The sequence below is a fragment of the Pseudomonadota bacterium genome (assembly GCA_018823285.1).
GTDB lineage: Bacteria > Desulfobacterota > Desulfobulbia > Desulfobulbales > JAGXFP01 > JAHJIQ01.
Genome location: JAHJIQ010000026.1, coordinates 1 through 57,671 on the forward strand (window position 1 = coordinate 1; position 57,671 = coordinate 57,671).

A 57,671-nucleotide genomic window follows, 5' to 3' on the forward strand; every position below is an offset into this window, starting at 1 on the left:
GAAAAGGGGTCGCGTCTTTGCTTGACTCATCTTCGGTTTGTCATTAGTCAACATATCTCTTGAAATTTTTCACTATCTTCGAAGGGTGAACCTGTAAAGAGTCAGTGGCAGAAGTACGGTGGATGATCACTCCACCCGAAGGTAATTCCGGATCAATATTCCAGATCGAACTCGTAGGGCAGGCCGGATTTTTTGAAATGGCTGAGGGCGTTTTTCAGCCCCTGCAGAGTGTCCAGCTTGAACTTCACCTCCCAGGCTGACTTGGGGGCATTGGGGTGAGTGAGGCGGATAATCTCCGAGATCTGCATCTCTTCGGGGGCGACCCCGAGCATCATCAGGAAACGATTCCTGCTCGGGACCTGCAGGAAAAGAAGGGTCTGCGGTTTTTTGACCAGGGTTTCCTTCAATCGCCAACGGACCTCAACCACATCTTCCCGCTGGACCTTCAGCTCGCTTATTTTTTCGCATTCCTGGCGATGCAGCGACAACCCCCTTTCACTCAGCAGGCCGAGCAGCCCCTTTTCAACCGGGACCGGATGACAACACCGGGAGAACTTGATCGCCGCCGGATCAAGGTCCTGGAGAAAGATCCGGTTCAAGGCTCCGGTCGGCGGCTGCAGGGTCACCCCGTCCGGGTAAAGATTGTCCTTGATCGACCCCACCACCTCTTTCAGCCTCAGATGCCCCTGACCCAAATGGAGAAAGAGGTCTTCAACGTTTTCGATCTGAAGCTCTTCACAGACAAAGTCCATTTCGTGCTTTTCCAGCAGGTCGAGGGGAATCGCGTATCGTTTCAGCTCCTGGACAATGATCGATCTGCCGATGGTTACCGCCAGTGCCTGCCTCCTTTTCCGGAACATCTTGCCGAGTTCGGAGCGGGCTCGCGCCGTCTGGCATAACAGCTGGATGCTCGGATCAAAATCGACCGGCTTTTCACTGGTGATGATTTTGACCCGGTCACCATCACCGAGAACTCCGTCCGGTTCCAACCGGTGGCTGCCGACCATCGCATAGCTGCAGCGGCGTCCGACCTCGGTGTGGACCCTGAAGGCGAAATCAAGCACCGTGCTTCTGGCCGGAAGGGTCATCGCGTCACCCTTCGGGGTATAGGTGTAGATCTCCTTCTTGCCGCTGGCGGCGATGATTTCCCGGTAGGAGAGATCATCGTCGGTGCCGAGAATCTCGAAAAACTCCCTGATCCCCTGTTCAAAAGCGCTCGGCGCCCGGCCCCTGGCCGACCATTCATTCAAGATTCCGGCCCGGCCGTTTTTGATCATGTCGTCGGTCCTGATTTTGAACAGGTACTGCTGCCCACGGATATTGGCCCGGGCATGGAGGCACTGGTAGCCGGTGGGTTTGGGATTGGCGATAAAGTCCCGGATGGTCCGCGGGATTGGCGGATAGGTCTGGTTGATGATCCCGAGAATCCGGTAGCAGGCCTGGATATCATTGACCTTGATCAGGATCTCCAGGGGGGTTTCGATCTCTTTCTGCAGCTGCTTGTTGACCTGGTCGTAATAAGCCCACAAACCCTTGACCCGTAAGTCCACTTCAGCGGTCAGCCAGAATTTCTCAAACTCGTCCTTCAGGGATTTGATGATCCCGGCCACTTCCTCACTGCTCTCAAAATGGTGGAGGTAGTTTTCGAGCTTATGGGCCTGGCGGGGAAACTTGTATTTCAACGCCAGATTGTAGAGTTCGCGCTTCAGTTTATAGAGCCCCATCAACCCGGCCATCGGCGCGTAGACATCGAGGGTCTCCTCGGCGATCTTCTGCTGCTTGTGCTTGGGCATCGCATCCATGGTGCGCAGATTGTGCAGCCGGTCGGCCATCTTGATCAGCATCACTTCCACCCGGGAAGCGGCCCCGGAAAAGATCTTGCGATGCACCACCTTGATAAAGGCCTGTTTGTCACCATCGAAATCGGCGATCTTGGTCACCCCGTCGACAATGTCTTCAACGCCCTGGCCGAACATTTCGCCGATGACCTCCAGGGTCACACTGTCCACATCCTCGACCGTGTCGTGGAGAATCGAGGCGGCGAGGGTCTCCGGGTCCCTGACGCCCATCTCCTCGACCAGGATCCTGGTGACTTCGCAGGGGTGGCTTACGTAAGCTTCGCCGGACTTTCGTTTCTGGTCCTGGTGGGCATCCACCGAGAAAGAAAACGCCTCCCAGAAAAGACGGGCCTCGCCATCCTGGTTGCCGAGAAACTGCTCCATGTGTTTGCAGAATGCGGCTATGTCGAAACTGTTTTCTGCCATATCCCCTGGTGGCCTCGCCCGGGCCGTTCACGTATCAACTATCGGCGGCTGAAATTATCATCAAGGAGGCTGCACGGAAAGTAACCGCGAGATCGGCCAACAGCAGATCAAAACGTCATCTACAGCATCCGCAGAACGAAAAACCAGGCAGAATCCGGACAGAACCTGCCTGTAAAAACGACAATTCATTGAAATCATTATTACATTTAGTAAAAATGTAACATCTTTAATTGGCCTTAGACAATAAATAGTTTATTGATCCTTGAACAGGGCTGCTCCCGGCTCTGCCCGAAAAATCTTTTTCAAAATGGAAACAACTCGACATGGCACGTAGAACCCGATCACGAAGAACACCTGCCGGACAGAGGCGCAAACCCGCCCGGAGGCCTGATTCCCGGCCGCAGGGAGGATCAAGGCCTCGCCACAGCAGATCAGCCGCCGGCGACCAGCACCTCCACCTGGAAGATTCAATCATCGGATTTCTCTACAGCGCAGGCGGCAGCAGTGATCTGAAAGGGATCGCGGCGGGACTTGCCATCGACTCCCGAACAAAGATCAGGGAACTCGACCAGAACCTGCAAGCCCTCTGCCGGGAAAAAACCCTCTCCTACAAGGGCAAGGACTTCCACCTCCCCCGCAACAATGAACTCCTGGAAGCAACCCTTACCGTCAACCCCAGAGGTTTCGGCTTTGCCACCCCGGTTGATGACGAGGCCGCCGCGAGCAAAAAAAGACCGGAAGCCCGAAACGACATCTTCATTCCGGCCCGGGATCTGGCTTCGGCCGGCCACGGCGACCGGGTTCTGGTCCGCCTGAGCCGGGTCGTCAAAGAAAACCGGGAAGGACGGGTGATCAGAATCCTCGGCCGCTCCGCGAAACATATCGTCGGCATCTTCCACGCCGGGAAAACCGTCTCCCATGTGGTCCCGGAAGACGCTCGCTACACCTTCAAGGTCATGATCAAAGCAGGGGAGGCCGGCCAGGCGAAAGAAGGTCAGGCGGTGGTAGCGGCCATCACCTCCTACCCCGCCGGCGACCGCAATCCGGAAGGACGGGTGCTTGAGGTTCTTGGTGATCCAGGCGCCGCTGGGGTCCAGGCGAAAATCGTAATCCTCGCCCATGATCTGCCCCACATCTTCCCGGCCGAAGCACTCGCCCAGGCGGACGCCCTTGAGGCGGCGGTCACTGTCGACCACGGCAGGAGTGATCTGCGGGATATTCTCCACGTCACTATCGACGGCGAAACCGCCCGGGACTTTGATGACGCGGTTGCGATCAGGAAGAACGGGAAGAACTTTCTCCTCTATGTTTCCATTGCCGACGTCAGCCATTATGTCACCCCCGGCTCCCCCCTTGATCTGGAAGCGTACAAGCGCGGCACCAGCGTCTACTTCCCCGACCAGGTGGTGCCGATGCTGCCCGAACGGCTATCGAACGACCTCTGCAGCCTGGTCCCGGAACAGGACCGGTTTGCCTTTACCGCGATCATGGAATTCGACCGGAACGGCAAAAGGCTCTCGGAGAAATTTGCGAAATCGGTGATCCGCAGCCATAAAAGATTCACCTACACCATCGTCAACAAAATCGTGGTCGACAAAGATCCGGCGAGCGTCGCCGAACACCAGCGCTTTGTCCCCGACCTGACCGTCATGGCCGAGTTGGCTGCGATCCTTGAGCAAAAGAGAGTGAAACGGGGCAGCATCGGTTTCGAGATCCCGGAGCCGGTGGTGGTGATTGCAGACAACAAGGTCAAGGCGATCGTCCGTTCAAAGCGGCTCCTCGCCCATAAACTGATCGAGGAATTCATGCTCGCCGCCAACGAAGCCGTGGCCGAAACCTTCACCAGGGCCAAGCGGACCAACGACCCGGAAATTCTCTACCGGATCCACGAGAAACCCGACCCGCTGAAAGTCGAGGATTTTTTCACCTTCGCCGCCCAGCTCGGGATCAGCCTGCCGAAAGGTGACCCGACTCCGGCGACCTTTGCCGCAATCGTTTCCTCCGTCCGCGACACCCCCCGGGAATACCTGATCAACAACCTGCTCCTGCGCACCATGCAGCAGGCGCGCTACAACCCGGAAAACGTCGGCCACTTCGGGCTTGCCGCCACCGACTACACCCACTTCACCTCACCGATCCGCCGCTATCCCGACCTGATGGTCCACCGCGCTCTGGCCCGAATCAGCGGGATCAAATCCGGCGCTCCGGGAAGCAGACCACCCTATGCCTCCGCCGATGACGCCGGCATGTTTCTCTCGGGCAGGGAGCGGGTGGCCGTCGACGCCGAGCGCGAGGCAGTGGAAAGACTCCAGGCCAGATATATGCTGGAAAGAATCGGAGAAGAATTTGACGGGATCATTTCCGGCGTCGCCTCTTTCGGATTATTCGTGGAACTCCTCGAAACCTTTATCAGCGGGGCGATCGATATTACCGACATGACCGAGGATCATTATGATCTCGATGAGAAAAACCATCGTTTCATCGGCCGGATCTACGGCCGGATCATCCAGATCGGCGAACAGGTCAGGGTCAAGGTCAAAAGCGTCGACGTGAATCGCAGGCGGATTAATTTTACCCTGGTCAGTTGAGAAAAGGCCGTGAAGAATAAGGATAATAGGAATCATGGGAAGAATAGGAATGATGGGACAGAGCTTTTGGAACCTCGCCATAATTCCTATCATTCCCATAACTCCCATCACGAAAAATCCGTTCTTTTGCCCCCAAGGGGCGATTACCAGACCCTGCTCTCCTACCGGAAGACCGAGATTGTTTACCAGTTGACCTACCGCTTTTGTAAACGCTTTCTGCGCCAGGGCGACCGAACCATCGACCAGATGGTGCAGGCGGCGCGTTCCGGCAAGCAGAATATTATTGAGGGCAGCAAGGCCGCCGCCACTTCTAAGGAGATGGAAATCAAACTGACCAACGTGGCCCGCGCAAGCCTCGAAGAACTGCTGGAGGATTATCGCGACTTCCTGAAGGCGCGCGACCTGCCGATCTGGGACAAGGATTCCGAAGAGGCGCGATACGTCAGAAAGATCGGCCGCGACTCCGAGGCCTCGTACGAGTCGTATCAGGAGTTTGTCGACACCCGCCCCGCCGAGGTGGTGGCCAATATCGCGATCTGCCTGGTCCATCAGGCCAACTACCTGCTCGACCAACAGATGAAGCGCCTTGAAAAGGATTTCCTCAAGGACGGCGGCCTGCGCGAACGCATGACCCGCTTCCGCCTGCAGGAGCGTGACCGCCAGCGTCGAAACCGGTAAGAAACAGAAAACCATAAGAATTACAAAGACGCATAGGAACTATAGGAATGATGGGAGTTATAATTCCCATTATTCCCATAGCTCCCGGCAAATTTCGATAAACCATAGGGAATACATACTTCAGACGAAAGAAAATCGGAACGCCCATGCCACTGAAAACCGACCCGGAAATAGCTGCCGCTTTGGAAAGGATCTCCATTGTTCTGGTGGAGCCGAAATATGCCGAGAATATCGGGTCGGCGGCGCGGACCATGATGAACATGGGCCTCTCCAGCCTGATCGTGGTGCGCCGCGAAGCGCCGGACCGGGAAACCATGCTCAAGCTCGCAACCCACAAGGCCGCCTCGCTGATCGAGAAGATGGAAATTTATCCGGACCTGGCAACCGCCCTCGCCCCGTTCAACCTGGTGGTCGGCACCACCACCCGGCTCGGCCGACAACGCAGACCGCCCAATACCCCGCGGGAAACGATCAAAAACATCATTCCGATGCTTACCGAAAACCGGCTGGCCATCATCTTCGGCCCCGAGCACCGGGGACTGACCAACGACGACCTGAAATTCTGCCGGTTCACCTCAACCATCCCCACCTCGGATTTTGCCTCGCTGAATCTCGCCCAGGCGGTGGCCATCTTCTGCTATGAGATCTATCACGGCCTGTTGTACGGGGATGAACCGCCGCCCGCCTTTGTGCCCAAACAGGCGACCAGTGTCGAGCTCGAAGGGATGTACGCGCACCTTGAAGAACTGCTGACCAGAATCGATTTCCTGAAAAAAAACCATGACCAGGATGAATACTGGATGAACTCGATCCGCAAATTCCTGAGCCGCCTCGGCATGCAGTCGAAGGAAGTGAAGATGATCCGGGGATTCTGCCGCCAGTTCCTCTGGTATGAAGAAAACCGGGAGAAGTGATCCGCTGCTTCGGCGCGGAAAAGCGGATGGCCCAGCGAGTTGATCCGACCCACATCGTTTCCTGTCGCAGCCTCTGCCGTTATCCGCTCCTGCCCGAACCACTCACCTTTGCATAAAAATGAGGCCGCCCACTTTTTTTTCCTCAATCACCGCTAGCTCCCTTGAACCGCCTGCTGCTGTGGTTACCTGGGAAAACAGCACACCCCGACCGAGCTATTCCTGAAAATATTTTCCTTAAAAAAGGTTGCATCTCCTCCGCCGAAATTATATAAGACATTTTCAGTCCTATTTAGCGAGAGAGTGATCCCATGCGATTGACCAGAGCCGGAGAATATGCTGTCCGCTGTGTATTATGCCTGGCCAGGCATGGCAGAAACCGACTGGTCAGCAAAAAGGAGATCGCAGCGCAGTACGAGATCCCCGACCAGTTCCTGGCAAAGATCGCCCAGAAACTCGCGAAGGCCGGAATCATTGAAATCAGGCAGGGGGCCCAGGGTGGCTATCTGCTGCGCCGGACTCCCGAAGAGATCTCGCTTCTCGAGGTGGTCGAAACCATCATCGGCGAGATCTCGCTTAACGAGTGCGTAACCAACAGCGCTGCCTGCCGGGCCAGCGACAATTGCGCGGTCAACCGGGTCTGGATCAAGGCCTGCAAACAATTGCGCGAGACCCTGTCCGAGGTGAGCTTCCAGACCCTGCTTGAAGAAGATTCCTGTTTCGGATTGCCGCAAATCCTTGACATGAAGGATAGCAAAAACCGATAATCTGACAATGAGCAAGAGCAAACAGAACATACTCCTCCTCGGCTCCAATGTCCTGATCAACAACCTGCCGATCAAAGAGGTGAGCCTCCTCCATGAAGGAAGCCTCCCCGCCTACGGTTACAATCCCGGAGATTCGCTGGAACTCCTGGCCGGCGGGGTAACCGTTGAACAGGGGCGGCAGGAGCAATGCCTCACCTGGCTGAATTCGCTTCGCGACCCTGAAGGTCCGGAAATCGAGATCCGGAGCAGAAGCTACGGCGACCCGAAAGAGGTCTACCAGTTTTTCCGGCAGCGAAAAACCGGGACGAAAGCCCCCGACACGGGCTGGTTCATGTTCCACCAGATTCTGCCCCCGGAAGGGCGCAGTGACAAGGAACTTCCTCTTGACCTCGCCGGCGGCGACCGAGAAATTTTCACCGGCAACAACGGCATCATGGTCATCGATGACGGCGGCAAACCCCCATCGGTTGCAGACGAACTGCAAAAACAGAACCCCTCTGCCTGGGTGATCGGCATGGGGATCAGCGTTGCCCACTGGCATGAATGGGCCAAGGCTTTCGGCAGCAGCTTCTGCCTCTTCTGCCGCCTGTCGGACCTGGAAACCACCCGGATGGAGATGGACAGCGGTCTGATCTGGGAGACCCTGACCGCCACCACCCTGCGGGCCCTCCGATCCGATGAAGTCGATCTCTGGGACCCCGGAACGAAAAATTTCCGCTGCCATATTATTATCGAAATGTTCCCGCACGGCATTCTCTACGCCGGCCCGGATGGCATCCTGCTCCGGCACCGGAAGGCCAGCCTGCCCGAAAAAAGTTCCCCCCGCCACCGCGGTTCGGTGCCCTGTTACGACACCCTGGTCACCTCAATGCTCGCCCAGGACTGCATCAGAACCGGCCGGCTGATGGCCTGCCGCAATTATTTCGCCGGTTTTTCCGAGCTGGTCCTGAACAACTGGCAGTTTTTAAACGATCACGGCTATGCCTTCAACGGCCGACTGAAACTCCCCGAGCTCGATTTTTCCCCGGTTTGTAACATCGACCCCGCACCGACCCTCAGGGAACCCTGCCTGATCAGGATCGATCCCGACACTGCCGGGTTTGACCTGACCCTGGAGGCCGTTTCCGGCCAGAGCTGGACGGAAGGAAAGAAAGAGGCGATCAGGGGGTTCTTCCCGTATCAACCCGCCCCTGGATTCAGTAAGGGACTTCAGGACGGGCTTTCCGCCAACTATCTGGATGTGATCACCGAAATCCTCCATTACCTGAAAGATGAGGTGAGCTGGAAAAAAGGCTTCAACGATCTGCGCCTCTTCAACGTGGGAAATCTGCGGACCATCGATCCTGTGGAGATCGACGCGGTCACTACCCTGCAGAACGTGATGGACAGCTATGTCTGCCGGGACCATTTTCTGCGCCCGTTGTGCGTCGGGGTCTTCGGCCCACCCGGCTCCGGCAAATCCTTTGCGGTCAAGGAGGTGGCGCGGGTCATCTCCCGCAAGTTCGACACCAATCCCTTTGAGTTCTTCGAATTCAACCTGACCCAGTTCGACGGCCCGGATGAAATCAATTCGGCCATTGAGCCGATCCGCGCTTCGGTTGCCAAAGGAATGGTGCCGATCGTCTTCTGGGACGAATTCGACTGCCGCTATGACGGCCACGAATTCGGCTATCTCCGCTACTTTCTGCCGTCGATGCAGGATGGCGTGACCTATGTGCACGGCATCCCGTACAACATCGGGCGGGCCATTTTCGTCTTTGCCGGCGGGGTCAAAAACAGCTGGGAAAAGATGGAACAGCTCCTCGATCCCGACAATCTCGACCGGGCCAAGGCCCACAAGATCCCCGACTTTTTAAGCCGGCTGCGGGTGGTGCTGGACATCGACGGCATCAACATCCCGGAAGAGTATCTCGCCGACAAGATCAGCGACCGGCAGCTCGCCGACCTGCGCCGGGTCCTGGTCAAGAGGGCCTTTATCATCGCCCACCAGATGGACACCCACTGGAAACAGGCGGCCCGCAAGACCTCCGGCCTTTTGCTGCGCCTCCTCTTGGCCAGATATAAATTCGGGGCCCGTTCCATCGAGGCGGTGATTGAATCGAGCGGTGCGGCCGACCGGCTGGTCTACGGCCTGCCGGAACTCATCGCCCCTTCCGCTTCCCGGATCCATGCCGAATGGCGGATCGATATTGAAAGACAGGTCGACCAGCTGAGAAAACAGAAAGGTCTCCGTTCGGTCTGGTAAATGTAAATACCCGGCCCACCGACGGATGGATCCCGGTTTGTTTATATAAATATTAATGGCTGTTTCAAAAGAGAGGCAGATGGTGGAGGGATGACGAAAAATTTGAAATCATCTCTCTCCACGCAAATCAACAAAGGGAGGAAAATGTGAATTCAACGGATTATAATTACGACATCGTGAGAGGCTTCGTATTCTGGAGCATTCTCTGGGGAGTGGTCGCGGTGCTGGTAGGAGTCCTGATCTCCTTTCAGCTGGTCTACCCGGACCTCAATTTCGCACCGTATCTGACATACGGAAGATTACGCCCACTGCATACCAACGCCGGGATCTTCGGCTGGGGCATCGGCAGTTTTTTTGCCATGTTCTATTATGTGGTGATCCGCCTCTGCCGCCGTCCCATCTGGAACGAGGGACTGGCCAGGTTCCAGCTCTGGTTCTTTAACGCGACCATTATCGCCGCAGCGGTGACTCTGCTTCTGGGCTTCAACACCTCCAAGGAATACCATGAACTGGAGTGGCCCATCGACATCATGGTGGTGGTCCTCTGGGTGATCTTCTCCATAAACATCATCATGACTATTGTGAAACGTAAAGAAGAGCAGATGTATATCTCTCTCTGGTATATTCTGGCCACCCTGGTCGGAGTCGCCGTTCTGTATCTGGTGAATGCGGCGGAAATACCTGTCTCGCTGTTCAAATCATATTCAGCCTATGCCGGAACCAATGATGCCAATGTGCAATGGTGGTTCGGCCACAACGCCGTGGCCATGGTGTTAACCGCCCCGCCGCTTGCCGCTTTCTATTATTTCCTGCCCAAAACAACCGGGGTGCCGATCTACAGCCACCGGATGAGCATCATCGCCTTCTGGAGTCTGATTTTCATGTATCTCTGGACCGGCGCCCATCATCTCTTGTGGACTCCGGTTCCCGATTGGGTTCAGACGCTGGCCATGGCCTTTTCCCTGATGCTGATCGCCCCTTCATGGGGTTCGGTGTTCAACGGCTACCTCTCCATGAACGGGCAGTGGCATCAGATGCGGGATAATTATCTGGTCAAGTTCCTGATCCTCGGCATCACCTTCTACGGTCTTCAGACCCTGCAGGGGCCCTCCCAGGCAGTGCGAACTTTCTCAGCCTTCATCCATTATACTGAATGGATTCCCGGACATGTCCACATGGGAACCATGGGCTGGGTCTCCATGATCCTTTTTGCCGGGATCTACTACATGATGCCCCATATCTACGGTCGTAAACTCTACTCGATACCGCTGGCAAACCTCCATTTCTGGCTGGTGCTGATCGGCCAGCTGATCTATTCGGTTTCCATGTGGATCGCCGGAATCATGCAGGCCTCCATGTGGCACAGCATGAACCAGGACGGCAGCCTCTCCTACTCATTTATGGAGACGCTGATCGAGCTCTACCCGTACTGGATGATCCGGGCCTTGAGCGGCCTTATCTACCTGGTGGGAATCGGTGTCTTCGTCTACAACATCTACATGACGGTCCGCAAGCAGCCTGTTCTGGATGCAGCCGTTCAGAACGCATAGGAGGGAATGATCATGTGGGATAAAAAACCTGTACTGTTACTTGTTCTGGCAACAATTGCCATTCTGGTCGGAACCATCATCACCATGGTTCTGCCCTTTGCCACCATCAATACCTCCGGTGACCGGATCGAATCGGTGAAACCCTACACCGCCGTCCAGTTGGCGGGCCGCGACGTATATATCAGAGAAGGATGCAACAACTGCCACACCCAGACGGTAAGACCGCTGGTCTCTGATGTGGTCCGTTACGGCGAATACTCAAAATCAGGTGAATTTGTATACGACCAACCACATCTCTGGGGTTCGCGCCGCACCGGCCCCGACCTGGCAAGGATCGGGGGAAAATATCCGGACGGCTGGCATCTCCAGCATATGCGCAATCCGACCTCACTGGTCCCTCGGTCAAACATGCCGGTCTACGCCTTTCTCGACCAGAATACCGTTGATCCCGAATACACCCGGAAGAAGATGGATATCCTAGGTTTTCCCTATACTGAAGCGGATATTACCGGGCTTCAGGGGGTTACGGAAATGACTGCCATGGTGGCCTACCTGCAGAAACTGGGCAGTGACATCCCCTGGCGGAAAAACGTCAAAACCGAGATTATCGGCCCCCTGACCAATCCCTACCTTGATGATGCAACCGTTTTGGAAGAAGGCAGAAGCCTCTACGCTGCCGACTGTGCCGCCTGTCACGGCTCAAACCTCAAGGGAGGAATCGCGGCCGACATCTCCGACCTGGATATGCCCGATGCGGACCTTTTTAAACTGATCTATAACGGGATTGAAGACAGCAACATGCCGTCCTTTGCCAAAATCGGCCAGAACAAAATCTGGAAGATCGTGAGCTTCATCAAAGCACAAAAGAGGCATTAATGAATATGGCCGGTTATTTTTACCTGGGAACAACCTTCGGGCTTTTTCTCATCCTGGCGATCATCATCTTTCGAACCTATCGCAAAGGACGAAAGAAAGAACTGGAAAACCCAAAATACCGAATGCTTGACGACGATTAGCCCTAAGAGAATCTGGATAATCGAAATAATTTCAAGGAGATAGACATGTCAGAAAACAACGAGCCGTATGATGGCATAAAAGAAGCACACCAGAAGCCGCCCTTTTATTTCAACCTGCTGTTTTATGGTCTGATCATCTGGGGTGTTCTCTTCAGCGCCTACTATCTGCTCTCGGGCTGGAGTTCCCATGAGGAATTTCAACAGAAGATGACCGCCCATGAGCAGAAATACACCTCACAGACAAAAAGCAAATAACAGAACAGACTCTTTCTGAATAGTCGGCCGGGAACTGATCGCAGTTCCCGGCCTCTGTTCATTTTACGATTTGGTTGCCATTACCGGACAGAAACGAACCGGAATTTATTGAACCATGACCAAACCTTCTCTGATAAATCCCAGGCGCACCATTTTTCAATGGACGCTTGCCGCCTTATGGTTCATGGTCCCTTTCATCAGGGTATCGGGTCACGGCCTGATTGAAACCGATCTGCCCCGATTGACCTTCTACCTGGCCGGCCGCTCATTTATCATTGAAGAGATGTACCTCTTGTGGCTGCTGGTCATGCTTTTCATTTTTCTGTTCATTTTCATGACCATGACACTGGGCCGAGTCTGGTGCGGCTGGGCATGCCCGCAGACAGCCTTTGTCGAGCTGTCTGACCGTTTTGCCCGGACGATCGGGATGAAGGTCGAAAATTTCAGGATCACCGGCTCTTTCCCCCGACAGCTCATTCTGCACCTCTATTATCTGCTGTTCTCCCTGCTCGTCGGCTGCAGTTTTGTCTGGTATTTTGTCTCGCCCTACAATTTTTTCCCGCTTCTTTTCTCGGGAAAGCTGGGCGTCTGGCCCCTGGGTACGGCCATCGTTCTGGGTGGTGTTGTTTTTACCGACCTGACTCTGATGAGGAGAGTGTTCTGCAGGGATTTTTGCCCCTACGGCCGTTTTCAGACTGTTATTGTCCAGCCCGGCACCCTCACGTTAAAGAGCCTGCCCGGTGAAGAAAAACGCTGCATAGACTGCAAGGCCTGTGTTCGGATCTGCCCCATGGGGATTGACATCAGAAAGGGGTATCAGATCGAGTGCATCAATTGCGCCCGCTGCATTGATGCCTGCCGGAAGGTCATGGCACTGGGAGCACAGCCGGGTATAATCGGCTATACTTTCGGAAACAGGGAACAATGGTTCAAAGCGCTGTTCACCAAAAAAATACTGGCCATCATGACCATCCTTCTGCTTCTTTCCGGCTTGCTGTTTTTTGCCGGAACCAACCGTAAAGGTCTGAGCATGAAGATTCAAAGATCAACATCAATACATCCAATCGCCTCAGAAACCGATACCGGAAAAAATCTGACTACTTTCTTTACCATCTATCTGCGAAACCGGACCGACCGGGAAATTGATCTTACCCTGTCGGCCCATCTCGCTGACGGGAAACCCCTGACTCTCAAAGGACCGGACACCATACAGCTGTCATCAAAAAACAATCAGTCGTTCCTCTTTGGAGTAACAACTCCGATACCGGACTTCGGCACAAGAACAGAAGTGCTCTTCACCGCCCAGGGAATAAACGGGCAGGAATATTCTCGCAGCAAGGCCTATATTTCAAACTCTCTCGGGGAACACGAATAACATGAATAAAGATCGCGGCAAAACCACCAACGTCTGGCCCTTTCTGGTCATCTTCATCGGGATCTCTTTTCTCGGGGTCACAGGTTGGTCCATATACAGAGCGACTCTTGGTGTGAGTCCGGTGACCGACCCGGAATATTACAGTCATGGTCTCAAATACAACCAGAGCAACATCGAAATCAAAGCGGCGGAAGCTTCGGGCTGGGCACTTTCCACTGTTCTCAAAGGGCAGGAGCTTGTCGTAAATCTTGTGACCCATTCCGGGCAGGCTGTCACGGGTTGCAAAGGGGATATCATCATCTATTCCAACAGCAATGCACGGCGGCTCGAACTGGAGCTTGTGGAGCAGAGTCCGGGACGATACTCCATGCTCTTCCCCGAAAACCTCACAGGCAGCATCACCGGAGACCTGAGCCTCCACCGTGAAGGCGCCAGGATCACTCGCCGCCTGATTGTTAACCTGTAGGAATTTTCACTATTTATAGACCGAAGGTATCATCCCGCATGCTAACGCTCATGATTTCTTCCGGCTCCCGCCTCCCGGTTTTCTGACCGGATGCGGCAGAGACACTTCCTGATGGAGAACGAACCAGCCCCCGGACACCGGGCGCCGGCTTTGAAAGAGAGTACAATGCCTGATCTTCCCGACATCTGTCACCACTGCGGCCTCGGAATCCCTTCGGGACAGCTTGTTGAAGACCTGATTGACGGCGCGGAACACCGCTTCTGCTGCCACGGTTGCGCCACCGCCTATCGGATCATCACCGGTGCCGGACTCGGGGATTTCTACACCCGTCGTGACTGGCAGAACGGCGGCGTTCCTGAAGGCGTGTTCGAGTCTGTTTATGAAGACGCCTTTCTTGACAGGTTTGTCCGGGACAATAATGGCGAAAAGGAGATGTCCCTGATTCTTGAAGGGATCCACTGCGCCACCTGCATCTGGCTCATTGAGCGTCTGCTGACAAAAAAGGAAGGAATCCTGGATATCAGGATCAACTACGGAACCCACCGGGCCAGAATCTCTTTTGATGACAAGAAGATCACACCCGCCGAAATCTGCACCGCCCTCGGCAGGATCGGTTATCTCGCCCGGCCGTACTCGGTTGATGGTGCAGCTGCCGCCCGGGAAAAGGAACAGCGTGATCTCCTGATCAGATTCGGCACCGCCGCATTCCTGTCGATGCAGCTCATGGGATACTCATTCGCGCTCTATGGCGGCTATTTTCAGGGCATGGATGAATCCACCCGATGGCTGTTGCAGATTTTTTCCGCCGTGGTCACCACTCCGGTGGTCTTCTATTGCGGCTTCCCCTTTATGAACGGCGCCTGGCGCAGCCTGAAGAACCGAATGGCCGGGATGGACCTGCTGGTGGCACTTGGCGTTCTTGCCGCCTATTTTTACAGCGTTTCCGCGCTCGTCCGGGGCGAGGAGGTTTATTTTGACACCTCGGCGATGATCGTCACCCTGGTCCTCCTCGGCCGATTACTCGAAGGGCGCGCCCGGCATCAGGCAGGCGACAGCATCAGCCGCCTGCTCAATATGAGCCCGGATCACGCGATCAGGATAAACGGGGAAGAGCGGGAACAGGTGGCAAGCAATATTCTGGTGGCGGGCGATACTGTCCTCGTCCGGCCGGGAGACCGGTTCCCGGTTGACGGCATCATGGTCAGCGAAAGGGCGGAAGTTGATGAATCCGTTCTCACCGGTGAATCGAAAACCGTGGTCAAGGAGGAGGGGCACGAGGTCATCGCCGGCTCGCTGAACCTGGTCAGCGCGGTGAAGGTCCGGGTGATCCGGACCGTCGCCGACTCCTTTGTGGCAAAAATCGCCGCCATGGTCGAAGAGGCACAGAATCGTCGCGCCCCGGTGCAGGCTTTTGCCGACCGGATTGCCGCCATTTTCGCGCCGCTGGTGATCCTGCTCGCAGCGGGAACCTACTTTTACTGGCTGCTGCAGGGGGCAGGAGGCGGCCCGGCCCTGTTGAGCGGGGTTGCGGTGCTGGTCGTCGCCTGCCCGTGCGCTCTCGGGCTCGCCACTCCGACCGCAGTCCTGGTGGCAACCGGGGCAGCTGCCCGGCGCGGCATTCTCTTTCGCGGCGGAGACATTCTTGAAAAAGCCGGGGCGATCAACCTGGTCGCCTTCGACAAAACCGGAACCCTCACCAAAGGCCGGCCGCAGGTTATCGCCGTTGAACCCACAACCGGCAGCGAAGAAAATCTGCTTGAAACAGCGGCAAGAATCGAGGGTGGTTCAAATCATCCTCTGGCAAAGGGAATTGTCACCGAGGCCGTGAAAAGAGGGATCAGAGCGAAGTCCGGTGAAAATGCAACCATCATTCCCGGTCAGGGAGTGCTTCTTGAGGACGGGAACTCTACAATCCTAGCCGGAAGTCTCGCCTTTCTGGCGGAAAAGGGCATTGCCCTTGAAGAGCCGCCACCCTCAGGCCACACGGCGATTTATCTGGCCGAGGGGAAGGTGTATCTTGGCCGCATCCTCCTCGAAGACCAGTTGCGTGAAGAGGCAGTTGCAACTCTGGACGAACTTAAAAAGTCAGGGTTGAAAACCGTGATGCTCACCGGCGACCATCGGCAGACCGCGGAGATGATCGCCCGGGAACTGGGCATCGACTTTATCGCCGACATGAAACCGGATGACAAGTCCGCCTGGATCAAAAGAATGACGGAACTGGGTGACCGGGTGCTGATGGTCGGGGACGGCATCAACGACGGGCCGGCCCTGGCCGCCGCATCAATCGGTTGCGCGATGGCGGGATCAAGCGACTTCGCCGTTGACGCGAGTGATCTGGTGCTGACCACGCCCCGGCTTGATCTGGTCGCCGAATCAATCCGGATCGGCAGAAAGACCATGCGGGTGATCCGCCAGAATCTGTTCTGGGCCTTTTTTTACAATATCCTGGCCCTGCCCCTGGCGGCTTCGGGCCGCCTGGCCCCGATTTATGCGGCCGCCGCGATGGCTGCGAGCTCGGTCTGCGTGGTCTGCAATTCGTTAAGATTAAGAATCCGTTCAAGCGGTCCAAACGATTCAAACAGTTCAAACAGTTCAAACGGTTAAGACAATGCTCAGTTCAATCATCATCCTGATTATCCTCTCTTTTTTCCTGGGAACCGCGGCCTGGCTCTTCTTCATCTGGGCCGTGAAAAAAGGCGAGTTCGACGATATGGAAGGGCCCAAATACCGGATGCTGGACGACGAACCGGACGATCCGAAACCGGGAGAGAAAGATGAGTGACGCGCCCCTTTACCTGATGGCCCTGCTCACCGGCTTTCTCGGTTCCGGCCACTGCATCGGGATGTGCGGTGGGATCGTCTGCGCTCTCGCCCTGTCGGGCAAGGGGCAACAGGGCGGCATGCTCTTCCATCTTCTCTACAACGGCGGCCGGCTCGTCACTTATGGATTTATCGGCCTGCTGGTGGGCTGGCTGGGGTCCCTGCTTGCTTACTCGACCGCCTTCGACGGGGCGGCGCGCCTGGTTCTGGTGGCCTCCGACCTGTTCCTGATCGTTGTCGGCCTGGGCACTGCCGGGGCGTTTGCCCGGCTCAATTTCATGCGCCTTGATTTCCCCGGACCGGTGAAAACGCTCACCGGGGCGGTCAAAAAACTTCACGCCCTGCCCACTTACGCCTCCGCCCTGCCGCTGGGGCTCCTCTTCGGCTTTCTCCCCTGCGGCTTTCTCTATGCAATGGCGATCACCGCCGCCCAGACCGCCTCGCCCTTAAGCGGTTCGCTGGTGATGGTTTCCTTCGGTCTCGGGACGTTGCCGGCCCTTTTTGCCTTCGGCAGCGTCGCCCATCTGCTGGGGACAAGGGCCCGCGGCTCTATGCTGCGCTGCGCCGGAGCGGTGGTCGTGCTGATGGGGCTGATTAATCTCGCCCGCCATCTGCAGCTTCTGGGATTTCTCCCCGGCGGAGTCGCCGGCTGCTTCTGCTGAACCGGCCCCCACTATTTCGGTCAACATTATGACACCAAGGTTCTCTCAACAAATTGAAGCTCCCCGCAGCAGATAAGCGCTAGACTTCGAGCTGCAGGGAATGCGCGCTGTGCATGTTCAACTGATAACAATACCCATGAGTCGATCCTGATCAATATCACACATTCAAAATTATACAGAATCCAGCGACAATCGGTCTTCCCAAAAATCTGCGTGCATTACAAGAACTTTGCTTTTGGATCATTTTTCAGATACTAATTCTTAGGATAATTTACTCCCCCGCCGGTGTTTGAAAAATAACGAGCCCAAATTAAATCGAATGAATATTCAGAAACTTGAAGATGAGATTAAAGCCCTTGTTCAGGATACTGACAGGGAGTCTTTTATTTATGGTCTTTTAGAAGCTTACAACCTGCCCAGGGCGGCCATATCTCGCCTGAAAAAAGGCGCTTATAATCAGTCAAAAAATGAAGGGGAACTTCTCTGGAAGAAAAAGCTCTATTTCAAGGCTGCGGCAACAGATGACCTGCATACAACTATTGATGAAATGAAAACGGACAATGGGGCGAAAAAGCATCAGCCCCGTTTTCTGATTGTGACGGATTTTCATCTTCTGCTTGCCATAGACACCAGGACAGACGGCACCCTTGATATTGCTTTTAATAATTTAGCCAATCATTTTGATTTCTTCCTGCCGTGGGCCGGATTGGAGAAGACGCAAGTAAAGGGAGAAAGCCTTGCCGATATCCGGGCCGCGGAACGCATGGGGCGGCTCTATGACATAATCTGCGAGAACAACCCGACAGATACCCCGGAAGAACGACATACCCTGAACATTTTTCTCTCCCGGGTGCTTTTCTGTTTTTTTGCCGAAGATACCGGCATTTTTGCGGACGATCAGTTTACCTCCGGGGTGGCCTCCCATACAGCTGCCGACGGCACTGATCTGCAACCCTATCTGCAGAAACTGTTTCAGGTTCTCTCGGTGCCCCGGCGTGAAGGACTGCCAAACTATCTCAAACAGTTTCCTTATGTCAACGGCGGTCTCTTTGCCGAGGAATATACTGTTCCAAAAACCAATCGCAAGGCGCGGCAGATCATTATTGAATGCGGGACCTTGAACTGGAAGGAGATCAATCCGGATATTTTCGGCTCCATGATCCAGGCCGTGGTTCATAGTGACCAGCGCGGTTCCCTGGGCATGCACTACACCTCGGTGACCAATATCATGAAGGTCATTGAACCGCTCTTTTTAAATGATCTGCATGAGGAACTAAACAAGGCGGGAGATAACAGAAAGAAGCTGGAAAAACTGCTTACCCGCTTACGCAACATTCGTATCTTTGACCCGGCCTGTGGTTCCGGCAATTTCCTGATCATTGCCTACAAAGAGTTGTGCAGGCTTGAAATTGAAATTATCAGAAAACTGCAGGGGCTGCAGAAATCCCTCAACTTCATGTCCAATATCAAACTCAGCCAGTTTTATGGCATTGAACTGGACGACTTTGCCCATGAGACCGCCAAGCTCTCCCTGTGGCTGGCCGAGCACCAGATGAATCTCCTGTTTCAGGAGGTGTTCGGCGAATCAAAGCCCACCCTGCCCCTCACCGACGGCGGCAATATCGTCTGCGGCAATGCCACCCGGATTGACTGGGAAACGGTGTGCCCCAAGGATGCGGGGCATGAGATTTATGTTTTGGGGAACCCGCCGTATTTGGGCTTCTCTTTGCAAGAGAAAAACCAAAAAGAGGACATGAAAAAAGTATTTCATCCCAGAGAAGATTATAAGCGCCTTGACTATATCAGTTGTTGGTTTTGGCTTGCGGCCCAATACATTCAGAATTCACACGCACAATTTTCCTTTGTTTCAACAAATTCTATCTGCCAAGGGGAACAAATTTCTCTAATTTGGCCATCCATTTTCCAGTTGGGCTTAGAAATTGGATGTGCCCACCACTCATTCAAATGGACAAACAACGCGAAAGGCAACGCTGGTGTAACTTGTGTCATAATTGTCGTTAGAAGATCATCAGACAAAGCAAAATATCTATTCACCGATGGCGTTAAACGTAAAGTTTTTAGTATAAATCCTTATTTGGCTTCTGGAAGTAATGTTGTTGTTACAAAAAGAACAGGTTCGGTTTTGTCAAAATTCCCGCAAATGGTTCGTGGTGACATGCCTATAGATGATGGAAACCTCATTTTATCTGAGGCAGAAAAATTAACACTGGTAGAACAATATCCCGAATCACAGCAGTATATACGTAAGTTTATCGGCGCAAGCGAATTTATGAAAAGTACATATCGATGGTGCTTGTGGCTAAAAAATGATTCAGAACAAGCACTAAAGATTTCCCAGATTCGTGACAGGGTTGAGGCTGTCAAAGCTGTTCGTCAAGCCAGCAAAAATGAAGGAACTAGACGTGCAGCAGAAACTCCACATCTTTTTGGACAATTAAGACACATTGACACACCTTCAATCATTGTTCCAAGGACAACGTCTGAGAGGAGAACCTATATCCCTTTGGATTTTATTGATGAGAAAACCATTGTTTCTGATCTGGCTAGCACAATTCCAGCAAACACCCCTTACATCTTCGCCGTCATCTCCTCCCGGATGCACATGACCTGGGTGCGGGCCGTGGCTGGCCGTCTGGAAACCCGAATCCGTTACTCCTCGGCCCTCTGTTACAACACCTTCCCCTTCCCGGATATTTCAGAAAAGCAGAAAACCGTTTTGGAAGACCATGTTTTTCAGGTGCTGGACGAACGGGAACAGCACCCGGAAAAGACCATGGCCCAGCTCTACGACCCTGACAAGATGCCGGACGGCCTGCGCCAGGCCCATCATGACATGGACCTGGCCGTAGAACGCTGCTACCGGGCCAAACCATTTTCCAGTGACGAAGAGCGGCTGGAATATCTCTTCAAACTCTACGAAAAAATGACCTGGGCGGAGGAAAGGAATGACTGAGATCAAATCAACCCTCGAACGCCTGCTTTCATATGGCCACGAAACTGAGGTCCTGGAGTTTAAAGAGGCTAAGAATAGTTATAACTTTCAGAAAATTGGCAAATACTTTAGTGCCTTGGCCAATGAGGCAAATCTGTTGGGCAAGAAGGAGGCATGGCTGGTTTTCGGAGTTCGTGATAAGGACAAGACCATTGTCGATAGTCGCTACAGAACAAGTCCGAAGGATCTTCATAATCTGAAAAAGGAAATAGCCGACAAAACAAACAACCGTATTACTTTTAAAGAAATTTATGAGGTAGAAACTGATCAGGGTCGGGTTGTCCTTTTTCAGATTCCTGCGGCCCCTCCCGGGATGCCCGTAAGCTGGGAAGAAACCTGGTATGGTAGAGATGGCGAATCGCTTGTAAAACTCAATATTGAAGAGATTGAACGGATCCGGCAGCAAGGCAGAGATGAAGACTGGTCCAAAAAGATTTGTGAAGAAGCCACCATTGCCGACCTCGCTCCTGAAGCTATTCAACGGGCAAGAGTTCTTTTTGCTGAAAAAAACCCCAAGCTCTCTTCGGAGGTCGCAGCGTGGGATGATCTCACCTTCTTGAACAAAGCCAAGCTCTGTATCAGAGATAAAATCACCCGGACGGCCATTATTTTACTCGGCAAGCCTGAGTCGGAACATTTTTTAGGTACGGCTATTGCCAGAATCAGCTGGATTCTTAAAGACAGGGACAACATCGAAAAGGATTATGCCCATTTCAGCTGCCCCTTCCTGCTCAATGTGGATGAAGTGTATGCCAAGATCAGAAATCTGAAATATCGCTATATTGCCGATGGGACTCTCTTCCCTCAGGAGGTAGACAGCTACCACCCCTACATTATTCGAGAGGCGCTGAACAACTGTATTGCTCACCAGGATTATACCCTTGGCGGTAAAATCAATGTGGTGGAGCGAGAAGATAGTCAGCTCATTTTTAACAATATGGGTTCCTTTATTCCGCAAACCATTGAAAATGTCATTGAGGCGGATGCCCCGGAGCCGCTCTACCGCAACCCATTTTTGGCTGAGGCCATGGTAACGCTTAACATGATTGACACCATGGGCAGCGGTATCAAAAAAATGTTCACTATTCAGCGGCGGAAATTTTTCCCTTTGCCGGATTACAGCTTTAACAACAATCAGGTTAAAGTAGTCGTGACCGGTAAGGTGCTCGACATTAAGTACGCCATGAAGTTGGCCCAGATGCCGAACCTGAGCCTGCATGAAATTATGCTGCTTGACAAGGTCCAGAAAGGGAAGGCCTTGAGTGATGTTGAAATCAGACAACTTAAAAATCAAAAACTCATCGAAGGCCGGAGACCCAACTTCCATATCTCTTCCCAGGTGGCCAGCAAGACAGGTCAACAGGCTGACTATCTAAAATGGAAAGGGATCGATGACGAGTATTGCCAGAAGGTTATTCTTGATTATCTTGGAAAATTCGGCACAGGAAAAAAGGCTGATTTTGAGAAGGGGTTACTGGACAAGTTGCCGGATGTTTTAACTGTGCAGCAAAAACAGGATAAGATCAGAAACAACCTGCAAAAATTACGGAGAGAGCAGCTGATTGAAAGCAAAGGCTGGACATGGCACTTGGTTGCGCACGATTAGTTTAGCTATATTTTAGCTGTTTTTTAGCTGTTTTTATTGTTTCTCGCCAGAAGTGAATATGCAGAAAATAACGCAATGTCAGACATATATCAATCAAACAAGAACGGCTAAAACAGAAATAGAAACATGTTAAAAGCTAAAACAATCAAGACGGAACCTGAGTATGACCAGGCTCTCGTCCGTATTGAAAAACTGATGGATGCCCTGCCCGCCACCTCTGAAGGTGATGAGCTTGAATTACTGGTAACTCAAGTAGAGTTATACGAAGCGCGGCACTATGCCATTGAGCCGCCTGATAAGGAAAGTGCTGTCAAATTTCGGATGGAGCAGCAGGGAGAACTGTAAAAATATGCCCGACTTAGTCAACGTAACCTATGCCCGAACGGGCCGCTCCATCGCCACCGACGGGATGGGCATGCGGGAGATGCAGGCCCGGGCCTTTGCGGCCGGGAAGGCCCAATATCTGCTGCTGAAAGCGCCGCCCGCCTCCGGGAAATCTCGCGCCTTGATGTTTCTGGGGTTGGATAAACTCTTTAACCAGGGCCTGAAAAAAGTGATCGTGGCGGTGCCGGAGCGTTCCATCGGCAGCTCCTTTGCCCGGACTGACCTGACCAGGCATGGTTTCTTTGCCGATTGGGACTTTAATCCGGCCTGTAATCTCTGCACTCCCGGCGGCGAGACGAGCAAGGTTACCGCCTTTGTAAACTTTTTAAACGATCCGGCCGCGACCATTCTGATCTGCACCCATGCCACCCTGCGCTTCGCCTTTGAGGCGGTGGCGGAAGAAAAGTTCAACGACACCCTGCTGGCCATCGATGAGTTCCACCATGTCTCGGCCGACAGCGACAACCGGCTGGGCGAGGTGATCCGTTCCATCATGGCCAACACCTCGGCCCATATTGTCGCGATGACCGGTTCCTATTTCCGGGGCGACTCGGTGCCGGTGCTGGAGCCTGCGGATGAAGCCAGGTTTGTCAAGGTCACCTATAACTACTATGAACAGCTGAACGGTTATGAGCATTTAAAGACCTTGGGCATCGGCTACCATTTTTATCAGGGCCGTTATCTGAGCGCCATTGACGAGGTGCTGGATACCGATAAAAAGACGATCCTCCATATTCCCAATGTCAATGCCGGCGAATCAACCAAAGATAAACATAATGAGGTCAACGCTATCCTTGATCTCATCGGCGCCGTGACCCATCAGGACCCGGATAGCGGCGTGATTTTTGTGAAGCGGCACAACGACGGCAAGATCATCAAGGTTGCCGATCTGGTGGAAGACACCCCCAGGGAGCGAGACAAAATTGTCGGCTACCTGCGCGAAATGGATGATGTTGACGACATGGATCTGATCATCGCTCTCGGCATGGCCAAGGAGGGCTTTGACTGGCCCTATTGCGAGCATGCCCTGACTGTAGGATACAGGGGATCGCTCACCGAGATTATCCAGATCATCGGTCGGGCCACCCGTGACAGCAATAACAAGACCCACGCTCAGTTCACCAACCTTATTGCCCAGCCGGACGCGGTGGATGAAGAGGTGCGGCTGTCGGTCAATAACATGCTGAAAGCCATTACCGCCTCGCTCTTGATGGAACAGGTACTGGCCCCGAATTTCAAGTTCAAGACCAGACGGTTTGATGATGATCCGCCGGAGGCAGGGACTTTGAAGATACGGGGATTCAAGGAACCCAGCTCGCAGCGGGTGAAGGATATTGTCGAGTCCGACCTCAATGACCTGAAAGCCGCTATCCTGCAGGACAATACCTTACTCAAGACCCTGCCCGGTGAGTTTATTGAGCCGGAGGTGATCAACAAAGTGCTGATCCCCAAGGTAATCCAGACCAGGTATCCGGAGTTGACCCCGGAAGAGGTTGAAGAAGTGCGCCAGCACGTGGTGGCTGACTCGGCGATCAAGAACGGCGAGATCAAAACGGTCGGCGATAAAAGTTTTGTGCGGATGGCCGGCAAGTTTGTCAATATCGATGACCTGCACATTGACCTGATCGATCAGATCAACCCGTTTCAGAAGGCTTTCGAGGTATTGTCAAAATCGGTGACCGCCAAACTGCTCAAGGTGATCCAGGAGACCATCGACGCCGGGCGTATTCAGATGACGGACGAGGAAGCGGTCATTTTGTACCGGGACAAGATCGGCCCCTTTATGAAGACTCATGGCGGACGGGAGCCAAATATCAACGCAAGCGACCCCCTGGAAAAAAGAATGGCCGAGGCGCTGGTTTATTTACGCAATAAGAGGCGGCAACAGACAATTAGCGCATCATGATTGATTTTGAGAAAGAATTACATACGATCCTGCAGGATGATCCTTTAGGATTGCTGGCCGTCAAGGCAAAGGCATCTTCCGCCATCAGCGGTGATGAGAGACTGGTTGCCTCTTTTGAGGAGATCAACTCATTTATCCGTGAACATGGTCATGAACCGGCGGAAAGCCGTGATATAAATGAAAGAAGGCTGTACAGCAGGTTGAAAGGCATACGCAATAACCCGCAAACCGCTGAACCATTAACTGACTACGATATCTTCGGCCTGCTTGGTGAACCGGAAAAGGTGGAGCCGGTGGAGTTAAACACGGTTGAGGACGTGCTGGAACATGACACCCTTGGTTTGCTTGATGGCGGCGCTTCCGGCGGTGAGGCTGATCCGGGCGATATTTTTACACTGACCCACGTCTCCAAGCCTGCCGACAGGCCGGACTATGTCGCCAAACGTAAAAAATGCAAAGAGTTTGCCCGGTTCGAGCCTCTCTTTAGGGCCATACATACCGGCCTGAAAACAAAAGTAAAAGTTACCAGAAAATTTACCAGTGAAAGGCAGATCAAGCCTGGAGAATTTTTTATTCTCGATGGCATGCTGGTTCTGGTTGCCAATCAGGGAGAATGGGAAAAAAAGAATTTCGGCAATGTCAATGCCCGGCTCTATTGCGTATTTGAGAACGGTACAGAGTCAAACATGTACCTGCGCTCTCTGGCCGCGGCCCTCTGGAAAGACGAGCACAGCCGCCAGGTTATCGATGCAAAACAGAAAGAATTGTTCAAAGAGGATGAGCAAGTTGCCGGGGAAGATGAAGCCACGGGCTATATTTATGTCTTGCGTTCTTTGAGTGAAGCGCCTGAGATCAGAGAAATCGAAAACCTGTATAAAATCGGTTTTTCCCGCAAACCTATCGCTGACAGAATCCAAAATGCCGCCCAGGAACCAACCTATCTTATGGCTGATGTGGTTCCGGTGGTAGACTGGCAGACATATAACCTTAATCCACAAAAGCTTGAACAGCTTCTCCATACTTTTTTTGCCGAAGCATGTATCGAGCTGGATGTTTTTGACGGTGATGGCAAACGGCATACTCCCAGAGAGTGGTTCGATGTGCCCTTGCATATTATTGAAACAGTCGTAGAACTGTTGATTAATGGTGAGATTGTCAACTATCGCTATCATCACGCCAGGCAGGAAATCATGGCAAAATGAGATGTTCTGCCCTTGCAGCATATTGCTTTGATGTGGGGCACCTATTAAAAAACCTTTTTCAAGGAATAGTCTGCTTATTTAAGAAAAGGGCAAAGATGTTCTAATCAGTTTCCGGTGACCGGCGGAAAAGGCATACCGGTTGAGATCTTCTATAGATACCCATTTATACTCCGCACCATCATTCTTCCTAGTGCTGGATTCTCCAGACACCTCACAATGGTACCCATATAGAGTCACCCTATAAACGGTATAACTATGCTTAATAATTCCGGTTTTTCCGACAACCCCGACAGTTAATCCGGTTTTTTCATAAAAAGTACGTTTCAGACCACTTATTTTGGCTTCCCCTTTCTCCAGCCTGCCCCCGGGGAATTCCCACAACCCGCCCCACACCTTGCCCTCGGGTCGCTTGCGGATCAGGACTTTCCCGTCGGAGAAAAGAATTCCGGCCACCATGGTGAGCGGAGTGCTTTTCCTGCCGCCACCCTGAACAGGCCTTTCCCCGACGATATTCTTTTCATGCGCAAGGCACAATTCACTGACCGGGCACCGGTCGCATAACGGCTGCTTCGGGGTGCAGATCAAAGCCCCCAGTTCCATCAGGGACTGGTTGAATTCCCGAGCCATTCCAGGAGGAATCAACGCCTCCGCCTGCTGCCAGATAAACCGATGGCTCTCCTTTTCCTTCACCGGCTTTGCCAGGTTGAAAATTCGGGCAAAAACCCGTTCCACGTTGCCGTCGACAATGGGGAACTCCCGATTGAAGGCAAGACTCATGATGGCTCCTGCGGTATAAGGGCCGATGCCCGGCAGCGCCAGCAGCGCCTGGTGCTCCTGCGGCATTCGTCCTTCATGCTCCTGTACGATGATCACTGCCGCTCGGACAAGATTCTTCGCCCTGCTGTAATAGCCGAGCCCTTCCCACAGTTTAAGAATCTCATCCTCAGAGGCCCTGACAATACTCTCAATATCGGGAAATCTCGCGATCCAGCGCTGAAAATACTCCACCACCCGATCCATCCGGGTCTGCTGCAGCATGATCTCCGAGATCCAGATATGGTATGGGAGATAGGTTTTTCGCCAGGGCAGGTCCCGAGCATTTTGCGCAAACCAGTCGAGGAGCTTTTGCTGAAACAGATTTTTATTCATGGAGACCCGATAACAATTTAGGTGAAATCAGAAAATACTATTTCCGGTACTGCGCGTCCCTGCGGCTTACTAGTACCCCAGACAGATTACAACTTTTTACCTGCAGATTTTCACGGTTCTATTATAATAGCCAATGTCTGTTGATACCGGCGATCGGTTTGCGATGCCTTTCCGCCCTTAAATATTCTCTACTGGGACCCGCATGGAAAATGGAAGAATGGGTAATTGTTCATAACAACCGGATCATCAAGCGTTTCAAGATCAATAACGGCCAGAGTCTGGTGATCGGCAGGGGCCCTGAAGCCAACATCGTGATCAACCATAGCGCCATTTCCAGAAAACATTGTTCCCTTGAATTAATGGGCGCGGAATATTTCATTACAGACCATTACAGCCTCAACGGAACCAAGATCAACGGCAATTCGATCACTTCAGCTGTGCAGATCAACAGGAGCGACCTGATCGAACTCGGCAGTTTTATTCTGAAACCCGCCGCATTATTAACCGGCAAAGAAAAAACAAATCCCGTTGCTGCAAGTCCGGACAGTTCCAAAAAAACGCTTCTCGCCAAAGACTTCAGAAAGAAATCCTGACAGACAAGGACCGACTATGGAAGAATGGGTACTCGTTCATAATGACCGGATCGTCAAGCGCTTCAGTATCGAGAACGGCCAGTGTCTGACCATCGGCAGGGACGCGGACGCCGACATCGTGATCAATAACACCGCCATTTCCCGAAAGCACACCTCCCTTGAACTGATGGGAGGTTCCTACTATCTCACGGACCTCTACAGTTTGAACGGGACCAAGGTCAACGGCAAGCAGATCGTCTCATCGGTGCCGATCAGCAAAAACGATCTGATCGAAGTCGGCAAGTTTATTCTGAAACCCGCAGAGTATCTTACCGGCGAAGCTGAAGCAGGTTCGGTTGCCGCAAACCCCGACAGCTTCAACCAGACGATCTACGTGAGCGGTCTCTACAAAAGGAGCCTGCTGAACAAGGAGAAAAAACCGAAGAAATATAACGAGCTTACCGTGCTGGAAGGGAAGGCCTCCCCGGAAACGCTTTCCCTGAAAGGGCGGGGCAGCATCAGGGCCGGCAAAGACATCACCAGCGACCTGATCCTCGCCGGCTGGTTTATCGGCAACCCCCAATTCTTTATTACCCATCGCGGTGACGGCTACTACATCGTTCACAACAAAAGTCTTCTGCACAGAATGACCTCCATCAACGGCAAACCTCTCAAGGGAGAGCGGAAACTGCGCAAGAAAGATATCATTTCAGTGGGAAGCATCCGGATTCAGTTCAACTGACAACCACTCGTTGGAACCGCTGGGAAGAGAACTCTTTTTAAACACAAAATTTTGCCGCTGGGAAATCCTGGTTTTTGCAGCTCACGAAAACTTGCAGAGAGCAGGGTGTAACATCTCTTTTACCGGCAACGCATTTCACTCTGCCGCTTCCGCTTCCGCAAAAACCTCCCTGATCGCAGCGGTAAAGTCGGAGATGATGATCGGCTTGGTAATATATCTCCTGATCCCGATGGCCCGGGCCTTTTCTTCGTTAATGATCTCACTGAAACCGGTGCAGAGGATAATCGGCATTGCCGGGAACAGCTCGATGACCCGCTGGGCCAACTGGGCGCCGGTCATTTCCGGCATGGTCATATCGGTGATCAGCATGTCGAATTTGCCCTGACTCTGTTCCAGTACAGTCAGGGCGGCGAGGCTGCCGGAACATGTCTCCACCCTGTACCCCAGCGATTCAAGAACCTTCTTTTCAAGTTCCAGCACCTGGGTTTCATCATCAACCAGAAGGATCCGCTCATTGCCCCGGAGCAGTTCGGGGGCCACGGGTGGCGCTTCATCTTCCTGCACGGTTGTCTTCGGGAAATAGAGTCTGAATACCGTTCCCTCTCCGGGTTCACTGTAGACCGTGATATGCCCGTTCATGGCTTTCATGATGCCATGGACAACGCTTAAGCCAAGACCGGTCCCCTCTTTTCTGCCTTTGGTGGTAAAATATGGCTCGAAAATCTTCTTCCTAATCTCCGCCGGAATCCCGCACCCGGTATCACTCACTTCAAGGCACACATATCTTCCCGGATCCAGCGTGAGTTCAGCCGGATACTCATTTTTTGCAATTTCCACCTGGGTCAGTTTGATCCCAAGCACTCCCCCTTTCTCACGCATTGCATGATAAGCATTGGTGCAGAGGTTCATGAGAACCTGATGAACCTGCGTCGGATCGCCAAGGATGAACCCGCAATCGTTATTGATCTGCTGCCTGATCTCAATCGTCTTCGGGATTGTTGATCTGAGGAGCTTGATCACTTCCTTGGCAATCGTATTGATGGCCAGGGGCATCAGCTCATGGCCCGCCTGGCGGCTGAAGGTCAGAATCTGCTGCACCAGGTCCCGGGCCCTTTTTGAGGCGTTGATAATCTCGTGAGCAAATTCATGGTTCCGGTCCCCGGGTTGCAGATTCAATTCAATCAGTTCGGCATACCCAAGGATCGGAGTCAGCACATTATTGAAGTCGTGGGCTATCCCTCCGGCGAGGGTGCCGATCGCCTCCATCTTCTGGGCCTGTCTGAGCTGTTCCTCCAGACTCCGTTTTTCTTCTTCAATTTTTCTGCTTTCGGATATGTCGCGCATCACGATGACCGCACCGATGGTCTGAAAGTCATTGTTCATAATCGGTGCTTCCGAGTAGATGATGCTCCTTTTCTCACCAGCTGCGTCCAGCATGATTGCCGGTTCGTTATGCTCTACAATTCTGCCGGAAATCAGGGCCGGCTCCAGCCCGATCCCCCGGGGATCCTCACCGGGCCGGCCTTCAAGTTTTAAAATACTCGAAATTTTCCGGCCCCGGGCCTGCTCCGCAGACCAGCCGGTCAGCCTGACCGCCGCCCGGTTCAGAAGGATGATCCTCTCTTCGGTGTCGGTGGCCACCACCCCTTCACTGATACTGTGCATGGTGGTGTCAAGGCGTTCTCTCTCCGCAACCAGCTCTCTTTCGGTTTTCTCGATCTTCTCGGCGGCATAGTTCAAGGAATCGGCAAGATCCTGCAGTTCTTCCGTGATATAGCGTTCGGTAATCCTCGCTCCTTTTGTGTCACCGAGGACCCTTGCAAACTGCGAAAGGTCAAGAAACGCCTTGATCGGCAGTCTCAGGATATACAGGAAAAGCAGGATCGTCAGCACCAGCCAGAAGAGACCGACCACCAGGGTGTCGTACCAGAAATGGCGGCGCGTGGCCTTGATCTCTTCCAGCGAGAAAACAATCTGCAGATTGGCCAGGTGATTGAAAGCCTTGACCGGTTGGACCACGACCATATTCATGTCGTTGATGAGCAATTCCGGAGCGGTCAATTCCCGGAATTTCACCCCGGATCCTTCGTAAACCAGTTCCGGCGCTTTACCTTTCTCGTGCCTGATATTGCTGATGACCGTCCCCGAAAATTCAACAACGGTTATTGCTTCAATATCAGGTAGTCTCGCCGACTGGAGAAGATAATGATCGATCCCGGCAAAGTCTGCGACAACAAGCCGATTGGCGATGAAGATTGCCAGATTTTCGGCAATCAGCAGCGCGCTCTTTTTCTTCTGCTCCACCATATTTTCCGCATGGTGGTTGCCGATATAGACGCTGTAGGAAATATTGGAGGCCACCAGGATCAGCGAGACAACAAAAATAACCTTCTGATAGAGCTTTCTGGGGAGAAGAGTCAGTTTCATTGCCTTCCCACGGATGTTCAATCGACCATGTACTTTTCAAGCCAGCGGTAATCCCTCTGATAATCCGCAAGGACCAGTGGAGAAGGCATGCGGATTGACTCCAGGAGTTTTTTCCCCTCTTCCTCTCCGGCCATCCTCAACATCGCACCGACAATCGCCTCCCGTGCCGCTTCAGGGGTCCTGGGGTGGGCGGCAATCGGGTGCGGGGCCATGGGCGGGGTTTCATAGATGGTCTTTAATCGGGAGACAACTTCGGACGACTCACGATTCAGTGAAACGTCGAGGGTGCCGCCCGCCTCGGCCTTGCCGAGCAGGACATTCTTATAGACATTCCCCGAACTGCCCGCATAGACGATATGAAAGTCGCCAATTTCCTCCTCGGTGGAGAGGGCCTGGCGGAGAACCACCGAGCAGAGGCTTCTTTCACTGACAAAGGCGATGTTCTGACCTTTCAGTTCCTGAACCGAACTGATCTTTGAGTCAGTGGGCACAAAGATGGCTCCCTTGAAAAACTTTTCACTCCTGACAAGCGGAATATAACCCTGCTGGTTGAATGCCGCCGCCTCCTGGGTTGAATTCAGATAGGCGAAATCGACCAGACCTTCCTTGAGGCTGTTCTCGAACTGGGAAACATGATCATAGACTTTGACCGAAAGCAGCAACCCGGTCTCCTTCGACAGACGGTCGATAAACGGCGCCCACCGTTCATACATTTTCAGGGCGGGCCCCTGGGGGATGAGACCAATGGTATACCCCTTCTCCCCGGCCAGTGGTTGCCCTGGCGTGAAGAGAAAAATTATGGCTCCCATCACGATCAGGGTGACGACAAACTTCCTGCCGAATCGGCTTGCACTTCGCTTCATGCGCTCCTCCTCAAAAATTGCTTTTCTCATTATCCATTGCAATGCTCTCACAAAACCTTCTGCCGTGTCAAGAATCTCATGGGGCATGACACCACCGCCGCCGACTTCGTATCTACTTAATATATTTGACTTATTTTTATTTTTCGGGGATTATCCCATTTTCATGATTGACACCTGGAGAGCAATTTGCAGAAGATATTTACCTTCAATACGGAGCCTGGAACGGGAGTTGCGCCTGATTCCGATGTCCGCTACGCCAACCTGTTCAAACATGAATTGATCGAGCAGGCCTATCGGCATCTTCCGGCGGGGTTATTTGCAAATCTCGGGTTGTCCCTGCTCGTGGTCGCAGGTTTGAGCAGCAAGGTCGCCAGCCAGAAACTGCTCTTGTGGCTGGCGGCAATCTGGGGTCTTTCAATCGTCAGGGCCTTTCTTATCCGCTCATACAACACCTCCTCACCAAGTGAAAAAAGGCAACCGCACTGGGGTGTGATCTTCACGGTCGGGGTGCTCTTCTCGGGATTTTTCTGGGGTGTGTCTCCCTACTATATATTCGCTGCCGACTCTGTCCCGCACCAGACATTCCTGGTCTTTGTTATCGGTGGAATGATTGCCGGGGGCACAACCACCATGGCCTCAATGCAGAAAACCTACCGATCTTTTGTTCTTCTGCTGGGAACTCCGGTCACTGTCAAATTTATTCTGCTCGGCGGTGAGACCCATATCCCGATGGCAATGATGGTTTTGATTTACCTGATCATCTGCATCATCATGTCATCCCATATTCACACCATGTTCATTTCTTCACTGCGGCTCAGACTGGAAAACAGAGAGGTGCAGAAAAAGCTTCTCAAGCAGGAAAGACTTGCTGCCATCGGCAAGCTTGCAGGCAGTGTTGCGCATGATATCAGAAATCCGCTGGGCTCCATCAGAAATTCCATCTATTTTTTGAGTCACACGATTGAAGCGGAAACCGACAGTAAAATTTACAGGCATTTGGGGTTGATGGACCGGGAAATCGACCGGGCAAACACCATCATTTCCGGGTTACTGGATGTCTCGGTCAAGAACGAACCGCTCCTGGAAGAGGATGACCTCAATCTCCTGATCAGAACGCTGGCCGATGATTTTGACATCCCCGAAAACATCACCCTGAAAACCGAACTTGATCCCTCTCTCCCTGTGTTCATGTTTGATCACGGTCAGATCCAGCGGGTGATCCAGAACCTGATCACCAACGCCATCCAGGCCATGCCGGATGGCGGCACACTGCATATTGAATCTTCCCTGCAGAAAGATATTGTCGAGATAACTGTCCGGGACAGCGGCTCCGGCATTGCTCCCGAAAACCTGAATGATATTTTCGAACCCCTTTTTACCACCAGAACCAGAGGCGTCGGTCTTGGCCTGGCCATTGTCAGAACCTTCATCGAAAATCATCAGGGCACCATCACTGTTGCCTCAGAAATCAATCGGGGAACAACGTTTACGATACGTCTGCCCGTGCAAATTGAGCAGAAAAAAATCTGATTGCCACCCCCCCCCCGCCTGTTTAGAGTGAGCCTGCCGAAAAGTCATTGGCAGAAATTGAGCGGGATCAAAAAAAAGCTGATTACCACTGAATTTCAGCTTTTTCGCTGAAGAGCAAGTCAACCATTTGATCTTGCTTGTTTTATTTGAATACAGGTGTGAAGTGGAAATGCCGTTGGGCCATCCTTCGACAGGCTCAGGATGAACGGAATTACTGTTACACCGATCATCCTGAGCCTGTCGAAGGATGAGCTTGTCGAAGAGTCAGTGGCAGAAATTCAGTGGGAATCAGAAAAAAAAATGCCCGGCGCAAACCGGGCATTTTGTTCATCCATAAAAACCGTTTACCACATTACTCAAGAATCGCCTCAAGTCTTTCCAGATCATTAATCACCAGGAAACTGTCTTTGCCGGCGCTGTCTTCAACTTTCATTTTCCAGCCGTTCATCCGGTCCAGATAGATCGTCGGGTCCTGGATGTCCGCCCGTAATTTTGTAACATTCAAAGCCACGACCTTGAAGCCCTGCAGCGGGATCTGGAAATCCCGCTTGTGTCCCTTGGCCAGCTCTTCCTCCATGTCGGAAAAGATCAGGATGATTTTCTTGCCGGCATTGATCTCATTCAACCACTCCACCGCCTGCAGCATTCCGCCCGAAATGTCGGTAAACGGGGCACTTTCAACGGTATTCACAAATTCTTCAATCTTCTGGGCGAAAACTCTTTTCTGATTGGTGGCCACCGAAGGACGGCTGTCGAAGGTAACCTTGTGAATGATGTCTTTTTCACTGAAGCTGCCGGAATCGATCCGGGCAACCGCAAAAGAGTCTGCCGGATTCAGGGAACCGAGCAGATAATTGATGATTCCCTGCGCTTTCTTCAACTCAAGGGTGTAGGTGCCGGAAGTGTCCAGCAGCATATAAACCCCTTTTGTGTAGTTCACTTCTTCCTTTTTGCCGCTGCATCCGGCCAGAACAATAAAGCTTGCGGCAACGATACAACACACAATGGACGAGAGTTTGAGTTTCTTCATTGTGGAACCTTCCTCCAAACTTGAAATGGAATTTTAAAGTAATAATTTATGGTGCATCAAGCTGGTTTTTCTTCGGCTTTCTGGACCACCTTTTTTTCTTTTTTCGCCTTTTCCCCACTCCCCTTGATCTGTGCCTCAATCCACAAGGGAATAAAGATAACCAGGTCGTAGATCCCGACCAGGATTGAACCCATATAGTAGAAGATATTTCCTGAAATCCTCAAGGTAACGGCAAGGGATCGCAAAAGAAACTCGATGAGGTAACCGATTACGGTTCTTGCCGAATGGACAAAAGATTCCAGGGGAATGACTGCAAAAACCAGAATGATCGGCAGGAGAAAGCCGAGACCCATCTGGACAATGGTCGGGATGATGCTTCTTGCCACATTGACCGATTCCCCGCCTTCCACTGCCACCAGCGACTGTTTCAAGGCCTCGTTGTTCGCCGCGATGATGTCCCTCATGAAGGCCAGGGCGGATTCGCCTACCGCGAATATGGCAACGATACTCACCGCCACCCAGGCAACGACTTTGCGTTTTTTATCGTCCATATGACCGATAATCGGGAAAAGTTTGGTGATATGAAGCGATTCCATCAGGGCCATCCCGGCAAAGACCTCAAAGAGGATAAAGACGAGGGCCGCAATCTCATTGACCGGAATCCCGCCGATCCGGCTGGTGCCGCCGACCATCTCGGACATCGGGAGGGCGATGAGATGGTAGTTTACCACAATGCCGCCGATGGCCACCATGATCCAGAAGCTGTCGATGAAAAACTGGGTCATGGATGAAGAGTGGAGCTTGATCAAGGCCTTGTCGGAACCTTTCCGGATTTCCTCATACTGGTCCATTTTACTGTCGATCACTTTGGCGCGATCCTGGAGGCCGGTCATCGTGTCGCTGACTTCGGCCAGGATTTTGGTGAGTTTCCGCCAATGAGGCATCATGCCGCTCAGGATCTTGTGCCGGTTGCTGGTGCTTTTCCAGTAATCATCCATCGCCTGTTTCTGTTGCTTGACAATGGTTTTATGAATGTCGGAGAGAATCTGCCCCACCATTCCGTCACCCGATTTCACAGAAAGCTTGGAGACGGCATCCACCGCATTGATCCAGACCGGCGGAGTCGGAGGCACCTCGGTGCTTTCGCTGTAGTCCTGATCGATTTTCTCAATGTGTTCGGAGAGTTTCCGGTTCAGTACCGGGTACCCTTGCAGGTCACGCTCGACAACGAGCCCGACCCGGTGAAATTCGCGTTCCATTTCCCGATTGACCGCTTCCAGCCCTTCGGCCAGGATGACCTCCCTGTTTCTTGCCGCGACCCTTCCTTCGGCGCGAAGGACCGAATACGATGCCAACCGCATGAAGTTTTTGATCACCCGAAAAATTCCTCTTATGCTCTTGTGGGCCGGGTTCCTGGCGAAGTAGAAAAGAGCCATGATGATGACGAGTAAAACCAGAACAGATACTGCCGGGTTGCCAGGGACAATATTGAAAAGAATTGATGATGACACGGTAACCTCCTCTTGTAAGTTTATTACCGCAGACCTTAACAGCGCAGCACCTGCTGCATTAACAAGAATAAAGGAAGATTATTGCCGCAACAAGACCCTCCTGCCTCACTTCTCCAGTACTATTTATACTGACCGGGGGGTTCCTGTCAAATAATCCGCCCCCGGAACCCTGACATCTTCAATGTATTGCACACCTATTTCACTGCTTTCCAACACTTCTAACGACCGAACATCGCCACGCCCAACACATTGATAATATTAACAATAATGTAAGCAGTGTGACTTATTACCCGATATCTTCCTTGACTTTAAACACCCCTTATTTTTATTATCAAACTTTAGAGGTCACGCAGCTTGATAGACCTCATAAATCACTCGGGAGACGACAATGGACGCAGAAAAAAACGTGCAAAGCAGTTTTTCACGGTTGTTTATTATGTCAGGAATTATTTGCCTGGTATCATTCTTTGTGACCACTTCAGCCACAGCCGCCGATTTCGCGGTAATGGTCAAATCCGGGGCAGTAAATCTCTGGGATGACAAACAGCGGCTTGACGGGGTTCAGCGAGACTTTGATGATTCGGGAAACAAGATTTTCTCGATCGGCTGGGAGATCCGAAACCAAAAAAATGTGGGCCTCGGCATGGAGTACACCAACTTCAAACATGAATTCACACCGCCCGCATCAACCGGAATGACCAGGACCCAGGTCTATCTTTTCACAGCGAAAAAGTACTTTGTGCCACACGAGATGATCCGCCCCTTTTTCGGGATCGGGTTGGGCTGGGGTCACGCCAAATACGACGACGGGATCGGCAATGTCGACCGCGATATGAATGCGGCCCTTCAGGCATCAATGGGAATCGAGTTCCTGTTCGCGGAAAATTTCGGCTTCTACACCGAACTTAAAGGCCTCGCCTCCAACACTGATGGCGAGAGCGAGAACGAATTCGATTTCTCAAGCACCGGCCTCATGGCCGGAGTGAGTTTTGTGTTTTAAAAACCGCAGCCGATGAATTAATAAAGGCCGGGACAAGAAAGCCGTCCCGGCCTTTTATTATCTGAACTATTCTGCAAACGATGCACTGTCGGAAAAATATACTCCTCCACCGGACCCCCAATACTGACCGCCGGATTCACCTGAAAATTCTCATCAAGAACAGCGCTGAAACCCTAGGAGTAGATATTGTCATCCGGTCCTGAGACAAATCGGAGCCCGGATGGGTTTCGGTGGTGTCATTAATCGCAAAGTCATCGGTGGTCCTCGCCATTGTTCCTCCGGCCAGTTGTTGCCAGCCCTTTTGTGTTGGACTGAAAAAACCTAAAGCTTGACATCAGGCCCTGTTTTTTCAGACCATGAGGCATGACCGACACTTCCGAGAATGAGAAAATCGAGATCGACCTGCTCCTGGAGGCGATATTCCGGAAGCACGGCTACGATTTCCGCAACTACAGCAAGGCCCATGTCAGACGCAGGATCGTCCATTTTTTCGCCTCGTCGGGCCTGGACAACCTTTCGGCCATGCAGCACAAGGTCCTCACCGACCCCACTTTTTTCGGTGAACTGCTGAACACCCTCTCCATCAACGTCACCGAAATGTTCCGCGACCCCTCTTTTTTCAAAGCGGTCAGAAGCGAGGTGGCGCCGCTGCTGCTCACCTACCCGTTTATCAGGGTGTGGCATGCCGGATGCGCCACCGGGGAAGAGGTGTACTCCATGGCCATCCTGCTCGCCGAGGAAAATCTCCTCGACCGCGCCCAGATCTACGCCACCGACCTGAGCCTGAAAGCCCTGGAAAAAGCCCGGGAAGGAATCATTCCGGTCAACGAGATCAAGGAGTACACCGGGAACTACCAGAAAGCCGGGGGCAAACATTCTTTTGCCGACTACTACTCGGCAAAGTACGGCCTCACCAAACTGAACAATTCACTCAAAGACAAAATCGTCTTTGCCGATCACAACCTGGTGACCGATTCCGCCTTCGGCGAGATGCACCTGATCGTCTGCCGCAATGTCCTGATCTACTTCAACCGGGATCTGCAGAACAAAATTTTCAAACTGATGCTCGACTCTCTCTGCCCGGGAGGCTTTCTCTGTCTGGGCAGCAAGGAAACCCTGCAGTTTTCTGAGTATGCCGACGCCTTCGAAACAGTTTCGGGGAAAGAAAAAATATACCGGAAAAAGTATCAATGATCCGTGGTCAATACAAGATTGTGGTTATCGGCGTCTCTTTCGGCGGCCTGACCGCCCTGAGCACGCTTCTGAAGCCACTCCCCGCCGCCTTCCCGGTTCCGCTTCTCATCGTCCAGCATACCAGCCCGGATGCCGACGCCTTTTTACCCGCTCACCTGAACAAACTCAGCAGGCTTCAGGTCAAAGAGGCCGAGCCCGGAGAGCTTGCCAGACCAGGCACCGTCTACCTGGCCCCGCCCAATTACCATCTGCTCCTGGAAGACGACCTGAGCCTGTCGCTGTCTGCCGATGAGAGAATCAATTATTCCCGGCCTTCGATCGACGTCCTTTTTGAGAGCGCGGCCCATTCCTGCGGCAAGGAAGTCATCGGCATCATCCTGACCGGGGCCAATAACGACGGCAGCAGGGGCTTGCGGACGATTCAGGTCTGCGGCGGACTGACCATTGTCCAGGACCCGGATTCGGCGGAGGCCGCGATGATGCCCCGCGCAGCCCTTGACGCTTGCCGGGTCGACCATCTGCTGCCGCTGCCTGAAATCGCGCCTTTTCTCATTGGCCTGATTTGCGGAAAAACTTGACTTGTACCCTAGACAATTGAGAAGATTTTACTGTTCCCCCGGAGAGAGCCCATGCCCTGCCATCAGAAACGAAGACCAGCCAACCCGTGTGAGCCGACGAAACAATGAAACTCAATATCCGCAATAAGATCCTGGCCGGTTTTGCCCTGTTGTGCCTGGTCATCGGGATCACCGGCGTGTTGAGTGTCCGCCAGGTCAACACCATCGATCACAGCGCCAACAAGTTCATGATCGAAGAGACGCCGCTGGTGGATGCGATCATGGAGCTGAAATACTGGACATCTCAGGGCCACCTCATCCTGGAGGAGATCCTGAATGGCGACCAGGAAGAAGATATCGGCAATTCCTGGAAGAATTTCGATCAGGCCCTCTGGTATTGCGACGCGATTTTATCCGGCGGGCAGAACGAAGAGGGCCGGTACATCGCCAGCCACTCCCCGCTGGTCAGGAAGAAAATCGAGGAAACCAGACAATACCTGGAAGAATTCATCAGACTTGCCAAGAAGCGTTACAGCTTCCATAGCGGCGGTTCTGCCGCAGGATCCGACGTAGACCAGGCTTTCGATCGCCTCTACGAATCAATCCAGCAGGATCTGGACACCCTGGCTGTCCAGCATCCCGATCTCGGCCTCGCCTTAAACTATCAGAAATTCAGGATTGCCGACACCCACCTGTTCTTCGAGGAATTCCTGGGCGGCGACCGCTCGATCGATCCGGAAGGGATCGTCAAAGAGTTTACCGCCAGCTTCGCGGCGATCACCGGGACCCTGAAAAAAAGAAATATTCCCGCAACCAACCTGGACGGCACCCTGGAAAGGTTCCTCGCTCAGGTGCTGGAGCGGCTCAAAACCCACAGTTCCTATGCCGGGGCGGGCACCGCAATAGACGATGCATTCGACCTTCTGTACCAGAAGGTCGTCGCTTCCTCCGACCAGGCTGAAACCGCGATCCAGCAGTCCATGGCAGAGGAACAGGCCCACGTTGCCGGAACCCTGGCCGCGAGCCGCCTGATCGTTCTGGCCTCATCCATCATCGCCCTGCTGCTGGCCCTCTTCACCGGTCTGCTCCTGGCCCATGATCTTTCGGCGCCGATCGTGATGGTGACCGGTATCTTGCAGAAGATGGCAAAGGGTGAGCTCGACGAAAACATCGAACTCTCCCGCCGGGACGAGGTGGGGGAAATGGCCGAGTCCTGCCAGCAGGTCATCGAAAGCCAGCGCCGGGCCGCCTCTTTTGCCGACCAGGTGGGCGGCGGGAATTATGACACCGAACTGCACCCGAACTCTGCCGGCGACCGCCTTGGTCACGCCCTGGTCAATATGGCTGAACGTCTTGCCGGGATGAGCAGGCAGAACAAAAGACAGATCTGGCTGGTGGAAAGCCAGGCCGGCCTGGTGGAAAAGATCAGGGGAGAGCTTGATCCCGCAGTCATCGCCGAGAAGGTCTGCACGTATCTGGCCGGAACGATCGGAGCCCAGATCGCCTCTTTTTACCTGCTGACCGAAAATCAAGCTCTGCGGCTGACCGGCGACTACGCCTTTCATCTGCGCAAAGGCCTTGCCGATACAATACAAATCGGGCAGGGGCTGGTCGGTGAAGCGGCCCGTTCCGGGAAACTGATCTCGATCACCGATATCCCGGAGGATTACATCCGGGTCAACTCTTCACTCGGCGACTGCCGCCCGGCAAACATCGTCGTTCTGCCCTTTCTCCACGAAGGTGAGGTTCTCGGGGTGATCGAGCTCGGCTCCTGCCATGAATTCTCACTCGACCATCTGGCGCTTCTCGAAAACTGCAGGGAAACCATCGCGATCGCCGTTCACTCCGCCCGGATTCACAGCCGGATCAACGAACTGCTGCAGGAGGGACAGCAGCAGAATGAAGAGCTGCAGACCCAGCAGGAGGAACTCCAGGCCGCCAATGAAGAACTGCGGGAATCCCAGGAGGCCCTGCAGGCGCAGCAGGAGGAACTGCGAGTCTCCAACGAGGAGCTGCAGGAGAAATCGAATTCCCTGGAAAGATCGGAAAAGAGCCTCCAGGCCCAGCAGGAGGAACTGCGGGTGACCAACGAGGAGCTGGAAGAGAAGAACAAGTTCATGGCCCTGAAGCAGGACGAGATCAGGCAGAAAAACGTCGAGCTGGAAGACATCAGGACCCATCTGGAGCTGAAGGCCCGCGAGCTTGAAATCAGCAGCAGATACAAGTCGGAATTCCTCGCCAACATGTCCCATGAACTGCGGACCCCCTTGAACAGCCTGCTCATCCTCTCCCAGGACCTGCTCGCCGATAAAAAGAAGAACCTGAGTGAAGAACAACTGGAATCGCTCACCATTATCTACAAGGGCGGCAACGATCTGCTGGAACTGATCAACGAGATCCTCGATCTGGCGAAGATCGAATCCGGCCGGCTGGACGTGAACCCAGCCGCCGTGCCGTTCGAAGATCTCGCCGCAAACCTCACCGACTGCTTTTCCCACCTGGCCGCCGACAAGAAACTCGATTTTTCGATCCGTATCGCGCCGGAAATGCCCCCGACGATGACCACCGATTTCCAGAAAGTCGTGCAGATCCTGCGCAACCTCTGCGGCAACGCCATCAAGTTCACCCGGAAAGGAGGCGTAAAGGTGGACATCATGATGGCGGACCCGGCCGGCGGTCTCGCGGGGGATTTCGCCGACCGGGAGAACGTGATGCTGTTCAGGGTTGCCGATACCGGAATCGGGGTGGCGAAAGACAAACAGCAGGAGATCTTCGAGGCCTTCCAGCAGGCGGACGGCTCCACCTCGCGGGAGTTCGGCGGCACCGGTCTTGGCCTGTCGATTTCCCGGGAGCTGGCCAAACTGCTTGGCGGGGAAATCACCCTCACCAGCAAGGTCGGCAAGGGTTCGGTGTTCAATCTCTATCTGCCGCTGGAATTCAATCCGGAGAAACCGCAGGCCGCAAACACTGCCCGGCCCGAAGAGAACGAGCTGCCGGAACAAGACCCGGATAAACCCGTCGCCAGGAGCAGGAAAGCCGCTCCCGAAGTGCAGAGTATCGACGATGATCGACAGAATATCAGTGAAAAAGACCGGGTCATGCTGGTCATTGAAGATGATCCGGATTTCGCCGCCATCCTGAAAAGACTCTGCCAGCAGCGTGGGTACCGGTTTCTCCACGCCGGCGGCGGGGTTTCCGGCCTGGTCATGGCCGAGCAGTACCGGCCGGACGGGATCATTCTTGACCTGATTCTTCCGGATATGTCGGGCTGGGACGTGCTCAACACCCTGAAGAAGAACAAAAAAACCCGGCACATTCCGGTCCATATCATCTCCGGAGATCCATCCGCCCAGTCCGGGACCAGCCGCGGCGCCATGGGGGTCCTGCTCAAACCGTCCAGCGCCGAAGATATCGATGCCGCCTTCGGTAGAATCGAAGCGGTCTTTGCCCGGAAAGTCAAAAAACTGCTCATTGTCGAGGATGATGATGTCTTGCGAAAATCGCTCATGAAAATGACCGCCAGCGATACCGTTGCGGTCACGGCGGTGGCCGGCGGCAATGAGGCGCTGGCCGAACTGCGTGGCGGAGAATATGACTGCATGATTCTCGATCTGTCCCTGCCGGACAGGAACGGTTTTGAGGTGTTGCAGGAAATTTCCGCCCTCGATGAAAAACCGCCGGTAATCGTCTACACCGGCAAGGAACTGAGCCAGGAAGAGGAATACACCCTCAAACGTTACGCGAACTCCATTATTCTGAAGACCGCCCGTTCTTCCGAAAGGCTGATGGACGAAGCGGAACTCTTCCTCCACAAGATGAGCGACGACCTCCCGGAGGAAAAGAGGAAGCGGGAGGCAAGCATCAGGAACTACGAGAAGGAACTCCAGGACAAGGAAATCCTCCTCGCCGATGACGACATGCGCAACATGTTCGCCCTCTCGAAGATCCTGAAAGACAGCGGAGTCAAGGTCCACCAGGCGCCGGACGGCAAAAAGGCCCTGGAGATCCTGGGCCGGGAAAAGAATATCAGCCTGGTCATCATGGACATCATGATGCCGGTCATGGATGGCTACGAGGCGATCGGCAGGATCAGGAAGATGAAGGACTATGCCAAGGTCCCGATCATCGCCCTGACTGCCAAGGCAATGCCCGCCGACCGGAACCGATGTATCGAAGCGGGCGCTTCCGACTATCTTGCCAAACCGGTGGAAATAGAAAAGCTGCTCTCCCTGATCCGGGTGTGGATATGAGCAATCGGCCGAAAATCCTTCTGGTTGACGACAAACCGGAAAACCTGGTCGCCCTGGAAAAAGTGCTCTCCGGCCTCGCGGCGGATTTTGTCCGGGCAGCCTCGGGCAATGAAGCGCTGACCCTGCTTCTGGACCAGGAGTACGCCCTGGCCCTGGTGGACATCCAGATGCCGGGCATGGACGGCTTTGAAATGGTTGAGCTGATGCGCCAGCAGGAAAAACTCCTGTACCTGCCGGTGATCTTCGTTTCGGCCATCTACCGCGAGGAATCCCACCTGATCAAGGGCATTGAGAGCGGGGCGGTTGACTTCATCGTCAAACCCATCGTGCCGCAGATCCTGATCGGCAAGGTCAAGGTCTTCCTCGATCTCTATCTGCAGCGGAAAAAACTCGAACAGTACAGCCGGGAACTTAAGAAAAGAGAGGAAGTGTTCAAGGTGCTGGCCACCAGCCCCGCCGGGATGACGGATGAGGATATCTTTGTCAATATTCTCAAGGCGTGTCAGACTGTTTTCCAGATTGAATATGTCCTGATCGGTAAAATTGTTGCCCATGAAAAAGTTGATGTCTGCGCCATGCTGACCGATGGGGAAATCCGCAAAGATATCGCGTGGTATAATCTCGCCGGAACACCCTGCCAAGATGTTGCAAACAAAGGTTTCTGCTTTTTCCCTGAAGGAGTTGCCGATCTTTTTCCCACCGACAGATATCTTGTGGAAAACCGGATCGAGAGTTATCTGGGCGCCCCTGTCCGGTTACGCGAAGGCGAGACCGTAGGCATCCTGGTCGCTTTTTCCCGGAAAAAGATCGTGGTTCAGGATTTCACCAGGGAAATCATGGACATTCTCGCCCGGCGAGTGGCCATGGTCATTGAATGGCAACATTCCGACAAGGAGCGCCAGGACCTGCAGTTTCAGTTGCAGCAGGCCCAGAAGATGGAGGCCATCGGCACCCTGGCAGGCGGCATTGCCCACGACTTCAACAACATCCTCACCGCGATCATCGGTTATTCTGAACTGGCCCGTCTGGAAACGCCTGCAGAGGACAAAATATCCGATTATCTGGCTGAAGTATTGAAAGCCGGACTGAGAGCCAAGGAGCTCGTGACCCAGATTCTGGCCTTCAGCCGCCAGTCGCATTCCAACCGTCAACCCCTCGATATCAAGCCCATTCTGAAAGAATCCCTGAAGCTGATTCGCGCGACCATCCCCACCACCATCCGGATCGATCAGGACCTCAGCGAAAGCTGCGGCTGTGTGCAGGCAGATCCCACCCAGATCCACCAGGTGATCATGAACCTCTGCACCAACGCCCATCACGCAATGCGTGACCGGAGTGGCGTCCTGTCGATCTCCCTGCACAAGGTTGAAATCCATAAGGAAGATGCAAAGGTCCTTGGTTACAAGATGACTCCCGGGCGCTACCTGAAACTGCAAATAAGCGACACCGGCTGCGGGATGAAAAAAGAGGTGATCGACAGAATATTCGAACCATATTTCACCACCAAGGAAGAAGGGAAAGGCACGGGGATGGGTCTGGCGGTGGTGCATGGGATCGTCAAGGCCCACCATGGCCATATCAGTGTTTACAGCGAACCGGGGAAGGGCTCGACCTTCTCCATCTATCTGCCGGAAATTGAAACCGCAGCCTCTCCGGTCTGCCCGGCAATTGAGACCCCGATGGCCATTCCCAGAGGCACCGAGAGGTTGCTGGTGGTAGACGACGAACCCCAGATAACTTCAATGATCAGGAAAATGCTTGCGAACTTCGGATATCGGGTCACGACTTTTCCCGGAAGCACTGCCGCCCTGCAGGCCTTTCTCGCCGCACCGGATTCCTTTGATCTGGTCATCACCGATATGACGATGCCTGAAATGACCGGCCTCGAGCTGGCCGTGAAAATGCTCGCAGCCCGCCGGGACATCCCGATCATCCTCTGCAGCGGGCACGGCGGGCCGGCCATTGAAAAAGAAGTCCGGGAGGCGGGGATCAGCACATACCTGACCAAACCCCTGGTCCTCAGAGAACTGGCCCAGGCGGTCAGGAAAGAGCTGGATCAAAAAGAGTAATCATCTCCAATAGCCTTCTCCCCCCTTTCTCCCGCATCACCTGATCCACTGGCGTGATGATTTTTCTCTGTTATAATACCTGCCTCATACATGCGACCAGGCTTATCTTCCGTAAACTTTCACCCGAGGCGTTGCGTGGATACAATCACCAATATTTTTCATCACCTCAATAGCATAGTCTGGGGATACCCGATGCTGATCCTGATCGTCGGAGTCGGTGCTTTCCTGATGGCGGGGCTCGCCTTCATGCCGATCCGGAAACTGGCCTACGGTTTCAGAATGCTCTTTAAAGGACGGGAGGAAACCGGAGAAGAGGGAGAGATCAGCCCCTTTAACGCCCTGATGACCGCCCTTTCCGCCACCATCGGCACCGGAAATATTGCCGGTGTTGCCACGGCTGTTTCGGTGGGTGGTCCCGGGGCGATCTTCTGGATGTGGATCACGGCAATTGTCGGCCTTGCCACCAAGTATGCCGAAGCGGTCTGCGCGGTGAAATTTCGTGAAGTTGACGCCAACGGCGATCACGTCGGCGGCCCGATGTATTTTATCAGGAACGGGCTTGGCGAAAAATGGGCCTGGCTCGGCTTTCTTTTCGCCCTGTTCGGTTCAATCGCCGCCTTCGGGATCGGCAACATGGTCCAGTCCAACTCCATCGCCGATGCCCTGCAGAGCAGCTATAATATTCCGAAAATGGCTACCGGGGTGGTCCTCGCGGTTCTCGTCGGCGCGGTCATCCTAGGCGGAATTAAACGTATTGCCAGCGTCGCCGGCAAGCTGGTCCCCTTCATGGCCATTCTTTATACGCTCGGCGGCCTGATCATTATCGTCATGAATATCGGCCAGATTCCGGCTGCCTTCGGCGAGATCTTCTCCCAGGCCTTCACCGGTACCGCTGCTGCCGGAGGTTTTCTCGGCATGGTCATCAAGGGTGTCGCCCGGGGGGTTTTCTCCAATGAAGCAGGGCTCGGCAGCGCACCGATCGCCCATGCCGCAGCAAAGACCACCGATCCGGTGCGCCAGGGATCAATCGCCATGCTGGGCACCTTCATCGACACCATCATCGTCTGTTCCATTACCGGCCTCGTCATCGTGATCAGTGGCCTCTGGACCAACGGAACCAGTGGCGCGGCCCTCACCTCCAAAGCCTTTGAAATGGGTTTGCCTCATCTCGGCAGTCACGGGGTTTCTTTGGGCATCACCCTCTTTGCCTTCACCACCATGCTGGGCTGGGCCTTTTACGGAGAGAAATGCCTGGAGTATCTTTTCGGCACCAGAGTCATCAAGCCATACCGGGTTCTGTGGGTCATTGCGGTATTCACCGGGACCGTCCTGAAACTCAATTTTGTCTGGCTCCTGGCCGACACCCTGAATGCTTTAATGGCCATCCCCAACCTGATCGGCCTCCTGTTACTGAGCCCGATAGTCTTCAAAATCACAAAAGAGTATAAATTCAATAATTCTAGATAGTTAATCAGAAAAGGCCCGGAAATTCCGTATGAACATCCAAAGCGATAAATTTATGCCCCCTTGCGGGGTGCAATCCCCGCAGCTCGAGGGAGCGACTGTAAGGAGACTCCGAGTCTCACATAGTTCGCTATCTGCTGTGGGGTTAGTGAGCGAATCTGATGAAAACAACCTTCCATACGGAGATTCCCTGTGGCTCGAAGTCTGGCGCTTATCTGCCGCGAGGAGTTTCAAAAAACACCTGATTGTTTTCCATAAACTTTCCTGGCTGATCTTGCTGCTGATTCTTGTAAGTGCATGCAGCCAAGGTCGCCGGCTTGCCGATTTCAGCAGCGACGGCTGCTCCCTCTTCCCCGACCGGAACCTGATCACTAAAGCGGACTGGTGCGAATGCTGTTTCGAGCATGATACTTCCTACTGGAAAGGGGGCAGCAAACAAGAACGGGAAGAGGCCGACCGGAAACTGCAGAGCTGTATTCTGGAGAAAACCGGCGACCCCATTCTGGCCGACACCGTTTATAACGGGGTCAGATTCGGCGGCAGCCCCTATTTTTACAACTGGTACCGCTGGGGTTACGGCTGGGATTACGGCAGGGGGTACAAGCCCCTTTCCCCTGAAGAGCAGGAAGAAGCACAAATCAAACTGGAGACTTATTTCAAGACCAATAAAGACGATACCTGCAGATAAACATAGCCGCCCGCCGGTTATCTCCGAACAAGACGGGCGGGATCATATCCCTGACTTATCAGCCCTTCGCTGATCTTTCCATACAGGTCCTCCGACATTTCCGGAGTGCGGGAAAGAATCCACAAATACTTACGGTCGGGATGACCGACCACCGCATATTCATAATTGTCGCCCAGATCAATGATCCAGTAGTCTCCGGAAAACGGCCAGAAGAAGGTGACCTTAAGCCGGGCATTGGTACTCTGGTCAACAATCCGCGCCTTGCCTTTGACCGAACGCAGAACATGCTGATAATCATGATCATAACACTCATTGAGCACTTCGATCTTTCCGGATGGCAGCAGCGAATAGGTGGCCTTGCTGGCCGGGCAATCTTGCTGAAAGCGGTTGGGATAGCGGGCTATTTCATACCATTCACCGAGGTATCGTTCCAGATCAACCTTTTCAACAGTCTGCAGGGGTTCAATGGAAGTATCTTTCATGGGAATACACGCTGTCAGGAGTGAGACCATTAATAAAATAAAAACACATACCACGCGCATGGACGATCACCTTTTCAATTCAATCTTGGCACAAGAAAAAAAATATCACCATTTTAAATGGCCAAGCATGTCTTACGAGGATATTACCTGCAAAAGTTTCTTTCTGGCTGACTTTTTTTCCAAATGACCTTTTTTGTTGAGATATACTGTCCAGGAACATAGAGTCTATCATATTGAGCCCTTACTCAAACAATTATCCAAAAGGGAAAAAATGAGAAAAACATCTGGATATTTGCTCCTGCTTCCTCTCTTTCTTTTCATCAACGGTTGTGCCATGAAATGGAGCCCCGCCTTTCATGAACAAGATGTTGATCGACCCACCGCCCTTTCAGTCCAGTTATCTGAAGAGGCACAGAGTGTATTGGAAAAAGCCGATGACGAAACATCTTTAAGGACATCAATCAAGGCCTTTGAAAAAATAGTAGAGGAAAATTCGGGAGATTATGATGCTCTCAAAATGCTAAGCACTCAAACCATTCTTTTGGGTACTGCCTATACCGAAGGTCGCCGGCAAAAATCTGACCTCTTTCGCCAGGCGATGGTCTATGCCGAAAAGGCAATGTATACAAATAGTGATTTTAGAGCCCTGATTAACGAAGGGAAAAAACCATGGGAAGCAATCGGCCCACTTACCGCCAGAGAAGCCGAGGCGATGTTTTTCTGGGTCACGGCATTGCAATACGAATTCAAGGAAGGCATGTCTTTACCGGGGAAAATAGTCAATCTTGAATGGCTGCACAGGGCATTGGTGGTCCTGGATCATCTTGAACAGGTGGCCCCGGAATTCGGTAATGGAGGTGTAGAATTTGCCAAAGTAATCTGTTATTACGCTCTTCCAAAATTCAAGGGCGGATCGAAAAGCAAAGGAGATTACTACATGAATATGGCTGTGCAGAAGGGAGAGAAAAGGCTTCTCTCCAGGTGGGCTCGTGGCAAGTATTATTATCCTATTCTTGGCGAAGAAGAAAAGGCCAGAGAAGATCTTGAATGGGTCGCCCGTCAGGAAATAGATAAGTTCGAGGATCTTTATCCCTGGCGGGTACATTTCCAGGAAGATGCACAACTGCTCCTGAAGTAACATGATGACCAGTAGATACCTGCTCATAGCAACCTTGCTTCTGGCCCTTATTTCAGGCGGCTGTACCTCCCTTGAGGTCCCGATTCCGGTTCTTGAGTATGGCAAAATGGATGCTGTAGATCATCAGAACCTCCTGATACTTTTAAGGGGGCGAGGCGGCAGCCACCAGGATTTCGAAAAACAGGGAATTATCGAGGAAGTCAGAAAAAGAGGGATCCCTTTTGATGTTGTGGTTCCGGATGCCCATTTCGGCTATTACAAAGCAGAAATCCTGGAGGAAAGATTAAAAGAAGACATTATCGACCCGGCCAGAGCAAAAGGATACCGAAATATCTGGCTGGCAGGTTTCTCAATGGGAGGAGTTGGCAGCCTTTTTCATATCCGCCGGTACAAAAATGATGTGGAAGGTGTAATCCTGATAAGCCCTTTTCTGGGTTGGAATCACATTCTTTCGGAGATCAAAGAAGCCGGTGGATTGACCGACTGGACCGTCCCTTCAGACCGTGAAAATGACTGGCAATATCTCATATGGAGCTGGATAAAAGAATATGAGACTGAAAGAGAAAGATACCCTGAGATCTATCTCGGTTTCGGTGAAGATGATTTGATGACAGGCAGTGGCCCCGAACTCTTTTCCCATAGCCTAAAGGAGGGGAATTATTTTTCTATCCCCGGAAATCACAATTACAAAACATTCAAAGAGATATGGCAACAGCATATGATAAGACTTGAAGAGAAACTCAAGACTTTGGAATAAATATGCTCATGATCTTATTCGCTGCCATTTAACCCGCTGAATATCAGATCTCTTTGACTGGTCAGAATGGTCACATGATCATCTTCCGGGAATTCATGATACACAATCCTTTCGGGATCAATTGCGGCGAGTTCCCGCCCCATTGTAACAGGTAAAGACGTATCCTCTGCGCCATGTAAAATGATGATTTCCGGTGGAGAGTCTGAACTGAGAATATGCTGAATGAGTTTTCTGTTATCGATCTGTGCAGGCATCAGTATTGAAAGGATCCATGACTTGACGGCTACCGCCTTTCGCAGGGTAGTAAAAGGGGCCACCAGAACAATCTTCCGAACCGGATGGCGGGCTGCGAACTGCAGAGCGGCCCCGGTCCCGAAAGAGTGGCCCATGAGACTGTATTCGGCTTCCAGCTGCTTTAAGCCGAAATGCTTTGCCAGCGCCAGGAGCGCCCCCTCGCTATTGAGATAATTCTCTTCGGGACGCATCGTCCCCTCGGAAAGCCCGCGGCCCGGATAATCTATCAGCAGATATCCCGTGCGTTCACTCTTCTCCATCTCGATGAAGCGCATCCACCCCAGGGCAACGGATTCGATCCCGGGGTAGAGGAGAGCGATTCGCTCAGGGGGAACATCCGGATTTTTAATAGGCGGCACGTAAAATGCGACCTGTCGTCCCTTATCGGTAGTAAATTCAAGCTGAATATTTTCCGATCGGGCAAAAAAATTTTCGATCTGTGAAGGTTCATACGGGATCTGCTTCATACAGCCAGTCAACAGCGCAAGAACCAGAATCATACTTGCATAAAACCCCTTCATCACTCAATCACTCCCTGTACCTGTTTTGCTCTTCAGGACAACCCCCCCTCTCTCCCACCCTGAAAACGCTTCCGGTCATTCCCGGGACGGAAGTGAACACATCTCAAGGAAGGACCTCCCAAACGGAGAAGACTCCCCTCTGCCCGTAAAAGCGGCCCGGCAGCTTGCTTCAATCCTTGCAGACAGCTTCGGGAACAGATTCGGGAAACATGCCGTTGCCGAAATATCACCTTTGGTCTTCAAATTTACCCCGCCAGTATTTCTCCAGTAATTTTCTTGACTTCAGTTCCCTTTCTATTAGACCCTAATAAGGAGCAGAAAGTGCTGGCCGGGATTGGCTCTACTCTGTGAACCAACACTGTCACCGTTCATATCATGTATCTCATTGCTTACAGGCGACCATCCCTCCTCGACTGAATATTGTAACAGAATCAGAATAATCCTCATCGGGTAACGTATTTAAGTGATCGATCATCAGAAAAAGAATAAACGCCGCCCGGGTCTGGGAATTTATTTAAATTTCGGCCTTGCCGTTGTTTTTGCCGGCGCGGCCACCTATCTCGTCAATGTGATCCATACCCAGGAACAGCAACAGGCGCTCTTTGAGGCAGAAACCAAGGCAAAGATTCTGCTGGACCGCAACCTGGCAACCCACGCCTATTTTTCCCACACCCTCAAACCAAAAGTGTTTGCACTTACCGAACCGGTCCGCAGCGACAGCTATTTTGACCCATCCTGGATGTCTTCAACCCACGCGGTAAGAGAAATTGATAAACACTTTAAGGCGCTGAATGACGAGGGGTATTATTACAAAGAGTGCGCCATCAATGCCCGCAGCCCCGAAAACGAGGCCGACGCCTTTGAAAAAGCGTTTATCGAAGAGTTGAATGGAGATCCGGAGCTGAAATATCGATCATTGATCCGCAACCTGGATGGCGCATTTTATTATGTCACCCTGCGGCGCGGAGAGGTCATGGAGGAGAGCTGCCTCCGCTGCCACAGCACACCGGACAAGGCGCCAAAGCACCTGGTCGGTCTCTATGGCCCGGAGCGGAGTTTTAATCGCCGTGCAAATGAGGTGGTCTCCGCGATCTCTATCCGGGTGCCACTCTCAGACGCTTACGCCAAGGCAGACCGGTTTTCCAGATACCTGTCAAAGATATTCATATCCACGCTACTGCTTCTCTTTGCCGTTCAGTATGTGGTCTACCGGTTTGTAATCCTGGGACCGATAACCAGATTAAAAAACAAGGCCCTGGAGATCAGCGAAAACGATGGGCTTCTCGGCGAAGAAATCCCCCTGCCGATCACCCGTGAATTTGGAGAAATGGCTTCCGCTTTCAATACCATGTCACACAAACTGCGAAACCAGTTTGATCATCTGGAAGAGAAGGTGGAAGAGCGCACCAGAGAATTAAAGGCCGCAAACCGGGAACTCCAGAAAGCGCTTGACGAGATCAAAACACTGAAAGGCATTGTGCCGATCTGCATGCACTGCAAGGAAATCCGGGACGACAAAGGCTACTGGAACCAGCTTGAAAAATTCATCTCAGACCATTCCGAGGCCCAGTTCAGCCACAGCATCTGCGATAAATGCCTGGAGAAGCATTACCCGGAGTATAAAGAAGAATGATATGAAAAGATCAGAGTTACTATTTATTCCATTCCGGCAAACCATCTCTCCTGAGTAAGATTTCCACACAACCGCAAACCTTTTTTGAAATCCCCTTCCGCTTCGGAGTCTTTTGCAGATTCACCCCGGTTATTTCCTTGAATTGCCACACCCTTTGTTGTAGCTTGTCCAACAGATGCCGCTCATTCCCCTTAATTCAAGAAAATCGGAAGGACTTATGCTGAAAAAAATTCTGGGCTTCCCGGGACGTGTTCTTGGCTTTCTCTTTGGACGACTCACCTGGACTCCGCCGCTCTGGCTCAGTTCCATAATTCAAGTCAGCAAAAAAAGCCCCAAGGCATCATGGGCCAGCGTGACCATGCTTGTCGCCTTCTTTATCGGCTATCAATACTACTTGAGTTTGCCGAAGCCTATTCTGATTGATGCATCAATTGCCCCTCCCGGACTTACTCCCAATGTTGAAAATCCCGTGCCCGACAACTTGTCGATTGTATTCAACTACGACTACCGGAGTCTGAAACCCGGCCGGCGACGGCCCGAAGGGCCTCCTTCCGTGGCCCGTATAGATTTGATCGACAAACCCGTAAACCAGGGGATCAAGATGAGCCCCGCCATTCCCGGGGAATGGAAATGGCAGGGCGACCGACGTCTGGTTTTCAAACCTCAACGAGACTGGCCGGCCGGGGTTGCATACAAGATCGATCTTGAAAAATCCATATTTACCGAAGAAACCCGCCTGAAAACCGGATCCTGTTCCTTCACCACCCAGCCTTTCAAGGTTGCCATCAGCGAACTGCAATTTTATCAGGAACCCCAGACCCCCTCGGTCAGAAAAATCGTCACCACCCTTTCCTTCACCCATCCGGTTGACAAGGAAAGCCTCCTGGGAAAACTGTCTCTGACCATGCGACCCTCCGGTTCGACGATGAATGTAATGGCCCGGAAATATGACTACACCGTTGATTTTGATAAAAACCAACGGGAGGCGTATGTTCACTCCGTTCCGGTGCAACTGCCCCGGGAAGCCAACTATATGCGTCTGGAAATTGACGATGGAGTCAAACCGGCCATCGGCGGCAATGGTTCGGAGGAAAAGCTGGGCAAGGAGGTGTTGATTCCCAGTATTTTCAGTTTTCTTAAAATAACCGACACCTCGACCAGAATTGTCCCCAACGAAAAACAGGAACCCGAACAGCTGCTGCTGCTCGGTTTCACCGACTTCATCGCGGAAGAGGAGTTGTTGTCCAAACTATCGGTTTATCTGCTCCCCGAGCGCAATCCCGGACGTAATTCCAAGTCCTGGAGCAGCCCCCGTGAAGTGACCCCGGCAGTACTGGCCGATTCTGAAAAAGTGGCCGTAACCCTGATCCCCAACGAGCAGGATTCCGCCAGAGAATACAGTTTCCGCTATGACGCGCCGGAAGGGCGCTCTCTCTATGTCCGGATCGATGAGGGGCTCAGATCGGTCAATAATTTCATCCAGGAATCCTTCTATGACAATGTTCTTGCCATCCCCCGTTATCCGAAAGAGGTCAGGATTGTCGGAGAAGGCTCAATCCTGACCAATTCCGGTGACCACAAATTGAGTCTCCTGGCCAGAGGGCACAAGCATCTCAAGATATCGATCGGCAGGGTCCTGCCCGGGCAGATTGCGCATCTGGTCAGCCAGACCAGCGGCGACATCAATGACCCCTATTTCAGAAATTATGCCTTTGACAAAGAGAACCTCGCTGAATTCCACGAAGAGATTCTCGCCCTCAAACCCGCCCACCCCAAAGAGGCAAACTACTCAGCGGTGGATCTCTCCCGCTATCTCACCAACGGTTCCGGAGCGTTCGGGCTGTTCTTCATGGAGATCAAGGGCTGGGACAAGAAGACAGACCGGGAGGTCCACGGCAGGACCGACAAGAGATTGATCCTCATTACCGATCTGGGACTCTTGATAAAAAACAATTCCGATACCTCCCATGATGTTTTTGTGCAGTCGATGAAAACCGGCAAACCGGTGAATAACGCCATCGTCGAACTTCTCGGCCTGAACGGTCTGCCCCTGTATACGGCGGTCACCGGAAATGACGGCCATGTCCGCTTTGCCGGGACCAGGGATTTTCATCGGGAAAAAGAACCGAGTGTCTATGTGGTGAAGACCGGCAATGATATTTCCTTTATTCCCTTCAACCGCTCATCCCGCCAGATCAACTATTCCGGTTTTGACGTGGGCGGCAACAACCCGGACGGAATAAGCGCCAATCGGCTGTCGGCCTATGCCTTTACCGACCGGGGCATCTACCGGCCGGGTGAAGAGATCAAGGCAGGCGTGATCGTCAAAAGGGAAGATCTGGCCAATATTGACACCATCCCGCTGGAGCTGGTCGTGACTAACCCGCGCAACAACGATGCGAAAGTCGAGAAAATACAGCTTCCCGAAAAGGGGTTCATTGATTTTTCCTATGCCACCGATCCGACGACCGAAACCGGGGCCTATCGGCTGGCCGTCTATCTCGTCAGAGACAACGGGTACCGCGGTGAAATGATCGGCAGCGCCGGGTTCCGGGTGGAAGAATTTCAACCGGACACCCTGAAAATGGAAAGCCGACTGATCGGCGCCGAGCAAAAAGGGTGGTTTACCGGCGAGATGATCCAGGCACGGATCAAACTTGCCAACCTGTTCGGGACCCCGGCCCAGGACCGGAAGATATCCGGGCAGATCAGTGTGGCCCCGACCGGCTTCAGATTTAAGGAATATAAGGATTACACCTTCCACGACCCTTTCAGTGACCGGAAAGACAAGCCGCTGACCATCACCGAGACTCTTGAAGACACCCGAACCGATGCAGAGGGGCGGGCATCTTTCGAGATCCCCCTGGACCGTTTCGATAAAGGGACCTATGTCCTGAACTTCAGCGTGGAAGGGTTCGAGCCGGACGGCGGCAGGAGCGTGTCCGCCCGCAACAGCGCCATGCTCTCCCCTCTGCCCTATCTGGTGGGCTACAAGAGTGACGGCACATTGGACTATATCAACAAAGGCACGGATCGCACAATCGAACTGATTGCCGTGGATCCCCGGCTGGAGCGGCTGGACAAAGAAGGGCTCGCCACCCGCCTGGTTGAAATCCAGCATGTCTCGACCCTGGTCAAACAGAAAAACGGCACCTATCAGTACCAGACCGTGACCCGGGAAAAGGAAATCATCACCGGCGCCATTGATATTACCCGGGAGGGGACGACCAAATACCTCGTCCCCACCGCCGTTCCCGGCGATTTCGCATTGGAAATCTATGGGGAATCGGGCCTGCGTCTCAGCAGAATCAAATTCACCATCGTCGGCCACGCCAACCTGACGGGAAACCTGGAAAAGAACGCGGAGTTGCAGCTCAAGCTGAACAAGGCTGATTACCGGCCCGGCGAGATCATCGAGCTGAACATCACCGCGCCTTACACCGGGTCCGGTCTGATCACCATCGAAAGCGACCGGGTCCATGCCCATAAATGGTTCTCGACCGATACCGCGAGTTCCATGCAGACTATCCAGGTTCCTGCCGATCTCGAAGGGAACGCGTACCTGAACGTGGCCTTCATCAGAAGCCCGGATTCGCGGGAGATTTTCATGAGCCCGTTGAGTTATGCAGTCGCGCCGTTCACCATCGACAGAAGCAAGCGGCAGGTGGCAGTGGACCTCAAAGTCCCCGACCAGGTCGAGCCGGGCCGGAAAATGGAAATCTCCTATCAGACCTCGCGCCCTTCCCGCATCGTGGTTTTCGCGGTGGATGAAGGGATCCTGCAGGTTGCCCATTATAAGACCCCCGCCCCCCTCGACCATTTTCTCCGGAAAAGAGCGCTGGGCGTCACGACCTTGCAGATACTCGATCTGATCCTGCCGGACTTCAACCTGGTCCAGGCCGTCTCGGCCAGCGGCGGTGGCGAGAGAGCAAAGATGGCCCTCGCCAAAAATCTGAATCCGTTTGCCCGGATGGTCGACACCCCGGCGGTATTCTGGTCCGGAATTCTTGACGCCGATGCCTCGGAGAGGGTCGTGTCGTTTACGGTTCCGGATTCTTTTGCCGGAACATTGCGGGTCATGGCCGTGGCGGTCAGCGAAGACGCCATGGGAGTTAATGAGTCGGCAACTCTGGTTCGCGGCCCGTTTGTGATTTCGCCCAACGTGCTCACCCAGGCCGCACCGGGAGATATTTTCGAAACCACGGTCGGTATCGCCAATCTTGTGGAAAACTCGGGGCCGACGGCAAGAGTCGATATCGAAATCATCCCCTCCGAGCACCTGGAGATAGTCGGTGAAAGCAGGACCTCGCTTGTGATCGGCGAAGGCGATGAGGGCAAGACCACATTCAAGGTCAGGGTCAGGGAAAAGCTCGGCGCGGCCTCGCTCGCTTTCGTTGCCGAACTCGGTGACCGGGTGGGCCGGCGGACCAGCGGTCTCAGTGTCCGCCCGGCGATGCCTTATGACACCAGCTTTTCCAGCGGCTTTACCGACAGCGGCAAAGTGAAGGTTGAAATTCCGCGACAAATATTCCCCGAACTTGCCGAACAGCGGGTCGCGGCATCCGCCAGTCCGCTGGTTCTGGTCGACGGCCTCTCCTCGTATCTGAAAAACTTCCCGCACGGGTGTACGGAACAGGTGGTCAGCCAGGTCTTTCCGCTGGTCGGTCTGATGACCCATCCCGGTTTCGAACCGCAAAGCAAGGCGGTGCGCGACAGCTTTACCGTGCTGATCGGTAAACTGCGGCAGCGGCAGCTGGCCGACGGCGGCTTCTCATTCTGGCCCGGAGGCCGCAATACCGCGGCATACCCCAGTATTTACGTGATGCACTTTCTCCTGGAGGCGCAAGATCTGGGCTATCCCGTGCCTTCCGATATGATGCAGCGGGGCAAGGATTTCCTGAACGCCTATGCGGGCCGGGATTGCAACAGCCTCGCCGAGGCCAGGGTCCGCGCCAATGCCATCTACCTGCTGACCCGCCTCGGCACCGTCAGCACCAATTATCTGGTCCATCTCCAGACCTATCTCGAGCGCGCGCATAATAAATACTGGAAGGAAGATCTGACTGCGGTATACATGGCCGCCACCTACCAGCTGCTCCAGAAAAGAGAGGCAGCGGAAGAGCTGATCAGTCATTACCGGATGGGCTCCAAAACGGATCTGCAGAACGGGGACTTTCATTCCATTCTCACCCGAGATGCCCAATATGTCTATCTGCTGGCCAATCACTTCGAGTCTTTAACAAGCAAGCTGGCCGGCGAAGATCTGTTGCGCTTTGTCGAACCCGTCTTCCATGGCGAATACAATACCATCGCCGCCGCCTACAGTATTCTGGCCCTGGGCGCCTACAGCAAAAGGCTGGGCATGGACTTCACCGAGCTGATAGATTTTACCGCAGTCGCAGGAACCGATGGCAGTGTAAGCCAATTGCCGAGCGATCCGTCCCCGTTTCCGAACAGCAGATTTGCAACCGACGTGAGCAGGATTGAGATCACCTCCCCGGAAGCCGTTTACTATATCGTCTCGCAGGCCGGTTTCGACCGCCGGTTTCCGGAAAAAGAAGTCCGGGAAGGACTTGAGATCATGCGGGAATATCTGAACGATGGCGGGGAAGAGATCACCAGCTTCGAACAGGGAAAAGAGATTACCGTCAGACTGAGGATTCGCGCCCTTGACGGGAAGAGCGTCAGCAATGTCGCGGTCATCGACCTGCTGCCCGGCGGGTTTGAAGTTCTGCGGGATTCCGTGCCCCGGACCGCCTATAACTGGCTGGCCGATTACGTCGACGTCCGGGAAGACCGGGTGGTATATTACGGCAGCTTCGATACCTCGGTAAAAGAGCTGAACTACCGGGTCAAGCTCACTTCCGCCGGGGAATTCGCAATCCCGCCGGCCTTTGCCGGATCAATGTATGACCGGGGCGTGCGTGCTGTCTCCAGGGCAGGGGAATTTACAGTGACCAGCTCGAAATGAAACAGGCGCTCTGGATTTCATCAGCGCTGCTCTTCGCGCTGATGGGGCTTTACATCTTTTGCCCGGAGCCGGAACTGAAAGAATTCCAGAACTACTCCCGGGCCTATTTCGATCGGAA

Annotated in this window: 42 protein-coding genes (1 of these 42 running past the window's edge); 34 read left to right on the plus strand and 8 right to left on the minus strand. The window is 53.2% G+C overall.

What is annotated here, in order from left to right:
• Nucleotides 1-152: 152 nt before the first annotated feature.
• A complete protein-coding gene (locus KKG35_07040) occupies nucleotides 153-2,264 on the minus strand; it encodes an HD domain-containing protein (GenBank protein MBU1737882.1) in 2,112 nt (703 codons plus the stop codon).
• 323 nt (nucleotides 2,265-2,587) lie between these two features.
• On the opposite strand from KKG35_07040, the gene rnr reads away from it, so the two are divergent.
• From rnr to KKG35_07135, 19 genes are all read left to right on the plus strand, one after another.
• On the plus strand, nucleotides 2,588-4,852 hold the full coding sequence (gene rnr / locus KKG35_07045) for a ribonuclease R (GenBank protein ID MBU1737883.1): 2,265 nt from the start codon (nucleotides 2,588-2,590) through the stop codon (nucleotides 4,850-4,852).
• A gap of 66 nt (nucleotides 4,853-4,918) precedes the next feature.
• Nucleotides 4,919-5,530 (plus strand): four helix bundle suffix domain-containing protein, encoded by a 612-nt coding sequence (locus tag KKG35_07050; protein MBU1737884.1) that lies wholly within the window; start codon nucleotides 4,919-4,921, stop codon nucleotides 5,528-5,530.
• Between the two features lie 146 nt (nucleotides 5,531-5,676).
• On the plus strand, nucleotides 5,677-6,444 hold the full coding sequence (locus tag KKG35_07055) for an RNA methyltransferase (GenBank protein MBU1737885.1): 768 nt from the start codon (nucleotides 5,677-5,679) through the stop codon (nucleotides 6,442-6,444).
• 308 nt (nucleotides 6,445-6,752) lie between these two features.
• Nucleotides 6,753-7,208, plus strand: coding sequence for an Rrf2 family transcriptional regulator (locus tag KKG35_07060; protein ID MBU1737886.1), 456 nt, complete (start codon nucleotides 6,753-6,755; stop codon nucleotides 7,206-7,208).
• Between the two features lie 7 nt (nucleotides 7,209-7,215).
• Nucleotides 7,216-9,453, plus strand: coding sequence for an AAA family ATPase (locus KKG35_07065; GenBank protein MBU1737887.1), 2,238 nt, complete (start codon nucleotides 7,216-7,218; stop codon nucleotides 9,451-9,453).
• 146 nt (nucleotides 9,454-9,599) lie between these two features.
• Nucleotides 9,600-11,003 (plus strand): cbb3-type cytochrome c oxidase subunit I, encoded by a 1,404-nt coding sequence (locus tag KKG35_07070; protein ID MBU1737888.1) that lies wholly within the window; start codon nucleotides 9,600-9,602, stop codon nucleotides 11,001-11,003.
• A 12-nt stretch (nucleotides 11,004-11,015) separates the two neighbouring features.
• Nucleotides 11,016-11,879: a cbb3-type cytochrome c oxidase subunit II gene (locus tag KKG35_07075; protein MBU1737889.1), complete on the plus strand. Its 864-nt coding sequence runs from the start codon at nucleotides 11,016-11,018 to the stop codon at nucleotides 11,877-11,879.
• Complete coding sequence (locus KKG35_07080; GenBank protein MBU1737890.1) at nucleotides 11,879-12,019, plus strand: cbb3-type cytochrome c oxidase subunit 3; 141 nt, start codon at nucleotides 11,879-11,881, stop codon at nucleotides 12,017-12,019. Before KKG35_07075 ends, KKG35_07080 begins: the two co-directional genes overlap by 1 nt.
• A 45-nt stretch (nucleotides 12,020-12,064) precedes the next feature.
• The gene (locus tag KKG35_07085; protein ID MBU1737891.1) at nucleotides 12,065-12,274 is read left to right on the plus strand and encodes a hypothetical protein; all 210 of its coding nucleotides are present in this window, start codon (nucleotides 12,065-12,067) and stop codon (nucleotides 12,272-12,274) included.
• A 115-nt stretch (nucleotides 12,275-12,389) separates the two neighbouring features.
• Complete coding sequence (locus KKG35_07090) at nucleotides 12,390-13,649, plus strand: 4Fe-4S binding protein (protein ID MBU1737892.1); 1,260 nt, start codon at nucleotides 12,390-12,392, stop codon at nucleotides 13,647-13,649.
• Between the two features lies 1 nt (nucleotide 13,650).
• Nucleotides 13,651-14,115, plus strand: a complete 465-nt coding sequence (locus KKG35_07095) for a FixH family protein (protein ID MBU1737893.1) — start codon at nucleotides 13,651-13,653, stop codon at nucleotides 14,113-14,115.
• A 165-nt stretch (nucleotides 14,116-14,280) separates the two neighbouring features.
• Nucleotides 14,281-16,722 carry a heavy metal translocating P-type ATPase gene (locus KKG35_07100; protein MBU1737894.1) on the plus strand — a complete coding sequence of 814 codons (2,442 nt, stop codon included), beginning with the start codon at nucleotides 14,281-14,283 and terminating at the stop codon, nucleotides 16,720-16,722.
• A 4-nt stretch (nucleotides 16,723-16,726) separates the two neighbouring features.
• Nucleotides 16,727-16,900, plus strand: a complete 174-nt coding sequence (gene ccoS / locus KKG35_07105) for a cbb3-type cytochrome oxidase assembly protein CcoS (GenBank protein ID MBU1737895.1) — start codon at nucleotides 16,727-16,729, stop codon at nucleotides 16,898-16,900.
• A complete protein-coding gene (locus tag KKG35_07110; protein ID MBU1737896.1) occupies nucleotides 16,893-17,600 on the plus strand; it encodes a sulfite exporter TauE/SafE family protein in 708 nt (235 codons plus the stop codon). Before ccoS ends, KKG35_07110 begins: the two co-directional genes overlap by 8 nt.
• 319 nt (nucleotides 17,601-17,919) lie before the next feature.
• The gene (locus tag KKG35_07115) at nucleotides 17,920-20,574 is read left to right on the plus strand and encodes an N-6 DNA methylase (GenBank protein MBU1737897.1); all 2,655 of its coding nucleotides are present in this window, start codon (nucleotides 17,920-17,922) and stop codon (nucleotides 20,572-20,574) included.
• Entirely contained in the window at nucleotides 20,567-22,219 is a 1,653-nt protein-coding gene (locus tag KKG35_07120; GenBank protein MBU1737898.1) for a putative DNA binding domain-containing protein, read from the plus strand. The genes KKG35_07115 and KKG35_07120 overlap by 8 nt, the downstream gene beginning before the upstream one ends.
• Nucleotides 22,220-22,345: 126 nt before the next feature.
• Complete coding sequence (locus KKG35_07125) at nucleotides 22,346-22,564, plus strand: hypothetical protein (protein ID MBU1737899.1); 219 nt, start codon at nucleotides 22,346-22,348, stop codon at nucleotides 22,562-22,564.
• 4 nt (nucleotides 22,565-22,568) lie between these two features.
• Nucleotides 22,569-24,509, plus strand: coding sequence for an ATP-dependent helicase (locus KKG35_07130; protein MBU1737900.1), 1,941 nt, complete (start codon nucleotides 22,569-22,571; stop codon nucleotides 24,507-24,509).
• Nucleotides 24,506-25,711, plus strand: a complete 1,206-nt coding sequence (locus KKG35_07135) for a GIY-YIG nuclease family protein (GenBank protein ID MBU1737901.1) — start codon at nucleotides 24,506-24,508, stop codon at nucleotides 25,709-25,711. Before KKG35_07130 ends, KKG35_07135 begins: the two co-directional genes overlap by 4 nt.
• A 78-nt stretch (nucleotides 25,712-25,789) precedes the next feature.
• Here the strand turns inward: KKG35_07135 and mutY are convergent, their stop codons facing one another.
• Nucleotides 25,790-26,860, minus strand: a complete 1,071-nt coding sequence (gene mutY / locus KKG35_07140) for an A/G-specific adenine glycosylase (GenBank protein ID MBU1737902.1) — start codon at nucleotides 26,858-26,860, stop codon at nucleotides 25,790-25,792.
• 209 nt (nucleotides 26,861-27,069) lie between these two features.
• On the opposite strand from mutY, the gene KKG35_07145 reads away from it, so the two are divergent.
• The gene (locus tag KKG35_07145; protein MBU1737903.1) at nucleotides 27,070-27,453 is read left to right on the plus strand and encodes an FHA domain-containing protein; all 384 of its coding nucleotides are present in this window, start codon (nucleotides 27,070-27,072) and stop codon (nucleotides 27,451-27,453) included.
• Nucleotides 27,454-27,469: 16 nt separating this feature from the next.
• Nucleotides 27,470-28,174 carry an FHA domain-containing protein gene (locus tag KKG35_07150; protein MBU1737904.1) on the plus strand — a complete coding sequence of 235 codons (705 nt, stop codon included), beginning with the start codon at nucleotides 27,470-27,472 and terminating at the stop codon, nucleotides 28,172-28,174.
• Between the two features lie 135 nt (nucleotides 28,175-28,309).
• Here the strand turns inward: KKG35_07150 and KKG35_07155 are convergent, their stop codons facing one another.
• Entirely contained in the window at nucleotides 28,310-30,601 is a 2,292-nt protein-coding gene (locus tag KKG35_07155) for a response regulator (protein ID MBU1737905.1), read from the minus strand.
• Nucleotides 30,602-30,618: 17 nt separating this feature from the next.
• Nucleotides 30,619-31,464: a phosphate/phosphite/phosphonate ABC transporter substrate-binding protein gene (locus KKG35_07160; protein MBU1737906.1), complete on the minus strand. Its 846-nt coding sequence runs from the start codon at nucleotides 31,462-31,464 to the stop codon at nucleotides 30,619-30,621.
• Between the two features lie 186 nt (nucleotides 31,465-31,650).
• On the opposite strand from KKG35_07160, the gene KKG35_07165 reads away from it, so the two are divergent.
• On the plus strand, nucleotides 31,651-32,994 hold the full coding sequence (locus tag KKG35_07165) for a hypothetical protein (protein ID MBU1737907.1): 1,344 nt from the start codon (nucleotides 31,651-31,653) through the stop codon (nucleotides 32,992-32,994).
• Between the two features lie 352 nt (nucleotides 32,995-33,346).
• Here the strand turns inward: KKG35_07165 and KKG35_07170 are convergent, their stop codons facing one another.
• Both KKG35_07170 and KKG35_07175 read right to left on the minus strand, forming a co-directional pair.
• Nucleotides 33,347-34,024: a VWA domain-containing protein gene (locus KKG35_07170; protein ID MBU1737908.1), complete on the minus strand. Its 678-nt coding sequence runs from the start codon at nucleotides 34,022-34,024 to the stop codon at nucleotides 33,347-33,349.
• Nucleotides 34,025-34,080: 56 nt separating this feature from the next.
• Nucleotides 34,081-35,535: a hypothetical protein gene (locus KKG35_07175; protein MBU1737909.1), complete on the minus strand. Its 1,455-nt coding sequence runs from the start codon at nucleotides 35,533-35,535 to the stop codon at nucleotides 34,081-34,083.
• Nucleotides 35,536-35,971: 436 nt separating this feature from the next.
• Here KKG35_07175 and KKG35_07180 point away from each other — a divergent pair, with 436 nt between their 5' ends.
• From KKG35_07180 to KKG35_07210, 7 genes are all read left to right on the plus strand, one after another.
• Nucleotides 35,972-36,535 carry a porin family protein gene (locus KKG35_07180; protein MBU1737910.1) on the plus strand — a complete coding sequence of 188 codons (564 nt, stop codon included), beginning with the start codon at nucleotides 35,972-35,974 and terminating at the stop codon, nucleotides 36,533-36,535.
• A 363-nt stretch (nucleotides 36,536-36,898) separates the two neighbouring features.
• On the plus strand, nucleotides 36,899-37,729 hold the full coding sequence (locus KKG35_07185) for a protein-glutamate O-methyltransferase CheR (GenBank protein MBU1737911.1): 831 nt from the start codon (nucleotides 36,899-36,901) through the stop codon (nucleotides 37,727-37,729).
• Nucleotides 37,726-38,307 (plus strand): chemotaxis protein CheB, encoded by a 582-nt coding sequence (locus KKG35_07190; GenBank protein MBU1737912.1) that lies wholly within the window; start codon nucleotides 37,726-37,728, stop codon nucleotides 38,305-38,307. Before KKG35_07185 ends, KKG35_07190 begins: the two co-directional genes overlap by 4 nt.
• 104 nt (nucleotides 38,308-38,411) lie before the next feature.
• Nucleotides 38,412-42,536: a response regulator gene (locus KKG35_07195; protein ID MBU1737913.1), complete on the plus strand. Its 4,125-nt coding sequence runs from the start codon at nucleotides 38,412-38,414 to the stop codon at nucleotides 42,534-42,536.
• On the plus strand, nucleotides 42,533-44,605 hold the full coding sequence (locus KKG35_07200) for a response regulator (protein ID MBU1737914.1): 2,073 nt from the start codon (nucleotides 42,533-42,535) through the stop codon (nucleotides 44,603-44,605). Before KKG35_07195 ends, KKG35_07200 begins: the two co-directional genes overlap by 4 nt.
• A gap of 135 nt (nucleotides 44,606-44,740) precedes the next feature.
• Nucleotides 44,741-46,072 carry a sodium:alanine symporter family protein gene (locus KKG35_07205; GenBank protein MBU1737915.1) on the plus strand — a complete coding sequence of 444 codons (1,332 nt, stop codon included), beginning with the start codon at nucleotides 44,741-44,743 and terminating at the stop codon, nucleotides 46,070-46,072.
• Nucleotides 46,073-46,217: 145 nt separating this feature from the next.
• Nucleotides 46,218-46,757, plus strand: a complete 540-nt coding sequence (locus KKG35_07210; protein MBU1737916.1) for a hypothetical protein — start codon at nucleotides 46,218-46,220, stop codon at nucleotides 46,755-46,757.
• A 17-nt stretch (nucleotides 46,758-46,774) separates the two neighbouring features.
• Here the strand turns inward: KKG35_07210 and KKG35_07215 are convergent, their stop codons facing one another.
• A complete protein-coding gene (locus tag KKG35_07215) occupies nucleotides 46,775-47,299 on the minus strand; it encodes a lipocalin family protein (GenBank protein ID MBU1737917.1) in 525 nt (174 codons plus the stop codon).
• Between the two features lie 361 nt (nucleotides 47,300-47,660).
• Here KKG35_07215 and KKG35_07220 point away from each other — a divergent pair, with 361 nt between their 5' ends.
• Together KKG35_07220 and KKG35_07225 are read left to right on the plus strand one after the other, a co-directional pair.
• A complete protein-coding gene (locus tag KKG35_07220; protein ID MBU1737918.1) occupies nucleotides 47,661-48,377 on the plus strand; it encodes a hypothetical protein in 717 nt (238 codons plus the stop codon).
• A gap of 1 nt (nucleotide 48,378) precedes the next feature.
• Nucleotides 48,379-49,134 carry an alpha/beta hydrolase gene (locus KKG35_07225; protein MBU1737919.1) on the plus strand — a complete coding sequence of 252 codons (756 nt, stop codon included), beginning with the start codon at nucleotides 48,379-48,381 and terminating at the stop codon, nucleotides 49,132-49,134.
• Between the two features lie 14 nt (nucleotides 49,135-49,148).
• Here the strand turns inward: KKG35_07225 and KKG35_07230 are convergent, their stop codons facing one another.
• Nucleotides 49,149-49,949 carry an alpha/beta hydrolase gene (locus tag KKG35_07230; GenBank protein ID MBU1737920.1) on the minus strand — a complete coding sequence of 267 codons (801 nt, stop codon included), beginning with the start codon at nucleotides 49,947-49,949 and terminating at the stop codon, nucleotides 49,149-49,151.
• 463 nt (nucleotides 49,950-50,412) lie between these two features.
• Between KKG35_07230 and KKG35_07235 the strand changes: the two genes are divergently transcribed.
• The 3 genes from KKG35_07235 to pbpC form a co-directional block, all read left to right on the plus strand.
• Nucleotides 50,413-51,582 carry a DUF3365 domain-containing protein gene (locus KKG35_07235; protein ID MBU1737921.1) on the plus strand — a complete coding sequence of 390 codons (1,170 nt, stop codon included), beginning with the start codon at nucleotides 50,413-50,415 and terminating at the stop codon, nucleotides 51,580-51,582.
• A gap of 217 nt (nucleotides 51,583-51,799) precedes the next feature.
• Nucleotides 51,800-57,553 carry an alpha-2-macroglobulin family protein gene (locus KKG35_07240; protein ID MBU1737922.1) on the plus strand — a complete coding sequence of 1,918 codons (5,754 nt, stop codon included), beginning with the start codon at nucleotides 51,800-51,802 and terminating at the stop codon, nucleotides 57,551-57,553.
• Nucleotides 57,550-57,671, plus strand: the 5' end (the start) of a protein-coding gene (gene pbpC, locus KKG35_07245) for a penicillin-binding protein 1C (protein ID MBU1737923.1). Its footprint extends 2,218 nt past the window's final position; 122 of the gene's 2,340 nt are visible here — the first part of the coding sequence; its start codon is at nucleotides 57,550-57,552; the stop codon falls past the right edge of the window. The genes KKG35_07240 and pbpC overlap by 4 nt, the downstream gene beginning before the upstream one ends.

Coding starts and splice junctions, on each gene's coding strand:
- KKG35_07040 (MBU1737882.1), bottom strand. CDS start 2,264: ATGGCAGAAAACAGTTTCGACATAGCCGCATTCTGCAAACACATGGAG.
- rnr (MBU1737883.1), top strand. CDS start 2,588: ATGGCACGTAGAACCCGATCACGAAGAACACCTGCCGGACAGAGGCGC.
- KKG35_07055 (MBU1737885.1), top strand. CDS start 5,677: ATGCCACTGAAAACCGACCCGGAAATAGCTGCCGCTTTGGAAAGGATC.
- KKG35_07060 (MBU1737886.1), top strand. CDS start 6,753: ATGCGATTGACCAGAGCCGGAGAATATGCTGTCCGCTGTGTATTATGC.
- KKG35_07065 (MBU1737887.1), top strand. CDS start 7,216: ATGAGCAAGAGCAAACAGAACATACTCCTCCTCGGCTCCAATGTCCTG.
- KKG35_07075 (MBU1737889.1), top strand. CDS start 11,016: ATGTGGGATAAAAAACCTGTACTGTTACTTGTTCTGGCAACAATTGCC.
- KKG35_07080 (MBU1737890.1), top strand. CDS start 11,879: ATGAATATGGCCGGTTATTTTTACCTGGGAACAACCTTCGGGCTTTTT.
- KKG35_07085 (MBU1737891.1), top strand. CDS start 12,065: ATGTCAGAAAACAACGAGCCGTATGATGGCATAAAAGAAGCACACCAG.
- KKG35_07090 (MBU1737892.1), top strand. CDS start 12,390: ATGACCAAACCTTCTCTGATAAATCCCAGGCGCACCATTTTTCAATGG.
- KKG35_07095 (MBU1737893.1), top strand. CDS start 13,651: ATGAATAAAGATCGCGGCAAAACCACCAACGTCTGGCCCTTTCTGGTC.
- KKG35_07100 (MBU1737894.1), top strand. CDS start 14,281: ATGCCTGATCTTCCCGACATCTGTCACCACTGCGGCCTCGGAATCCCT.
- ccoS (MBU1737895.1), top strand. CDS start 16,727: ATGCTCAGTTCAATCATCATCCTGATTATCCTCTCTTTTTTCCTGGGA.
- KKG35_07110 (MBU1737896.1), top strand. CDS start 16,893: ATGAGTGACGCGCCCCTTTACCTGATGGCCCTGCTCACCGGCTTTCTC.
- KKG35_07115 (MBU1737897.1), top strand. CDS start 17,920: ATGAATATTCAGAAACTTGAAGATGAGATTAAAGCCCTTGTTCAGGAT.
- KKG35_07120 (MBU1737898.1), top strand. CDS start 20,567: ATGACTGAGATCAAATCAACCCTCGAACGCCTGCTTTCATATGGCCAC.
- KKG35_07125 (MBU1737899.1), top strand. CDS start 22,346: ATGTTAAAAGCTAAAACAATCAAGACGGAACCTGAGTATGACCAGGCT.
- KKG35_07130 (MBU1737900.1), top strand. CDS start 22,569: ATGCCCGACTTAGTCAACGTAACCTATGCCCGAACGGGCCGCTCCATC.
- KKG35_07135 (MBU1737901.1), top strand. CDS start 24,506: ATGATTGATTTTGAGAAAGAATTACATACGATCCTGCAGGATGATCCT.
- mutY (MBU1737902.1), bottom strand. CDS start 26,860: ATGAATAAAAATCTGTTTCAGCAAAAGCTCCTCGACTGGTTTGCGCAA.
- KKG35_07145 (MBU1737903.1), top strand. CDS start 27,070: ATGGAAGAATGGGTAATTGTTCATAACAACCGGATCATCAAGCGTTTC.
- KKG35_07150 (MBU1737904.1), top strand. CDS start 27,470: ATGGAAGAATGGGTACTCGTTCATAATGACCGGATCGTCAAGCGCTTC.
- KKG35_07155 (MBU1737905.1), bottom strand. CDS start 30,601: ATGAAACTGACTCTTCTCCCCAGAAAGCTCTATCAGAAGGTTATTTTT.
- KKG35_07160 (MBU1737906.1), bottom strand. CDS start 31,464: ATGAAGCGAAGTGCAAGCCGATTCGGCAGGAAGTTTGTCGTCACCCTG.
- KKG35_07170 (MBU1737908.1), bottom strand. CDS start 34,024: ATGAAGAAACTCAAACTCTCGTCCATTGTGTGTTGTATCGTTGCCGCA.
- KKG35_07180 (MBU1737910.1), top strand. CDS start 35,972: ATGTCAGGAATTATTTGCCTGGTATCATTCTTTGTGACCACTTCAGCC.
- KKG35_07185 (MBU1737911.1), top strand. CDS start 36,899: ATGACCGACACTTCCGAGAATGAGAAAATCGAGATCGACCTGCTCCTG.
- KKG35_07190 (MBU1737912.1), top strand. CDS start 37,726: ATGATCCGTGGTCAATACAAGATTGTGGTTATCGGCGTCTCTTTCGGC.
- KKG35_07195 (MBU1737913.1), top strand. CDS start 38,412: ATGAAACTCAATATCCGCAATAAGATCCTGGCCGGTTTTGCCCTGTTG.
- KKG35_07200 (MBU1737914.1), top strand. CDS start 42,533: ATGAGCAATCGGCCGAAAATCCTTCTGGTTGACGACAAACCGGAAAAC.
- KKG35_07215 (MBU1737917.1), bottom strand. CDS start 47,299: ATGCGCGTGGTATGTGTTTTTATTTTATTAATGGTCTCACTCCTGACA.
- KKG35_07225 (MBU1737919.1), top strand. CDS start 48,379: ATGATGACCAGTAGATACCTGCTCATAGCAACCTTGCTTCTGGCCCTT.
- KKG35_07230 (MBU1737920.1), bottom strand. CDS start 49,949: ATGAAGGGGTTTTATGCAAGTATGATTCTGGTTCTTGCGCTGTTGACT.
- KKG35_07240 (MBU1737922.1), top strand. CDS start 51,800: ATGCTGAAAAAAATTCTGGGCTTCCCGGGACGTGTTCTTGGCTTTCTC.